The organism is Falsiroseomonas oryziterrae, assembly GCF_021864505.1.
Lineage (GTDB): Bacteria > Pseudomonadota > Alphaproteobacteria > Acetobacterales > Acetobacteraceae > Falsiroseomonas > Falsiroseomonas oryziterrae.
In genome coordinates this window covers 1-41,679 of sequence record NZ_JAKJIB010000008.1, presented here as the reverse complement: position 1 = coordinate 41,679, position 41,679 = coordinate 1, and the positions used below count along the sequence as shown (strand labels likewise).

Sequence of the window (41,679 nt, the reverse complement as noted above, 5' to 3'; positions counted from 1 at the left end):
GCCCTGCTGGGCGCCCCGGCCCGCGCCGGCGCGTGACGCGGCCCGGCGCCGAGGCCTGCGCTCACGCGGCGTGGCGGTTGCGCCGCCAGGCGCCCGGTGGGCTGCCGATCAGCTTCTTGAAGGCGCGGCTGAACGCGGCCTCGGACTCGTAGCCGACCTGCTCCGCGACCTGCGCGACATTCGTCCCCGGCTGCTCGAGCAGCCGCGCCGCGAGTTGCAGGCGCCAGCGGCCGAGGTAGTGCATCGGCGGCAGGTGGACGTGATGCGTGAAGCGCTCCGCCAGGACGGATCGCGAGACACCGACCGCGCGCGCCAGGCTGTCCAGCGTCCAGTCCTCCGCCGGCCGCGCATGGATCAGCCGCAGCGCGGCGCCGACATGGCGGTCGCGCAGCCCCGACAGCCATCCGCCCGTGGTCTCCGGCACCGTCTCCAGATGGCCGCGCAGGACTTCCACGAACAGCAACTCGCTGAGCCGCGCGAGCACGATCTCGCGGCCGGAGCGCAGCGCGCGGCTCTCGCCGAGCGCCGCCTCGATCAGCTGCGCTACCCAGCCTGCGCGCGTGGCGTGCCTGGCCGCGTGGATGACCGGGGGCAGCGCGTCCAGCAGCGGATTGAAGGGCCGCGCGTCGCAGCCGAAATAGCCGCACATGAAGTGCGCCAGGTCGGTGCCCGTGCCGCCCTTCCGCAGCACGAAGGGCAGCGGCCGCTCCGCCGGTCGCTGATAGACGTCGAGATCGGGTTCGGACCGCATGCCCGGCGCCGAACACAGGCTGTGCCGCACGCCGCTCGGCAGGATCAGCACGTCCCCGGCATCGAGGCGCAGCGGCGCCGGTCCATCGGCGAACTCGACCCAGCAGGAGCCCGCAAGCAGGGCGTGGAAGCCGATCACGTGCTCGGCGCCCGGCATGACCAGCCTGCCGATCTCCTCGATCGGCGGCGATTCGATCACCCAGGGCGACGTGGCCTCGACGTCGAAGAAGATCGCGCCGTTCAGCCGGATCGCACGCAGCACGTCGGACAGGATCTCCACGCGACGGCTCCTCGCGGGGATGGCAGGCGATCGGATGGCCCCGGCGGACTCGACCACGTTCCAGGATGCCCGGGCAAGAAATACCGACGCGCGGTCATTCTGCCGCGGCTTCACATCTTCATAGGCTGGCCGACTGGCAAGACGAAGGATGGAGGAAGCCATGCCCGACACGAGCCTCGGCACGCTGCAGCCGGAGCTGCGCGGCAGCGTGATCCGGCCGGCCGACTCCGACTACGGCGAGGCCTGCAAGCTCTACAACGGGATGATTGAGAAGCGCCCGGCGATCATCGCGCGCTGCGTCGACGTGGCCGATGTGATGGCAGCCGTGCGCTTCGCCCGCGACCGGGGAATGCTGCTCGCGATCCGGGGCGGCGGCCACAACGGGCCGGGCCTTGGCAGCTGCGACGGCGGCCTCGTCATCGACCTCTCCGCGATGAAGGGGGTGCGCGTCGATCCCGCCGCGCGGACGGTGCGCGCCGGCGCCGGCTGCACCCAGGGCGACGTCGACCATGCGACGCATGCCTTCGGCCTCGCGGTGCCCGCCGGCATCGTCTCGACCACCGGCCTCGCCGGCCTGACGCTCGGCGGCGGGCACGGCTACCTGACCCGGAAATACGGGCTGACCGTCGACAACCTGCTCGAAGCCGATGTCGTGCTCGCCGACGGCAGCTTCGTCACGGCGAACGAGCACGACCACCCGGACCTGTTCTGGGCGCTCCGGGGCGGCGGCGGCAATTTCGGCGTCGTCACCAGCTTCGTCTTCCGCGCCCATCCGGTCAGCACCGTCTATGGCGGACCGATCTTCTGGGACCAGGCGCAGGCCGGCGAGATCATGCGCTGGTACCGCGACTGGCTGCCGACGACGCCGCCCGAGCTCTGCAGCTTCCTGGGCCTCAAGACCGTGCCCTCCACCGCGCCCTTCCCGGCGGAGCTCTGGGGGCGGCGGATCTGCGCGCTGATCTCCTGCCATGTCGGCAGCCAGGCGGAAGGCGAGGCCGCGATGCGCCGCGTCCGCGCCGAGCTGCCGCAGCCGCTGCTGGACGGCATGGCGGAGATGCCCTTCCCGATGCTGCAGGCGCTGTTCGATCCGCTGCTGCCCAAGGGCATGCAGTGGTACTGGAAGGGCGACTTCGTGCGCGAACTGACCGACGCGGCCATCGAGGAGCACCTGCGCCATGCCGCGCGCACGCCGAGCGAGCTGTCGCTGATGCATCTCTATCCGATCGACGGCGCCGTCCACCGCGTCGCGCCCGACGCGACGCCCTGGGGCGCGCGCGACGCCACCTGGTCCATGGTGATCGCCGCGATCGATCCCGACCCGGCCAAGGCCGCGTCCCTGAAGGCTTGGGGACGCGCCTACTGGGAGGCGGTGCATCCGCACAACCCGGGCGGCGCCTATGTGAACTTCATGTCCGACGACGAGGGCCAGGCGCGGGTGCGCGCCGCGTATGGCGCGAACTACGACCGGCTGCTGGCGGCGAAGCGCCGCTACGATCCGGGCAACCTCTTCCGGGTGAACCAGAACATCGATCCGCGGGGCTGACGCGCGCGGACCTGGCGCCGTGGCCGCTGGGCCACGGCGTCAGGGCGCGTAGCGCTTCTCCATCGCGTAGTAGGCGTTGAAGCCCACGGTGTCGTAGAGTTCGTCGAAGGGCATCAGCCGGTCCGGCCCGGGATGCTCGCCGCGCGCGATCAGGGCCAGCGCCTCCTTCTGCGCCTTGATCACCGCGTTCAGCAGCGTGACGCCGAGCAGCAGCACGCGATAGCCGATCGCCTCCGCCTGCTTCGGCGTCAGGAAGACGCGGCCCGGCTTCTCGACCTGCGCCAGCATGGTCGGCACGCCGCGCGTGGCGCGCTGCAGCGCCTCCATCTCCGCCGTGCTCGCCGGCGCCTCGAAATAGACGATGTCGGCGCCGAGATCGGCGAAGGCCTCGGCGCGCCACAGCGCCTCCTCCAACCCCGCCGCCGCACGGCTGTCGGTACGGCCGATCACCAGCAGGTCGCCGCCGGCGCGGCGGATCGCGTCGCGGGCCTCGAGCGCGGCGCGCAGCCGCGTCAGCGCCTCCTCGCGCGGCGCCACCTCCAGCCCCGCCGCATAGCCGCAGCGCTTGGGGAAGACCTGGTCCTCGATCATCACGCAGGCGAAGCCCACCTGGTGATAGCCCGCGACCGTGCGCCGGACGTTCACCGGATTGCCGAAGCCGGTGTCGGCGTCGCCGATCACCGGGATGGCGGTGGCGGCGCAGGCCTCGCGCCCCGCATCCAGCATCTCGCGGTAGGACACCAGCCCGGCATCCGGCAGGCCGAGCCGCGCGGCGCTGACGGCGTAGCCCGACAGGAAGGCGGCGGGGAAACCGGCCGCGGCGATCAGCCTGGCGCCGAGCGCGTCGTGGCAGCCGGGGACAACGGCGATGGATGGCCCTTCCAGCACGCGGCGCAGCCGGGCGGCGGGCGAGGGCAGGGGGCTGGTCGGCTCCGGGTCCAGGATCATGCGGCGCTCCTCCGGCGCCCAGGCTGGCACGCGTCCCGCCCCCCGGCCACCCAACGCGGATTTTGCTCGCCCGCGGGCGGCGCCCTGCGTCATCGTGCCCTTCAACGGGTCCCCTGGCCCGCCGGGGAGCCCGCCCAACAGCACGGCCGCCAAGGCCGCGGAGGACGGCGCGCATGTCCCAGACCCACGGCCCCAGGGTCGCGGCCCTGATCGGTCCCTATGGCAGCGGCAAGTCAGCGCTCTTCGACGCCATGCTCGCCGCCGCCGGCGCGCCGGTCCGTCGCGCGACGAACGGCAGGACCCACCACGGCGGCACCGAGATGCGGGTGGGCCAGGCGAGCTTTCTCGACGACCCCTGGACGATCCTGGACTGCCCCGGCTCGATCGAGTTCTCCCACGCGGCCGCCTGCGCGCTCGCGGTCGCCGACATCGCGGTCGTGGTGGTGGATCCCGACCCGGCCCGCGCCGCCATGGCCGCGCCCTGCCTGCGGATGGTGGAGGAACTCGACATCCCGGCCGTGCTCTTCGTCAACAAGCTCGACGCGCTCGGCGCCGCGCCGCGCGAGCTGGTGGAGGCGCTGCAGGCCCAGACCCGCCGCCGCCTGCTGCTGCGCCAGATGCCCTGGCGCGAGGGCGAGCGCGTCGTCGGCTATGTGGACCTGATCAGCGAGCGCGCCTGGCGCTTCCGCGAGGGCGCCGCCTCGGAGCCCGCGCCCTTCCCGGAGGCGATGCGCGGGGCGGAGGCCGAGGCCCGCGCCGCGCTGGCCGAGGCGCTGGCCGATGCCGACGACGCGCTGCTGGAGGCGATCGTGGAGGACCGCGCCCCCGACGCCGCCGCGCTCTACCGCCCGCTCCATGCCGAGGAAGCGGCCGGCCATGTCATGGGCGTGCTGTTCGGCGCCGCCGAGCATGCCTCCGGCGTGCGCCGCCTCTGGAAGGCGCTGCGCCACGATGCGCCGGAGGTGGCGGAGACCGCCGCCCGCCATGGGGTGGAGGCCGGAGCCGAGCCGCTTGCGCAGGTCTTCCGCACGGTCCAGGCCGGCCATGCGGGGCGGCTGTCCTTTGTCCGGATCTGGCGCGGCGCGCTGAAGGACGGTGCGAGTTTGTCCGGACAGCGCATCGGCGGCGTCTGGCGCTTCCCCGCCGGCGAGCCGGCCAAGGTCGCGGAAGCCGCGGCGGGCGAGGTGGTGGCGCTCGGCCGGCTTGACGGCGCGGCGACAGGGGACACGCTCGGCGGCGGCCGCCTGCCTTTCCCCGAGCCGCCCGCCCCCACCTTCTCGCTGGCGATCGAGCCGGAGGACCGCAAGGACGAGGTCCGGCTGGGCGCCGCCCTGAACCGGCTGACCGAGGAGGATCCCTCGCTCCGCATCGAGCAGATGCCGGAGACCGGCGAGACGGTGCTGCACGGCCAGGGCGAGCAGCACCTGCGCGCTGCGGTCGAGAAGCTGACCCAGACGGTCAGGCTCGCCACGCATCGCCCGCGCGTGCCCTTCCGCGAGACGATCCGCCGCCCGGTCCGCCATCATGCGCGGCTCAAGCGCCAGACCGGCGGCCATGGCCAGTTCGCCGACGTGGTGATCGAGGTCGCACCCCGCCCGCGCGGCGCCGGCTTCGCCTTCGTGGACAAGGTCGTGGGCGGCGCCATCCCCCGCAAATTCATCCCCGCCTGCGGCGAGGCGGCGGAGGAGGCGGCGCGCAGGGGTCCTCTGGGCAACCCGGTGGTGGACATCGAGGTGACGCTGGTGGATGGCGGGTTCCACAGCGTCGACAGTTCCGACATGGCTTTCGCCACAGCCACGCGCATGGCGATGCAGGAGGCACTGGCCAAGGCCGACCCGGTGCTGCTCGAACCCGTCGAGCATGTCGCGGTCCAGGTGCCCCAGGCCTTCACCCCGGCCGCGCAGCGCCTGCTGACGGGGCGGCGCGGGCAGATCCTCGGCTATGCCGAATCGCCCGGCCGGCCCGGCTGGGACGAGGTGGAGGCGATGGTCCCCGCCGCCGAGCTGCACGACCTGATCCTGGAACTGCGCGGCCAGACCCTCGGTCTCGGCACCTACCGCCACCGCTTCGACCACCTGGCGGAGAGCCGCGCGCGCTGACCTAACGGAGGGCGGGGCGGATACGGATGATCCGCCCGGCCCGTCCGGATCGATGTCATCCAAGTGTCATAAAACTGAAATCGGGGGGTCGCCCGGCGGGCCTAGATGGCGCGCCGGACGCCGCACCCCCGTCGCGGAGTCCCGACACGGCAGACAGCGGAGATGACAGCGTGAACAGGCGGACCCTTCTGCTCGGCACTGGTGCGGCCCTCGGCGCGAGCCTCGCGCTCCCGCATCGCGCCTTCGCGCAGCAGGCGACCATCACCGGCGCCGGCGCGACCTTCCCCCGCCCGCTCTACGAGCGGTGGGCCCAGGAGGCCCAACAGGCCATCGGCGTCAGCCTGAACTACCAGTCGATCGGCTCGGGCGGCGGCATCAACCAGATCACCGCGCGCACCGTCGATTTCGGCGCCTCCGACGCGCCGCTACCGACGGCGCAGCTGGCGGAGCGCAACCTGCTCCAGTTCCCGACCGTCATGGGTTCGGTGGTGCTGAGCGCCAACCTGCCGGGCGTCGCCGACAACGCGCTGCGCCTGACGCCCGAGATCATCGCCGACATCTTCTTCGGCCGGATCACGCGCTGGAACGACCCGCGCATCGCGGAGGTGAACCGCGAGCTTCGCATCCCGAACCTGCCGCTCAGCGTCGCCTACCGCGCCGACGGCTCGGGCACGACCTGGGTCTTCACCACCTATCTCTCGCGCATCTCGAACGAGTGGCGCGATGGGCCGGGCGCGGGCACCAGCGTGCGCTGGCCGGTCGGCAACGGCGCCCGCGGCAACGAAGGCGTGTCGAACATCATCCGCAACACGCCGGGCACGATCGGCTACATCGAGAACGCCTATGCGGTGGTGAACCGCATGCCGACCACGCAGATCCGCAACAAGTCGGGCAACTTCGTCCGTCCGGAGCCGCCGGCCTTCCAGGCCACGGCCGCCGCCGCGGACTGGACCGTGCCGAACTTCGCCGCCGACACGATCGACCTGAACGGCGCCACGGTCTGGCCGATCACCTCGCCGACCTACATCCTGCTGCCGACCAACCCGCCGGCCGATCGCCTGGCGGCGAGCCGCAACACGATGCGCTTCTTCGACTGGGCCTTCCGCAACGGCAGCCAGACCGCGCAGCGCCTGGAGTACATCCCGCTGCCGGCCAACGTCCACGACGCCGTGCGCGCGGCCTGGGCGCAGAACGTCCGCGGGCCCGGCCGCGAGGCACTCTGGCCGGTCGCCTGACCCGATGCGGGGCGCGCCGAGCGGCGCGCCCCGGCCTTCTGCAACCGAGCGGACATCCAGCCTTGCAGCAGACCGTAGCGGCCGGTGCGGCCGGCCTTCCCGTCTCCGGCCAGCGGCGCAAGCCCGGCAGCCTCGGCGACAGGATCTTCGAGGCGCTCTGCACCGGCGCCGGCATCCTCGTCCTGCTCACGCTCGGCGGCATCATCGTCACGCTCTTCATCGGCGGCCTCCCGGCCTTCGAGCGCTACGGCGTCCAGTTCCTCTGGTCGGATGCCTGGAACCCGGTCGAGGACCATCGCGAGGAATACGGCGCCCTCATCGCCGTCTTCGGCACGGTGGTCAGCTCCATCCTGGCCATCATCTTCGCCGTGCCGGTCGCCTTCGGCATCGCCTTCTTCCTCACCGAGCTCGCGCCCGACTGGCTGAAGCGGCCGGTCGGCATCGCGATCGAGCTGCTCGCCGCCGTGCCCTCCATCATCTACGGCATGTGGGGCCTCTTCGTGCTGGTGCCCTTCGTGCAGATGCACATCCAGCTGGCCTTCGGCGAGCAACTGGCCGCGATCCCGCTGATCGGGTTCATCTTCGAGAGCAACAACTTTGCCGGCACCAGCCTGTTCTCGGCCTCCCTCGTGCTCGCGATCATGATCCTGCCCTTCATCGCGGCAACCATGCGCGACGTCTTCGAGCAGGTGCCCCCGGTCTACAAGGAAAGCGCCTACGGCGTCGGCGCGACGCGGTGGGAGGTGGTGCGCGGCGTCGTCATCCCCTACACCCGCATCTCGGTCGTCGGCGGCATCATGCTCGGCCTCGGCCGCGCGCTCGGCGAGACGATGGCGGTCACCTTCGTCATCGGCAATGCCAACCGCATGCCGGAATCGGTCTTCGACGCCTCCACCACCATCGCCTCGGTGATCGCGATGGAGTTCCCCGAAAGCCTCGCCGGCAGCCTGAAGCAGTCGGCGCTCTTCGCGCTCGGCTTCCTGCTCTTCGTGATCTCCTTCGTCGTGCTGGCGACCTCCCGCTGGCTGCTCCGGTCGCGGCTGAAGTAGGGGGCAGGGACGATGAGCACCGCAACCATGGGCGCAGGGCCGCTCCGCAGCGCGCCCGCCAAGGACATGGCGAAGGCCCGCGCGCTCGGGCGTCGCCGCCGGCTGGTCGACAGCCTGGTCCGCTGGGCCTGCATCGCCGCCACCCTCGTCGGCCTGTTCTTCCTCGCCTCGATCATGCTCACCCTCGTCTGGCGCGGCATGGCGGCGCTCGACCTCACCATCTTCACGACAGAGTTCCGCCCGACGCGCTTCGGTGACGATACGCTGCCCAAGGGTGGCCTGCTGCACGCCATCCTCGGCAGCCTCGTCCAGGTCGCCATCGCGACGGCGATCGGCACGCCGGTCGGCCTGCTCGTCGGCACCTACCTGGCCGAATACGCCCGCAACTCGGCGATGGGGAACGCCGTCCGCTTCGTCTCGGACGTGCTGCTCTCGGCCCCGTCCATCCTGATCGGCCTGTTCATCTACCAGCTCGTCGTGCTGCCGATGGGCGGCTTCTCCGGCATCGCCGGGGCGCTGGCGCTGGCCATCATCGTCATCCCCGTCGTCGTGCGCACGACCGAGGACATGCTGCAGCTGATCCCCAACACGCTGCGGGAGGCGGTCATCGCGCTCGGCGCGCCGAAATGGAAGATGATCACGCTCGTCTGCTACAAGGCCGCCCTGTCCGGCATCGTCACCGGCATCCTGCTCGCGGTGGCGCGCATCGCGGGCGAGACGGCGCCGCTGCTGCTGACCTCCTTCGGCAACAACATCGCCTCCCTCGACCTGTCGAAGGCGATGGCGAGCCTCCCCATCTCGATCTACCAGCAGGCCAATTCGGGGTTCCCGGACCTCATCGAGATCGCCTGGACCGGCGCGCTCCTGGTGACGCTCGGCGTCCTGGCCATCAACATCTGTGCGCGGCTTCTGCTGCGCCGCAAGATCTAGGCCCGCAAGGGGATCACGCGATGAACTCGATCACCGACACCGCCGTTCCCGCCGACAGCGGCTCCTTCGGCGGCCTGCAGGCCCGCTCCGCCTCCGAGATCAACGCCACCTCGCGGATCTCGGTGCGCAACCTCGATTTCTTCTACGGCGACAACAAGGCCCTCAAGGGCATCAACCTCGAACTGCCCGACCGGCAGGTGACCGGCATGATCGGCCCGTCAGGCTGCGGCAAGTCCACGCTGCTGCGGGTGCTGAACCGGATGTACAGCCTCTATCCCGGCCAGCGCGCCGCGGGCGAGGTGATCATGGACGGGCGCAACATCCTCGACGCCTCGGTGGATCTCAACGAGCTCCGCGCCAAGGTCGGCATGGTGTTCCAGAAGCCGACCCCGTTCCCCATGACCATCTACGAGAACATCGCCTTCGGGGTCCGGCTGCACGAGAAGCTCTCGAAGGCCGAGATGGACGACCGCGTCGAATGGGCGCTGACCCGCGCGGCGATCTGGGGCGAGGTGAAGGACCGGCTGCAATCCTCCGCACTCGGGCTCTCGGGCGGCCAGCAGCAGCGGCTCTGCATCGCGCGCACCATCGCGGTGCGGCCGGAGGTGATCCTCTTCGACGAGCCGACCTCGGCGCTCGATCCGATCAGCACGCTCAAGATCGAGGAGCTGATCGACGAGCTGAAGCGCGACTTCACCATCTGCATCGTGACCCACAACATGCAGCAGGCCGCGCGCTGCGCCGACCAGGTCGCCTTCTTCTACCTCGGCGAGCTGGTGGAGGTCGCACCGGCCGCGCAGATGTTCACCGCCCCGCGCGAGAAGCGCACCCAGGACTACATCACCGGCCGGTTCGGCTGAGGAGGTTCCCCGTGCCGCAGGACCAGCCCGAGCACATCGTCCGCTCCTACGACGAGCAGTTGCGCAGGCTGCGCGACATGGTCGCGCGCATGGGCGGCCTCGCCGAGCGCCAGGTGCACGACGCCACCCAGGCGCTGGTGCGCCGCGACGCCCAGCTCGCCTCCGAGGTCGTCGCCCGCGACGCCGCCCTCGACACGCTCGAGCGCGAGATCGAGGCCTTCTGCATCCGCATCCTGGCACTTCGCCAGCCCATGGCCTCCGACCTCCGCTTCATCGTCGCGGCGATGAAGGTCAGCCACGATCTCGAGCGCATCGGCGACTACGCCCGCAACGCGGCCAAGCGCGGCATCGTCCTCGCGCAGCAGCCGCCGATCGGCAGCCTCAACGGCTTCCAGCGAATGTCGGTGCTGGTGCAGGAGAACCTGAAGATGGCGATCGACGCGCTGGCGAACGGCGATGCCGAGGCGGCGCAGCGGGTCTGGGCCTCCGACGAGCCGATCGACACCGTCTACAACGGCATCTTCCGCGAGATGCTGACCCACATGATGGAGGACCCGCGCAACATCACCGCGGCGATCCACCTCCTCTTCATCGCCAAGAACCTCGAGCGCATCGGCGACCACGCGACCAACATCGCCGAGACCGTGCACTACGCGGTCCGCGGCGACAGCCTGCCGGAGGACCGGCCCAAGGCCGACGCCTCCGCCTTCGCCGTCGTGCAGCCGCCCGAATAGGCCGCAGCGGGAGACGCGCCATGCCCGACGCCACCGGCAACCTCGCCAAGCCGATCATCCTCGTGGTCGAGGACGAGGCGCCGCTTCTGACCCTGCTGCGCTACAACCTCGAGAAGCAGGGCTTCCGGGTCGAGGAGGCGACGGACGGGCAGGAGGCCCTGCTCCGGGTCGCGGAAACCCGGCCCGACCTCATCCTGCTCGACTGGATGCTGCCGGCCATGTCGGGCATCGAGGTCTGCCGACAGATCCGCCGCCGCCCCGCCACGCGCGACCTGCCGATCATCATGGTCACCGCCCGCACCGAGGACCAGGACGCAGTGCGCGCGCTCGACACCGGGGCCGACGACTACATCGCCAAGCCCTTCGCGATGGAGGCGCTGCTGGCGCGCATCCGCGCGCTGCTCCGCCGCTCCGGCGCGACGCCGGTCAAGGGCCGGATCACCTGGCAGGACATCGTGATGGACCAGGATGCCCACCGCGTGACGCGGGCCGGCAAGCCGCTGCACCTCGGCCCCACCGAGTATCGCCTGCTGGAATTCTTCCTCCAGCACCCCGGCCGGGTCTTCTCGCGCGAACAGCTGTTGGACGCGGTCTGGGGCCGCGACATCCATGTCGAGCCGCGCACCGTCGACGTCCATATCCGCCGGCTCCGCAAGGCGGTGAACGGCGATGGGCAGCCGGACGTGATCCGCACGGTGCGGTCCGCCGGCTACGCCCTCGACGTCGAGCAGTAGCCGCGCCGGCTGTCGCGCGCACCCAGGATTGACGCGCCCCGCCGGGCCGGGCGACGTATCGCCAGGACCCTGACCGGAGCGACTCCGATGCGCCGCCGCGCCGCCCTTGCCGCCTTCGCCGCCGCGCCCGCCACGCTGCTGGCGGCCTGCATGTCCCCGCAGGAGCGCGCTGAGCTCGCGTCGCTGCCGGTCCACCTGATCTTCTTCGCCGACGACAGCGTGGCGGTCGGCCCGCGGGCGCAGACCGTGATCCAGGACGCCGCCAACATCGCCACGCAGCACCCGAACGCCCGCGTGCGGGTCCTCGGCTTCGTGGCGCCCGATCCGGGCCAAGCGCCGCTGGTGGCACTCTCCCGCGCCCGCGCCGAGGCGGTCGCGAACGAGCTGCAGCGGCTCGGCGTCGCCGCCACGCGCATCCGCGTCGAGGGGCGTGGCGCCGCGCCCTTCTCCGGGCCCGAGGCGGCGATCGAGGCGCGGCGCGTCGAGATCCATATCGGCTGATGCGCCCCGCGCGGCCGCGGCGACCCGTCCGGCCGCGCAACCCGGGCTGACGGACAGCCCGCGCCGTGGCATCCGGCGACATGCCCTATGACGGCCGATTCGCCGGCGATCCGCTTTCCGTCCTCGCCGGCGTCTTCGGCCATCCGGGCTTCCGCGGGCGCCAGGACGAGGTCGTGCGCCACGTCGCCGCAGGCGGCTCCGGCCTCGTCCTCATGCCGACCGGCGGCGGCAAGTCGCTCTGCTACCAGGTCCCGGCGCTCTGCCGGCCCGGCGTGGGCGTCGTCGTCTCGCCCCTGATCGCGCTGATGGAGGACCAGGTCGCGGCGCTGCGCCAGCAGGGCGTCGCGGCGGCCGCGCTGCATTCCGACCTGCCGGAGGGCGAGGCGCGGCGCGTGCTGCACGACCTGCACGACGGCACGCTCAAGCTGCTCTACGTCTCGCCCGAGCGCCTGCTGCTGGACGGCATGCTCGCACGCCTCGACGAACTTCCCGTGGCACTCTTCGCGGTGGACGAGGCGCATTGCGTCAGCCAGTGGGGCCATCACTTCCGGCCCGAATATCGCGGCCTCGGCGTGCTGTCGCAGCGCTTCCCGCGCACGCCGCGTCTCGCGCTGACCGCCACCGCCGACCCACGTACGGTGGAGGACATCCGCCTCCAGCTCGGCCTCGCCGACGCGCCGGTGTTCCGCGGCGGCTTCGACCGCCCGAACATCCGCATCGAGGCCGCGCCGCGCGAGTCCGAACGGGCGCAGCTGCGCGCCTTCCTGAAGGAGCATGCCGGCGTGCCGGGTGCCGGCATGGTCTATTGCGGCAGCCGCGCGCGCACGGAAGCGACCGCCGAATGGCTACGCGGCGACGGGCACGACGCCCTTGCCTTCCATGCCGGCATGGACGCGGAGGCGAAGAAGGCCGCGCATCGCCGCTTCGCGCGCGGCGACGCGGTGGTGATGTGCGCGACCATCGCCTTCGGCATGGGGATCGACCGCCCCGACGTGCGCTGGGTGGTCCATCTCGACCTGCCGCGCTCGCCGGAGAGCTGGTACCAGGAGATCGGCCGCGCCGGCCGCGACGGGCTGCCCGCCCGCGCCCTGCTGCTCTACGGCGCCGGCGACATGGCGCTCGCCCGCCAGCGCATCGAGGAAAGCCCGGCAGGTCCCGAGCAGAAGCGGATCGAGCGCCAGCGGCTGGACGCGATGATCGCCATCGCCGAGGCCGCGACCTGCCGCCGCGCCCTGCTGCTCCGCTGCTTCGGCGAGGAGGTGCCGGCCGAGGCCTGCGGCGCCTGCGACATCTGCCTCGCCCCGCCGCGCGTCTTCGACGGCACGGTCGCGGCGCAGAAGCTGCTCTCGGCGGTCTATCGCACCGGCCAGCGTTTCGGCGCCGTGCATGTGGTGGACGTGCTGCGCGGCAAGCTGACCGAGAAGGTCGCCCAGTTCGGCCACGATCGCCTGCCGACCTTCGGCGTCGGCAAGGACCGGCCGGACAGCTTCTGGCGCTCCGTCGCGCGGCAACTCGTGGCGCGCGGCGCGCTCGACGTGGCGGTGGACAGCCATGGCGAGCTGCTGCTGACCGACGCCGCGCGCCCGATCCTGAAGGGCGCCGAGCCCGTCATGCTGCGCGAGGAGGTCGGGCGCCCAGCCGGGCCGAAGCCGCGCGGCGCGACGCCCGCGGCCGCCGGCGACCCGCTGTTCGAGAGGCTGCGCGAATGGCGCCGGGCCGAGGCGCAGGCCCAGGGCGTGCCGGCCTATGTCATCTTCCAGGACCGGACCCTGGCCGAGATCGCCGCCGCCCGGCCGCGGACGCTCGACCAGCTCGGCGCGATCAGCGGGGTGGGCGCGAGCAAGCTGCAGCGCTACGGCGCGGCGGTGCTGCGGCTGCTTTCCGAATGACGCGCCTGTAATTGCGAGTCAGTTGCAACTGAACCGCCGCCCGGCTAGGGTCCTCCCCGGGCAAGGGAGAGCGCGGGTGGAGTACATCTGCCTCTGCAACGGGATCACCGACGAGGAAGTGCGCCGCGCCGTCTGCTGCGGCGCGCGCCGGCCGAAGGAGGTCTATGAGGCTGCCGGGCACCGCGCGCAATGCGGCAAGTGCACGCGCGACATCCTGGCGCCGCTGCGCGCCACCCCGCCGCTGCCGCTCGAGGCGCGGGCCTGAGCGGCCCGCGCCCCACTTAAACCGCTGGGGCCCTCAGCTCGGCGTCGCGCCCGACGCCCGCACGATCGGCGCCCAGCGCTCCACCTCGCGGTTCACGAAGGCCTGCACATCCGCCGGCCCCTGGTCGTTCATCCGCAGCACGCCGAGCCCGGCCACGCGCTCCGTCATGCCGGGCTCGTTCAGCGCCACGGTGAAGGCCTCGCGCAGCCGCGCCACCGCGGCTTCCGGCATGCCGGCCGGGCCCGCCAGCACGAACCAGTTGATCGCGGTCGCATTCGGGAAGCCGGCCTCGGCGATGCTCGGCACGTCGGGGAAGGTGGACATCCGCTCGCCGCTGCTGAGCGCCAGCGCCCGCAGCGTCCCACCGCGCACGCTGCCGGCATGGGCGCCGAGCGTGTTCCAGAGCGAGCCAAGGCTGCCGCCGAGCACCTGCTGCTCCGCCTCTCCGCCGCCGCGGAACGGCACGTGCAGGAGTTGCACCCCCGTCTCGCGCGCCCAGAGCATGCCGGCGAGGTGCCCGACCGAGCCGATGCCGGCGGTGCCGTAGCTCATCGCCTCCGGCCGGGCGCGGGCGGCGGCCAGGTAGTCGGCCATGTTGCGGATCGGGTTGTCGGGGCGGACGCCGACCACCATCGGCGCGCCGCCCACCAGCATCACGTAGGAGAAGCTCCGGCGGACGTCGTAGGGCAGGTTGGGGAACAGCGTCTGCGCGATCGCCATCGGCCCGGCATTGGCCAGCACCAGCGAATGCCCGTCCGGCCGCTCGGCAGCGATATGCGCCGTGCCGACCGTCCCGCCCGCGCCGGGCCGGTTGTCGAGCACCACCGACTGGCCCAGCACGCGCTCGAGCGTCGGCGAGAGCAGCCGCACCACGCCGTCCGAGGTGCCGCCCGGCGAGAAGGGGCTGACGATGCGGATCGGGCGGTTCGGGAAGCCCTGGGCGAAGGCGCCCGACGGCAGCAGCGTCGGCAGGGCAAGGGAGGTCGCGAGAAGCGAGCGGCGAAGCATTCTGATCATCCCGGAAGCAGTCATGGGCCCGCATCTGCCGCCCGCGCAGGCAATCGCGCGGCCGGCCGGGGAGGGCAGTGCGATCCATGCCAGTTGCATGCCAGCCGCGTGAGCGGGCGGTTGCCGGTATCGCCGCCCCTGTCCCGGGCGTAGCCTCCCTTGATGCTCTGCCCCTTCGACGCGGCCCGTGACCTGCTCTTCACCCGCCTCGTGCCGGTGCCCGCGCGCGCGCTCTGGCGCGGCTGGACCGAGCCCGCGCTGCTGACGCAGTGGTTCTGCCCGAAGCCCTGGCGGACCACCGAGGCCGAAGTCGATCTCCGGCCCGGCGGCATCTTCCGCACCGTGATGGAGGGACCGTCCGGCGAGCGCTTCGATAATGCGGGTTGCTGGCTCGAGGTCGTGCCGCAGTCCCGCCTGGTCTTCACCGATGCCCTGGGCCCTGGCTTCCGGCCGACCGGCAAGCCCTTCTTCACCGGCACCCTGACCTTCGAGGAGACACCGGAGGGCACGCGCTACACGGCCTGGGTGCAGCACAAGGACGCCGGGGACCGCGACCGCCACGCCGCCATGGGCTTCGAGGAGGGCTGGGGCAAGGCACTCGACCAGCTTGTCGCGCTGGTCGGCGATTGACCGGATAGCGCCCGGTCCGATCTGATCGGCCGACCGGATCGGGGAGCATCGCATGATCGGACGCAGACGCCTGCTGGGAAGCGCCGCCGTGCTCGCGCTGCCCGCGATCGCCGATGCGCAGCCGGCCCGGCCGCGCGGGCCCTTCTGGCCGGGCGGCGCGCGACTCGCGGTCGGCGTCTGCATGATGTTCGAGGCCGATGGCGGCCAGCCCGCCATGTGGCAGCAGGGGCCGCCCGGCACGCCCCAGGCCAGCCAGCGCTTCCCCAACCTGCCGCTGATCCAGCAACGCACCTACGGCGCGAAGGAAGGCATCCCGCGCCTGCTCGACCTGTTCGACCGGGTCGGCTGCCGCGTCTCCTCCTTCATGATCGGCGAGAGCATCCGGCGCTATCCGGACCTTGCACGCGAGATCGTCGCGCGCGGCCACGAGGCTGGCGGCCGCGCCATCCGCCACGCGCCGCAGTTCCACCTGGCCAAGGACCAGGAGCGCGCCTTCCTGCGCGAAGGCTTCGAGGCGCTGCGCACCGCGACCGGCCTCTGGCCCAAGGGCTTCAACGCGCAGGGCCTGCAGGGCAGCGTGAACACCAACGACCTGCTGCAGGAGCTCGGCCTGATCTACTCGATCGACGACCGCACGCGCGACGAGCCCTGGATCCAGAAGGTCAATGGCGACCGCGACTTCTGCCTCGTGCCCTATATCGGCCACGTCAACGACCTGAACTTCTTCCAGAACCAGCAGCGCAGCCTGTCGGATTACGAGCAGATGCTGCGCCAGGAATTCGAGGTGCTCTACGAGGAAGGCGCCGTGCGCCGCCGCATGATGAGCGTGCCGCTGCACGACTTCGTCGCCGGTCGTCCCGCGGTGGTGCCGAGCGTCGAGCGCTTCCTGCGCTGGGCGGCGGGGCATCCGGGCGTCTGGTTCGCGCGCCGCGACGAGATCGCCGAATGGGCGCTCGGCCCCGGCCGCGCGCTGACGCCGGTGGATGCGCCGGTCATCCCGCAATGAGCACCTGACCGCGGGCGGTGCCGCCTCGCGTCACTCGCCGAGGAACTCCCGCACCGGCACGACCGACCGCGCCGGGTCCTCCTCCATCGGCACATGGCCGAGGCCCGGCAGCACCACCGTGCGGCTCACCCGCAGCACACGCTCGTAATCCGCGGCGTGGCGCGCCGGCACCATCCGGTCCGCCTCGCCCCACAGCAGCAGCACCGGAGCCGCGATGCGGCGCAGGAAGGGCTCGGGTGGGACGAGGACGTTGTCCTCGGTGCGGTCCAGGATCGCCCGCCGCACGCCGGGTGCCAGCAGCATGTCGCGATAGCGCTGCAGCACCTCGGGCGTCAGCGCGGCGGCATCGGCATAGGCCGGCGCCAGACCGCCGCGCACCATCGGCGCGGGCAGCGTCAGCGTGAACAGGTTCATCCAGAAGGGCACGCGGATCACCTGCCCGTAGTCGCGCCCCGGGCTCGCGAAGCCGTCCGGCGCCATCAGCACCAGACGCCTGACGCGATCCGGCCGCTCCGCCGCGAAGCGCCAGGCGATGCGCCCGCCCATCGAACTGCCGACCAGATCCGTCCGCGCAACGCCGAGCGTGTCGAGCAACCCTTCCAGCAGCACGACCGCGCGGTCGTCGGTGTAGTCGCGCGTCGGATCGGCGCCGGTGAGCCCGAAGCCCGGCAGGTCGATGCGGATCACGCGCCGGTCGCGGTCCAGGATCGCGGCCCAGTCCTCCCAGGTGTGGAGCGAGGCGCCGAAGCCGTGCAGCAGCAGCACCGCCTGCCCATCCCGCGGCCCGGTGTCACGCAGGTGGAAGCGCACGCCGTCCACCGTCACGAAGGTGCTGGGCGGCGCCGCGTAGCGCGCCTCGAGCGCGGCGCGCGGACGGTCGGGGTTCCACAGCCAGGCGAGCAGGGCGACGAGCCCCGCCAGCAGCGCCACGCCCAGCCAGGTCAGCACGCGCCTCACCCTTGCGCGCGGCGTCGCGCGCGGCGCGGCCTGCGCGCCGGCCATGTCGAGTGCCATGCGGAACCTCCGGCCGGCACAACGCCGCGGCGCAGGGGCGCGTTCATGCGGGGGCGAGACGCTGTTCCGCGACGCGCAGCGCGCGGTCGTGGAAGCGCGCCACCGCCGGGCGATGCGCGATCGACAGCACGGCCGTGCCGGGCAGGCGCTGGCGCAGCAGGCGATACAGCGCCTCCTCTCCCTCCGGGTCGAGGCTGGCGGTCGCCTCGTCGAGGAAGAGGAAGTCGGGCTTGACCAGCAGCGCGCGGGCGAAGGCGAGCCGCTGCTGCTCGCCGCCCGACAGGCGCCGGTCCCAGGCATCCTCCTCGTCGAGCCGTTCGGCGAAGTGCGGCAGGCTCACGGCGGCGAGCGCGTCGCGGATCGCCGTCTCCGGCACCTCCGCCGCATCGAGCGGATAGCAGACCGCGCGGCGCAGCGTGCCGAGCGGCAGGTAGGGCCGCTGCGGCAGGAACAGGGCCCGCGCGCCCTCCGGGATCGTCACGCTGCCGCGGCCGAAGGGCCAGATGCCGGCGATGGCGCGGAACAGCGTGGACTTGCCGCTGCCCGAGGCGCCGCTGATGAGCACCGCCTCGCCCTTCTCGATGCGGAGCGACGCGTCCTCCACCAGCACGCGGCCGCCGGGCACGGCGAGCGTCACGCCCTCCACCACCACGGCCTCACCGCCGCCCGGGATGGCGCGCACGCCGTCGTCGGTCGTGCGCGCCGCGACGATCGCGCGCTGGAAGCCGGTGAGGCGCTCGACCGTGGCGCGCCATTCCGTCAGGCGAGCGTAGTTGTCCACGAACCAGGACAACGCGCCCTGCACCTGGCCGAAGGCGCTGCTGGTCTGGATCAGTCCGCCGAGCGGGATGCGGCCCGAGAAATAGGCGGGCGCGGCCACCACGATCGGGAAGATGGACGCGACCTGGGTGAAGCCTGCGGTGAAGAAGGTCAGCCGCTTGGTGGCGATCATGATGCTCCACCAGTTCTCCATCAGTGCGCGGAAGCGCTGCGTCAGGCCGCGCTTCTCATCCGCCTCGCCGCCATAGAGCGCCACGCCCTCCACGTTGTCGCGCACACGCACCAGCGCGTAGCGGAAATCCGCCTCCACCCGCTGCTGGAGGAAGTTCAGCCGGATCAGCGGCCGGCCGATCAGGTGGGCGAGCCAGGTGCCGAGCACGGAGTAGATGATCGCCACCCAGACCATGTAGCCGGGGATGGAGACGCCGAGCACCTCGAGCGGACCCGACAGCGACCACAGCACGAAGATGAAGGAGAACAGCGTGACGACACTGGTCAGCAGCCCGAGGCCGAGGGCGAGCGTGTCGTCCACGAACATCCGGATGTCGTCGGCGATGCGCTGGTCGGGGTTGTCGGTGACGGGGTCGGTCAGCGCGATGCGGTAATAGGCGCGGTCCGAGAGCCACTCCGCGAGATAACGCTCCGTCAGCCAGCGCCGCCAGCGGATCTGCAAGGCCTGGCGGAGATAGAGCGCATAGACCGCGATCAGGATGTAGGCGGCTGCGATCACGCAGAAGCCCGGGAACCAGGTGCCCTCCGCCTCGCCGCCCAGCAGCAGCAGCGCCCAGAAGGTCGCCGCGTCCTTCTGCTCCAGCGCGTTGTAGAAGGCGCGCTGCCAATAGGTGAGGACCACCGTCATGCCGACCAGCGACAGGTTCAGCGCGACGACGGCGCCGAGCAGGGCGAGCCCGCGCCCGCGCTCCTCGCTCGACCAGTAGGGCCGGGCCAGCGCCCAGGCGTCACCGAGGAAGGAGCCGAGACGGCGCATGCAGGCGATCCTCTGCTCCCTCTCCCGCGTCAGCGGGGGAGGGTCGGGGTGGGGGTCGCGCGGTCAGCGCGCATTCGACAGGGGGCGCGGTCAGCGCGCATTCGACAGGGCCCGGTCGAACGCCGCGCGCCAGTCGGCGATTCGCTTCGCGTTCACGCCGAGATCGGAATAGCCGATCAGGCTGCGCGAGTAGAGGAACAGCCCGGTCCCGCCCGGCAGCTCCACGATCTGCGCGTTGATCAGGTCCGGGTAGTTCATCAGCCGCGTCCGCGCGACCCATTGCGCCTGCCGAAGCTCGGGCCATTCGGCCATCTTCCACACCCGCTCCATCCCGTCGCCGAGTCCGCGCAGGACGCCCCAGGCGGACTCGGCCGGGACCGGCAGCAGCGGCACCGTCTCGTGCCGTTCGTTGGTCGCGCCCGGCGGCGCAGCGAGATGCGCGTTGGGGGAGGAGGGCAGGCGGAGCGTCGGGAAATCCACCGGCGCCGCCGCCGGCAATCCGGCCGTCCCGCGGCCGAGCAGCATCTGCAGCATCGTCACTCCTTCACGCGCAGCCGGATCACGCCGCGGATCTCGCTCTCCGCATCCACTGCCTTGCCCTTGCGCAGCACCTCGATGCGCCCGTCGCGGGCGAGGCGGATCGCAGCGGCGCGCACCGCGCCCATCAGCCGTCGCCACGCCTCCTCCTCCGGCGCGAGGGCGCGCGCGACCTCGCTCGGGCAGATCGACTTGCCCGCGCCGCGCGCTTCGGTCTGGCGCAGGATCTCGGCGGCGATCGCGTCGTGGTCGGGCATCAGGGCACCAGCCAGCTGGCCTGCAGCGCGCCGCCCCGCCAGTCGAAGCGCGCGCGCCGGTGGCCTTCCGCGGCGAGTTCGAGCGCCTCCAGCGTCTCGAAGCGCAGCAGGATGGCGACGAAGTTCGCGCGCCCGCCTTCCGCGTCGCGCGGCGCGGCCGGCGGCACCTCGATCGGCGTGCCCGGCGCGGGCTCCACCGCATAGCACATGCGGGAGAAGTCGCGGCTGCCGCGCCACGCGGCATCGGCGACCTCGTCGGAGGCGTGGACCGCAGTCCGGCCCGACAGCCGCAGCTGCAGCTTCGCCTTGGCGTCGTAGAGGTGCAGCTGCGCGCGCGGCTCGCGGGCCAGCGACGCGACCTTGCCGGAGCGCGCGTCGCTGTGCAGCCGGATCAGTCGGGTGGCCGGATCGAAGCCGCGCAGCACGAGCGTCCGTGCCTCCGGCGCGCCATCCGCTCCGACCGTCGCCAGAGTGGGCGTGTGGAAGGCCGAGCGCCGGTCCGCGACCCCGCGCGCGAGCAGCCCGAAGGCGTTGCCGAGCACCTCCTCCAGCGTCATCGGCCGGCGATCACCGCGCCGAGCGCGGCGCCGCTCTCCACCGCCGCCTCGGCCCGCGCCGCGATGCACCAATCGCCCGCGGCGCCCAGGCCGAGCGCCGGTTCCCACAGGCAGGGCGCGCCGAGCGCCTGCTCGACCAGCGCGTAGCGCCAGCGATGCGCGGAGGCGTGCAGCGGCGCCGGCAGCCCGCCCGCGAGCTCGGCGAAGGCGGTGAGCAGCGCGGCCTGTGCCTCCTCCGCCCGCAGTTCCAGATGCTCGCGCGACCAGGCGGGCCCGCCCTGCATCACCCAGCACTCGGTCGCCGCGTCGCGGGCGGGCTTGGAGCTGTCGCGCGCGGCCCAGCCGATCGGGCTGCCCTCCGGCCGCAGCGTATCGGGCAGGGCGAGGCGGGACGGGAAGGCCGCCATCAGCGTCCAGCAGGGCGCGATCCGCACCATCTCGACCACGCGGGCGAGGTGCGGCGCCGGCCCGCGCAGCAGCGGCACGGCCTGCGGCGCCGGGATCGCCAGCACGACCGCATCGAAGGGGCCGGACGCCTCGACCGTGTCGTCGGCCTGCTTCTGGCCCGGGCGGCGGGGCGCGGCGTGGCGCAGCATCCAGGCGCCGGCTGCGCCCTCGACGGCGACGACCTCGCGCGCCAGCGCGACCTCCAGGCCCTCAGCCAGCGCGCGCGGGATCGCCGACATGCGCGGCACGCCGACATGCCAGCCATCGGCCTGCCACGCCTGCGCCCCCGATGCCTCCAGCGTCGCGCGGAAGAGCGCGCCGCGCGCGGTCAGGTATTGCGCGCCGTGGTCGAAGGCGAAGGCGCGGCCCTCTGCCTCCACGCGCCGCGTCGCGAGCCGTCCGCCGGGCGCGCGGCCCTTGTCGAACAGCCGAGTCTCGACGCCATGGGCGGCGAGCGTCCGGGCGCAGGACAGGCCGGCCAGTCCGGCCCCCACGATGGCGACGGAGCGGGGCATGGCCCCTGTATGGCCCCGGATGGGGCGGCCGCAAAGGTCAGCGCTGGCCGTCCCAGGCCGCGATCTCCTCCTGCCGCAGGCCGCCGACGCGGGCATGCGGCCGCGGCCCGGTGGTCATCGCCAGCGCGAAGAGGATCTCGTCCCCCCGTGGCGCGTCCGGCACCACGCAGGTGATCCCGTCGAAATGGCTGCGCACATAGGCCGCGTTGCGGTGATGGATCGGCAGGTCTAGCAGCGCCCCCATCGGCCCGACCTTGGTCATGGACGGCACGATGGCGAGCGCCTTGCCGAGCAGCCCGCGCATCGCATAGCCGCCCGCGACATGCCAGAGCGCGCCGTGCTCCAGCTCGCCCGCCTCCCCGACCAGCCCGCCCTTGCCATAGGCCTCGACCGCCGTCGGGTCGCCGCCGAGCCCTGCCAGCAGCTTCTCCGCCACCATCAGCCCGACCGGCTTCATCGCCTCCATCATCCACATCAGCTCGGGCTCGTGGCGGCCGGCGAAGGGATTGCGCAGAACGACGGCGCACCAGCCCTTCAGGACGGGCTTCGCCAACGGTGGGCCGCCGTCGTGGCGCACCTCCTCGACATGCAGCACCGTTTTCCGGATCGCGATCTCCTGGCTCATGCGGCCTCCAGGGCGTTGAGTGGCGTGCCGACGATGCGGGCCTGGCCGCGCAGGCGCAGCGCGGCACCGAGGATCAGGCCCTCGCGCCGCCAGACCTCGGCGCGCTCGGCGCCGGCATCGAGCGCCGCCGCGATTTCGTCCGGCGCCAGCGCACCGACCGCGACGGTCACCAAGCGCTCGCCGAGGTCGCTGTCGGGATCGAGCGTGCGCGCCGGGCGCCGCGTGACGGCGGGGCTGTCGAGGTTCGCGGCGTTGGCGATCAGCGTTGCCGCGGCATCCGCGGTCGCCGCGTCGCGCGCCAGCACGGTCACGGCGTCGGCGATGCCGAGCGAGAAGGACCGCCCGCCGCGGCCGGAGGTCGCGATCCCGCCGATCCCGTCGCCGTGCGCGATGCGAAGCGCCCCGTCGAACGCCGTGCCGGGGATGGGCTCGGCCGCGAGGCCGATCGCCAGCGTCTCGCCAGGGGCGGCGAAGACTGCGATGTCGCCGCCATCGTTGACGAAGGCCTTGCGCAGGCCGGGCGCGGCGGCGCGCATCGCCGCCAGGAGCTCATCCGCCACAGCGCCCGCCACGGCCGCCATGGCGGTGACGAAGACTCCCCGCCGCGCGAAGGGGAGGCATGCGGCGAGCATCTGGCGCGCGACCTCACCCGTCAGCCGCGTGCCGCCGGTCACGGCACTGCGCAGCACGGGCAGCTCCGCCACCAGCTCGTCCAGGATCGTCCGGAACCGAAGCGCCGCCGCACGCTCCGCCGCCGCCACCTCCGCCGGCGTCCCCCAGACGCGCAGCACCACGTCGATCGGGCCGTGCTGCAGGTGCAGCCGCTCGCCCGCGAGGCGCTGCGCGATCATCGCGCGAAGGGCCAGGGATTGCCGGGGATCCAGCCCTCGACGCGCAGCTGGTCGCCGAGGCCGCGCAGCAATTCCTCGACCGGCACGATCTCGTCCATGTGCCCGCCGAGCTGCGCATAGAGCGCGCGCGGCAGGGTGAACTCGATCGGCGCGACGAGGGCAGGCGTCGGCACGTAGCCGAAAGCCTTGCCCGGGAAGCGCAGCACATCCGCCATCACGGTGATGCCGCCGCCCGGCCAGAGATAGGCGGGGGCGCCGCCCATGGTCACGCGCACCTCGCCGGCCGCGACGGCGCGCGTCAGCAGCACCGGGTTCTCCGTCACGCCCGCGCGCAAGGATCCGCCGGCGCCCGCCATGAACAGCACGGAGCAGAGCGACGGCTCGCAATTCTCGCCGATCCGCTCCACCACGACACGGACCGCTGCCGGCATCTCCGCCGGCACCGGGCGCAGCGCCTCGTCCAGCACGAACCAGGCGGCATGGTCGCCGGTGGTGGAGGTCATCAGCAGCCGCAAGCCCGGCCAGGCGAGCTTCGGGTCGATGCTCTCGATGATGGAGAGCGGGTCCGTCACATCCGTCCCGCCCCAGCCGAGGCCGGGCTTCGCCACCTGGAAATACCGCCCCGGCGTGGAGCGTCGGCCGCGCACGCGGATGCCCGTCGCGCGCATCCCCAGCACCTTGCCTGCCTGGTGCTCGCTCAGGACGCCGGTGATGTGGTCGTCCACCACGATGACCTCGTCGGCATGCCCGAGCCACTGCTGCGCGAAGATGCCGACCGCCGCGCTGCCGCAGCCGACGCGCATGCGCCGTTCCTCGACACCGTCCACCACCGGCGCGCGGCCGGCCTGCACCACGACCTCGTGCCCGCCATCGATGGTCAGCGTCACGGGCTCCGCCGCGCACAGCGCCAGCAGCGTCTCGCAGGTGACGACGCCCTCGCGCTTCGACCCGCCCGTCAGGTGCCGCACGCCGCCGAGGCTCAGCATCTGGCTGCCGTACTCGGCGGTGGTGACATGGCCGACCTGCTCGCCCTTGCAGCGCACCGCGGCCGCCTCGGGCCCGAGATGCCGGTCGGTGTCGATCTTCACCTTCACGCCGCAGTAGCTGAACATCCCCTCCGTCACGACGGTGACGGTGTCCACCCCGTCATGCGTCGAGCCGACGATGAAGGGGGCCGGCTTGTAGTCGGGATAGGTGGTGCCGGCGCCGACGCCGGTGACGAAGGCGCGGCCGGGATCGAGCAGCTTGCCGTCCCAGGCCCCGTCCGCGAAGGCGACGAGCGGCGCGCCGGTCTCCACGGCATGCGCAAGCGCCAGCGCCGGATCGGTACGCACCAGTTTGCCGTCTTCGTTGGCGTAGCGGCTGCACGCGCCCGCGCGACCCGGCCGGATGCGGCAGAGCACCGGGCAGGCGTCGCAGCGTATGATGCCCTCGCCCTCGGACTGCCCGAACTTCTCGCTCCTGGCCTCCGCGCTAACCCTGTCGGACATGCAGCGCCTCCCACAGCCGGTGCGGCAGGACCGGCACGCGCGTCACGCGCACCCCGGTCGCGTGCCGGATCGCGCCGAGGATGGCCGGCGCGGTCGGCACCAGCGCGGGCTCGCCCACGCCTTTTGCGCCGAAGGGGCCTTCCGGTTCCGGATCCTCGATCAGGTGCACGCGGATCGGCGGCACGTCGCCCGCGGTCGGGATCAGGTAGTCATGCAGGTTCTCGGTGCGGCCGGGGATGAACTCCTCCATCAGCGCGAGGCCGAGGCCCTGCGCGATGCCGCCATGGATCTGGCCGATGACCAACGTCGGGTTCACCGCGCGCCCGACATCCTGCGCCGCCACGATCTCCTCCACCTTCACCGTGCCGAGCACCGTGTCCACCCGCACCAGCGCGCATTGCGCCGCGAAGCCATAGGTCGCGTAGGGGATGCCCTGGCCCTCTTCATCCAGCGCCGTCGTCGGCGGATCGTAGCGCCCGTCGCCTTCGAGGTCGCTCGCCAACGCGGCGAGGTCGATGCTCCGCCCGCCGCCCGCCCGGTCCGCGACATGCAGCGTCGCACCGGACAGCGCGAGCGTCGCATCCTCCCCCGCATTGGCGAGCGCCAGGATCTTCCGCCGCAGGTCGCGCCCGGCCTCCAGCGCCGCGCGGCCGCTGACGAAGGTCTGGCGCGAGGCCGAGGTCTTGCCCGCGTCATGCGTCAGCGCCGTGTCGCCCAGGACGAAGCGGAACGCGGACAGCGGGAGACCGAGCGCATCGGCACAGATCTGCGCGATGACCGTCGTGCTGCCCTGGCCGATATCCACCGCGCCGTTGAACAGCGTCAGCGTGCCGTCGCGGCCCAGCACGACGCGCATGCGCGACGGGTTCGACATGGAGGTATTGCCGCAACCATACCACATGCAGGCGATGCCGGCGCCGAGACGGTGTCGCGTCGCGCTGGTGTTGTGCGCAGCAACTCGGGACAACATCGCATCCCACACCGGCTTCAGCGCATCCAGGCATTCGGGCAGCCCCGCCGAGGCGTGCAGCACCTGCCCCGAGGGCGTGACGTCGCCATGCCCGATCGCGTTGCGCCGCCTGATCTCCCAGCGATCGAGCCCGAGTTGTTCCGCCAGGTCGTCCACCAGCGCCTCGGTCGCGATCGCCGCCTGCGGCACGCCGAACCCGCGGAAGGCGCCGGCCGGCGTGTCGTTGGTGTAGACCGCGCGCGTGCGGTTGCGGACGTTCGGCACGCGATAGGGGCCGGAGGCATGCACCGGCACCCGGTTCGCGACCGTCGGCCCCCAGCTGGCATAGGCGCCGGTGTTGAAATCGGCGTCGAGCGCATAGGCGGTGAAGCGTCCCTCGGCATCGGCCGCCATGCGTGCGCGCAGGATTGCCGGGTGCCGCTTCGTCGTGCTCGCCATGCTCTCGGTGCGCGAATAGACCACGCGCACCGGCCGGTTCACCGCGCGCGCCGCCACCGCGAGCAGCGGCTGGATGGAGACGTCGAGCTTGCCGCCGAAGCCGCCTCCGCAGGCCGTGGGCACGATGCGCACCGCCTCCTCCGCCACGCCGAGAACGCGGGCCGTCTCCTCCCGGTCCATGTAGGGCGCCTGGGTGCAGGCAACGATCGTCATGCCGCCCTGCGTCGGTTCGGCGTAGCCCGCTTCCGGTTCGATATAGGCGTGCTCGACGAAGGCGGTCTCGAACGCGCCCTCGGCCTGCGCAGCGGATTGCGCGGCGTCCGCATCGCCCGATGTCAGCCGCCCCCGCACCAGCACGTTTCCCGGCGCATGCGCGTGGAGCTGCGGCGCGCCCTTGGCCAGCGCGGCCTCCACGCCATGCAGCGCCGGCAGGGGCTCCCACGCGATCGGCAGGTCCCCATCGCGCACCGCCTCCACCGCCGCGCGTTCGCCAACAAGCGCCAGCACCGCTTCGCCGCGGAATCGCACCAGCCCCTCGGCCAGCACGGGCTGGTCTTTGAGGTTCGGCATGATGCCGAAGGCGTTGATCCCGGGCACGTCGCGATGCGTCAGGATGGCCTGCAGCCCGAGCCCGCGGCGCGCGGCCTCCAGGTCGCCCAGCGTGAAGCGCGCGCTCGCATGCGGCGAGCGCACCACCCGCAGCCAGAGCGCATCCGGCGGCGCCGCATCGGCCCCGAACCGGTCCGTGCCCGCGACCTTCGGCGCGCCGTCCAGCCGCGCCACTGCTGCACCCACCGCCCCGCCGGCCGACGGCATCGGCGTTGCATGTGGCACCGCATCCAGCACCGCGTCCACGATCTTGCGGTAGCCGGTGCAGCGGCAGAGTACGCCGCTGATCGCCTCCTCCACCGCAGGCGCGCAGGGCGTCGGGTCGCGCGTCAACAGGTCGCGGGCGGCCATGATCATGCCCGGCGTGCAGATGCCGCATTGTGCCGCGCCATGCGCCAGGAAGGCAGCGCGAAGCTGCTCGACCAGCGGGTCCTCCGCCTCGATCGTCGTGATGCGCGCACCCTCCGCCTGCGCGGTGGGCACCAGGCAGGCGCAGACCTGCGCGCCGTCCAGCAGCACGGTGCAGGCGCCGCAATCGCCCGCCTCGCAGCCCACCTTCGTGCCGGTCAGGCCGAGTCGCTCGCGCAGCGTGTCCGACAGCGGCGCGAACGGCGCCGCATCGGTTTCCACGTGGCGCCCGTTCAGCGTGAAGGCGATCATGCGAGGCCCCGCAGCAGATCGCGCAGCAGCGTCAGCGCCGCGCCGCGGCGGTAGGCGGCGGAGGCGCGGATGTCGTCGATCGGCGACAGCGCGGCGAGATGATCGGCCTGCACCACCTCCGCCGCCTCGCGGATCGCCACCCCGCGCAGCGCGGCTTCCAGCGCCGGCAGGCGCTGCGCCACGGCCGAACAGGCGCCGACTGCCAGCCGGGCCTCGGCAATGCGGCCCGTCGCGTCAGCCGCGACCACGCCGGCGGCCATGGCGATGGAGATGACGAGGTAGCGCCGTGCGCCGAGCTTCACGAAGCCGCTGCGGGCACCGTCGAGCCGCGGCACATGCAGCGCTACCAAGATCTCCGTCGGTTCCAGCGCGGTCGCACGATAGCCGGTCAGGAACTCGCGCAGCGGCACTTGGCGTGGCCGCGGCCCGGCGATGTCGACCTGGGCCTCCAGCGCCAGCAGGTTGGGGATCCCGTCCCCGGCCGGCGAGGCGGTGATGAGGTTGCCGACGATCGTGCCACGGTTCTGCACCTGCACGCCGCCGACCTCCCGCGCGGCCGCCTTCAGCCCATCGAACAGAGGCGGCAGCGCCGCGCGTCCCAGCGCCGACCAGGTGACGAGGCAGCCGATGCGCCAGCCCGAAGCGGTTTCCTCGATCCGGTCGAGGCCCGGGATCGAAGTGATGTCCAGCACGTCCTTGTGCGTCGGGTCGCCCCAGGCGCGGCGCCCGGCGGCGGCGGGGTAGACGTCAGTCCCGCCCGCGATCACCGCGACGTCCTGCGCAGCGCGGATCGCCAGCGCCTCCTCCAGCTTGCGGGGGCGGTGATAGGCGATCATGGCCCGAACAGTCGTTCCGCCTGTTCCGCCGTGTAGTAGCCGCGCGCCACGTCGCGCGCGACGAGGTCGCGTTCCCGCTCGCGTGGATCGCCATAGCCGCCGCCGCCCGGCGTCATCACCTCCACCCGGTCGCCCGCGACCAGGCGCAGCCCCTGGTCCTTCGACAGGTGCTCCGGCACCGTCGTGACGCCGCCGCGGTGCAGCCGCACGACATTCGGCGCGCCATCCTGCCCGCCCAGCACGCCGGGCGGGCCGAAGCGGCCGTGATCCATCACGAAGCTCGCCCGCGCCTCGCCGCGCAGCAGTTCCACCTCGTAATGCACGCCGAAACCGCCGCGCCGCCGCCCGGCGCCGCCCGAGCCCTCATGGATCGCGAAGCGGCGGAACAGGATGGGGAAGTACTGCTCCATCACCTCGACGGGCGGCGTCTTGCTGATGCCGATCGTCGAGCAGGCATTGGTCAGCCCGTCCTCGCGCGCGTTGCCGCCATGGCCGCCGCCGGTGATCTGGTACATCACGTATCCCGCGTCCCGCGCCGGATCGAAGCCGCCGAGCGCGAAATTCCCGGAGGTGCCGGCGGGCGCCGCCCAGAGCTCGTCCGGGATGGCCTGGGCGAGGGCGAGAAAGACGGCCTCCGCGACGCGCTGGCTGACCTCCGCCGCGCAGCCCGAGACCGGGCGCGGATAGCGGGCATCGAGGAAGGTGCCCTCGGGACGCATCACCCGCAGCGGCTCGAAGGTGCCGGCATTGATCGGCACATGCGGGAAGACGTGCTTCATGCCGAGATAGATGGCGGAGCAGGTGGTCGACCAGACCGAGTTCATCGGCCCGCGGCAGGGCGGCGACGACCCGGACAGGTCGAAGGTCAGCGTCTCGTCCTGCTTGGTGACCGTCAGCGCGATGCGGAGCGGCTCGTTCACCACGCCGTCGGAATCGACGAAGGCCTCGGCGCGATAGACACCGTCCGGGATGCGCCGGATCTCGGCCCGCATGCGCTCCGCCGCCCGGGCGCGGATGCCCGCGATCGCGTCCTTCAGCCCCGCCGCGCCGTAGCGCGCGAGCATCTCGCTGAGCCGCTGCTCGCCTACCAGCAGCGCGGCGGCCTGCGCCTTGATGTCGCCGATCCGCTGCCCCGCGACGCGGATGTTGGATTGGATGATGGAGACGATCTCCCGGTCCAGCTCGCCGCGCTTGAAGAGCTTCACGGGCGGCAGGCGGAGGCCTTCCTGCTCCACCTCCGTCGCATGCGCGCTGAAGCCGCCCGGCACCATGCCGCCGATGTCCGGCCAGTGCCCCGTGTTCTGCAGCCAGCAGAACAGCTCGCCCTCCACGAAGACCGGCTTCGCGAAGCGCACATCCATCAGATGCGTGCCGCCGAGATAGGGATCGTTGACGATGTAGATGTCGCCTGGCTCCGGCGCCGCCACCGCGCCCTCGCGGATCAGGCGCGCGAGATGCGCGGCGGAATGCGCCATGGTGCCGACGAAGACCGGCAGGCCGAACTCGCCCTGCGCGATCAGCTCGCCTTCCGGCCCGTAGATGCCGTCGGAGCGGTCGTCGGCCTCCGCGATCACCGGCGAGAAGGCGGCGCGCGAGAACGCGATGTCCATCTCGTTGCAGACCTGCTGCAGCCCTGCCTGGATCACGGCAAGCGTCAGTGCGTCCGTCATGCTGCCACCCGGATCCGCAGGTTGCCGATCGCGTCCACCACGGCCTCGCTCCCCGGCTCCAGCACCGTCGTCGCATCCGCCTGCTGCAGGATCGCGGGGCCCGCGATGCGGACGCCCTCCGCCAGCGCCTCGCGCTGCCACACGGCCGCGTCGTGCCAGGCGCCGTCGGCGTAGAGCCGACGCGTGCCGATCCGCGCCTCGCCGCGCGGCCCACCCAGCAGCGCGCCGAGGGCGAAGCCGCGCCGCTTTCCGATGACGCTCGTGTTGAGGTTCACCAGCACAGCGCGGATCTCCGGCATGCGGATCTGGAAGCGCGCGAAATACGCCGCCTCGAAGGCCGCCTGGATCTCGGCGCGCGAGGGCGCTGGCCTCGGCAGCGGGACGCGGATCAAGTGTGTCTGGCCGCGGAACTGCATGTCGGCGGAATGCAGCACCACCGCTTCCTCCACCTCGCCGCGCTCGGCCAGCACGGTGGCCAGGCCGCGCTCGCGCTGCGCGCCGAGCACCGCCGCGATCTCCTCCTCCGGGATGTCGTCCAGGCCGCGGTTCAGCGTGTTCACCAGGTCCTGCCGCAGATCGGCGACCAGGCAGCCGAGCGCGTTGGTCAGGCCGGGCCGCGCGGGCACCAGCACCTCCGGGATGCCGATCTCGCGTGCCAGCGCCACGGCATGCAGCGGCCCCGCGCCGCCGAAGGCGAACAGCACGAAGTCGCGCGGGTCGTGCCCCTTCGAGAGCGACACCATGCGGATCGCGCCGGTCATGTGGACATTCGCCAGCCGGATCGCCGCCTCCGCCGCCTGCTCGACGGAGATGCCGAGCGGCGCGCCGATCTCGCGCATGAAGGCCTCGCGCAGGCGCTCGAGCGGGACCGGCTCGCGCACCGCCAGCAGCCGCGCCGGGTCGAGCCGGCCGAGCACCAGATTGGCGTCGGTGATGGTCGGCTGCGTGCCGCCGCGCCCGTAGCAGATCGGGCCGGGCGTGCTGCCCGCGCTTTCCGGCCCGACCCGCAGCATGCCCGCGCGATCGAGCCCCGCGATGGAGCCCCCACCCGCGCCGACGGTGCGCACATCCACCATCGGCAGGTGGATCGGCAGGCCATAGGCGATGGAAAGCTCCGCCGAGACCTCCGGCACCCCGCCGGCGATCAGCGCGACATCGGTCGAGGTGCCGCCCATGTCGTATGTGATGGCGTTGCGCAGCCCGCTCTGCGCCAGCGTCGCCGCCGCCGCCATGACGCCCGACGCCGGGCCGGACATGACGGTCTTCGCTGCCTCGCGCGCCACCAGCCGCGCCGGCACCGTGCCGCCATTGCCGTTCATCACCAGCAGGTCGCGCCGGTGGCCGCGCGCGGCCAGCCCCTCCTGCAGTCTGTGCAGGTAGCGGTCGAGCACAGGCTGCACCGCCGCATTCACGCTCGCGGTCGTCCCGCGCTCGTATTCGCGGAACTCCGACAGCAGCTCGTGGCCGAGCGTGACGTAGGCATTGGGCCAGATGCTGCGCGCGATCTCGCCCGCGCGGCGCTCATGCGCGGGGTTGGCGTAGGCGTGCAGGAAATGGATCACCAACGCCTCGCAGCCTGCCTCGAGCAGCGCCCGCGTCTCGCGCGCCACGGCCGCCTCGTCGAGCGGCGCCACCACGCTGCCGCGCGCATCCATGCGCTCCGCCACCTCGCGGCGCAACTCGCGCGGGACCAGCGGCTCGAAGCTGCCCGTCATGCCATAGGGCTGCGGCCGGGTGCGGCGGCCGAGCTCCAACACGTCGCGGAAGCCGGCCGTGGTGATCAGCCCGACGCGGGCCAGCTTGCGTTCCAGCACCGCGTTCGTCGTGGCCGTGGTGCCGTGGATGATGAGGTCGATCGCCGCGGGATCGGCGCCGGCCGCCGCGATCGCATCCATCACCCCGTCGGCCTGGTTGGGCGTGGTCGGGACCTTGGCCAGCCGCACGGTCCCGTCCGCCTCCTGCAGCAGCAGGTCGGTGAAGGTCCCGCCGACGTCGATGCCAGCAACGCGTCTCATACCGTCAGATACGCCTCGCGGACCTGCTCATCCGCCTCCAGCGCCGCCATGGCGCCCTGGAAGCGGATCTCGCCGCGTTCGATGACATAGGCACGATCCGCCACCGCCGCGGCGAAGTCCAGGTTCTGCTCGGATAGCAGCACCGCGATTCCTTCCTCCTTCATGCGCAGCACGGCATCCGCCATCTGCTCGACGATCACGGGCGCGAGACCTTCGGACGGCTCGTCCAGCAGCACCGCCTCCGGGTTGCCCATCAGCGTGCGCGCGATGGTCAGCATCTGCTGCTCGCCGCCCGACATGGCGCTGGCGCGGCGGCCGCGCATCTCGGCGAGATTCGGGAAGACCGTGAAGAGCCGCTCCGGCGTCCAGGCGGCGCGGCCGGCGGCCGGCGCGCGGCGTCCGACCTCGAGGTTCTCGTACACCGTCAGGTCCGTGAAGATCCGCCGCTCCTCCGGCACATAGCCCAGGCCGAGCCGCGCGATGCGGAAGGGGGGCAGCCCTGTGATGTCCTGCCCTGCGAAGCGAACCCGCCCGCCGCGCGGCGGCAGCAGGCCCATGATCGCCTTCAGCGTGGTGGACTTGCCCGCACCGTTGCGCCCCATCAGCGCCGCCACCTCGCCCCGGCGCAGCGATAGCGAGACGCCGAACAGCACCTTGGCCGGCCCATAGCCGGCATGCAGCGCCTCGACCTCAAGCACCGCCTCAGCCATGGGCGCGACGCGCGCGCAGCGCGGCCTTCACGCCGGTGGTGCCGAGGTAGACGCGCTGCACCTGCTCGTTGGCGCGCACCTCCTCCGGCGCGCCGGCGGCGATGATCTCGCCGCGGACCAGCACCAGGATCCGGTCGGCATGGGCGAAGACGGCGTCCATGTCGTGCTCGGTGAAGAGCACGCCGATCCCTTCCTCCCGCGCGATACCGGCCGTCAGCCGCATGAGGCTGGCGCGCTCGCGCGGCGCCATCCCCGCCGTCGGCTCGTCCATCAGCAGCAGCCGCGGCGCGGCGGCGAGCGCGATGGCGAGTTCCACGCGCTTCACGTCGCCATAGGCGAGCTCCCCGATCGGCCGGTCCGCGGCATCCGCCATGCCGACGCGATCCAGCAGGGCCAGCGCCTCAGCCCGGAACAGCCGCTCCGCATCGGCCACCACGTCGCGCGTCCGCCCCGCATGCGCGATCAGCGCCATCTGGACGTTGCCGACGACGGTCATGGACAGGAAGGTCTGCGCGACCTGGAAGGTCCGCCCGACGCCAAGCCGGCAGACCTCGCGCGGCGGCATGCCGGTGATGTCCTGCCCGGCGAGCGTCACGCGCCCGCTGTCCGGCCGCAACTGGCCGCCCACCATGTTGAAGGTGGTGGACTTGCCCGCGCCGTTCGGCCCGATGATCGCCAGCATCTCCCCGGCCGTCAGCGCGAAGGACACGTCGCGCGCCGCGACCACGCCGCCGAAGCTCTTGTTCAGTCCCTCCGCGCTCAGCAGCGTCATGCGCGCACCACGCCGGGCTGGCGGCGGAGCGCCGCATAGGCGCCGCCGAGTCCGCGCGGGAAGATCAGCACCAGCGCGATGATCGAGGCGCCGAGGAAGAACCGCCAGAAATCCGTCAGCGGCATGAAGACGTCCTTGATGGCGTGGAAGGCGGCCGCACCCACCACCGCCCCCATCACCGTCTGGATGCCGCCCAGCAGGATCATCGCCAGGAAATCCACCGACATCGGGATGCCGAGCATCGTCGGATCGATGGATCCCTTCGAAAAGGCATAGAGCCCGCCCGCCAGCCCCGCGGCCGCGCCGGCCAGCGTGAAGCCAAGCCAGCGATGCACCCGCACATCCACCCCGATCGCATCCGCCCGCTGTTCCGAATCCCGCGCCGCGCGCAGCGTCGCGCCGAAGGGGGCGTAGACCACGTGGCGCAGCGCCAGGATCGCCGCCACCACCAGCACGGCGACGACATAGAAATAGACGTGGCGCGAGGCCGCCCAGGCGCTCGGCCAGACGCCGACCACGCCGTTGTCGCCGCCGGTGAACTCCACCCATTGGAAGCAGACCGCATAGGCGATCTGAGCGAACGCAAGCGTCAGCATCGCGAGGTAGATGCCGGAGAGCCGCACTACGAAGAAGCCGAACAGCGCCGCGAACAGCCCCGCGACGACGGGCGCCGCGACCAGCGCCGGCTCCATCGGCACGCCCGCCTTCACCACCAGCAACCCCGCCGCATAGGCGCCGAGGCCGAAATAGGCCGCGTGCCCGAAGCTGACGATGCCGCCATTGCCGACCAGGAAATTCAGCGAGAAGGCGGCCAGCGCGAAGACCAGCACCTCGGTCGCCACCTTCATCGTATAGGCCGAGCCGAAGAAGGGCAGGGCGAGCAGCGCCGTGACGGACAGCGCCAGCAGCCCCTTCTCGACCGCCGCGAAACGCGCAGGGTTCAGGATGCCCTCCGGCAGCGCCGCCCGCCCCGCCGCGGCCTCCGGCTTCCCCAGCAGCCCCCAGGGCTTCACCACCAGCACCGCCGCCATCAGCAGGAACACCAGCACCAGCGTGATCTTCGGGAAGACCAGCACGCCGAAGGCCTGCAGCTGCCCGATCAGCACCGCGGCCAGGAAGGCACCCGTCACGCTGCCCATGCCGCCGATCACCGTCACCACGAAGACCTCGGTGATGATCGAGAGGTCCATCTGCGCCGAGGCACTCACGCGCGGGATCTGCAGCGCGCCGCCGAGCCCCGCCAGGAACGCGCCCAGGAACAGCGTGCCGGTGAACAGCAGCGCCTGGTTGACGCCGAGCGCGCCGACCATCTCGCGGTCGCGGGTCGCGGCGCGGATCAGGATGCCGAAGCGCGTCCGGTGCATCAGCAGCCACAACAGGCCCAGCACCGCCGGCCCGACGAAGATCAGGAACAGCTCATAGGCCGGGAAGCGCTGGCCCAGTATCTCCACGCCGTGCCGCAGCCCCGGCGCGCGCGGACCGGTGATGTCCACCGGCCCCCAGATCTTCAGCACCGCATCCTGCACCATCAGCACCACGCCGAAGGTCGCGAGCAGCTGGAACAGCTCCGGCACCTTGTAGATGCGCCGCAGCAGCAGGACCTCCATCACCACGCCGAGGATCCCGACCGCGACCGCGCTGACCAGCACGCCCACGAAGAACAGCCAGGGCGAGCGGTCGATCTCCAGCAGCCACGGCACCACCGTCACGGCGATGTAGGCGCCGAGCATGTAGAAGGAGCCATGCGCGAAGTTGACGATGCGCGTGACGCCGAAGACCAGCGTCAGCCCGGAGGCGATGACGAAGAGCGAGGACGCGCTGGCCAGGCCCGACAGGGCCTGAACCACGACGAAGCTGAAATCCACTCAACTGCTCCGGCGGGCGGCGCGCACCTCCGCTTCCGGGAACATCACCTCCGCCCCGTCCACATAGCGCGCGTTACGCATCGCGCCCTGCCGGCCGCGCAGCACCGTCTCGCCCACCCAGGTGCCCATCGTGCCCTGCTGGTCGATGCCGCGCATCACGACCGGGCCGGTCACGGTGTCCGTGCGCAGGTCGCGCAGCCCATCCACCAGCGCCTCGTTGTCCAGGCTGTTCACGCGGTTCAGCAGGTTGGCCAGCACCTGCACCGTGACCCAGCCGAGCAGGCTGCCCTTGCGCGGCGTGTCGTTGAAGCGCGCGCGGTAGGCCTCGACATAGGCGCGGTGCGCCGGCCACTCTACCTGCTCCCAGGGATAGCCGGTCACGATCCAGCCCTCCGGCGTCTCGTCGCCCAGCGGGATCATGTATTCCGGTTCGCCGGTCAGCAGGCTCAGCACGAAGCGCCGCTCGAACAGCCCGCGCGTGTTGCCCTCGCGCACGAAGGCCGTCAGGTCGGGCCCGAACAGCACGTTGAAGATCGCATCCGGCCGCGCTTGGTTCAGCGCGCCCACCGTAGCGCCCGCATCCACGCGGCCGAGCGCCGGATACTGCTCCGCGACGATCTCGGCGCCGGGGATCGAGGCGCCGATCAGCCGCTTGAAGTTCGCCGCCGCGGACTGGCCGTATTCGTAGTTCGGCGCGACGATCGCCCAGCGCCGCGCGGTGCGGCCGCGCGCCGCCTCCGTCAGCATGCGCGTCTGCATGTAGGTGTTGGGCCGGAGCCGCCATGTATAGCGGTTGCCCTGCTGCATCGTGATCGCGTCCGACAGCGGTTCGGTCGCGAAGAACAGCCGCCGGCGCTGGTTCGCCAGGTCCGCGACCGCCAGTCCGACATTCGACAGGAAGGTGCCGGCGATGAAGGCGACGTTCTCGCGCGTCAGCAGATCCTCGGCGACGCGGACCGCATCGCCCGGCGTCGCGCCGTCGTCGCGGAAGACGAATTCCAGCGGCCGCCCGCCCATGACGCCGCCGGCGCGGTTGATCTGCTCGGCGGCCAGCTGCATCGCGTTGCGATAGGGCACCGAGAAGGCGGCCATGCGGCTGTAGGAATTCAGCTCGCCGATCCGCACCGGCGCACCCTGGGCGCGCGGCACCCTAAGCCCGATCAGCGGCGCGGCCGCGAGCCCGCCGGCCAGCGCGCGGCGTGCGAGCGTGAAGCGACCCATGACCGATCTCCCGTTCGTCCGTCCCTGTGGCCGCATCCTCACCCGGCTTCCTGCCGATGGTCCAGGGGGGCCTTCCGGCGCTCCGCCCTGCCTGCCAAGCTTCCGGCATGAGCGCGGACCGCTTCGACCCCGTCAGCCTGCAGATCCTCTGGAGCCGCCTGATCTCCATCGCCGACGAGGCGGCGGCGGCGCTGCTCCGCACCTCCTTCTCCACCATCGTGCGCGAATCGAACGACTTCGCGACGGTGCTGATGGATGCGAAGGGCGCGAGCCTCGCCGAGAACTCCATCGGCATCCCGAGCTTCGTCGGCCTGCTGCCGCGAACCCTTCAGCATATGCTGGACGAGATGCCGGCCGACACGCTGAGGCCCGGCGACGTGCTGATCACCAACGACGCCTGGATGGCGACAGGGCATCAGCTCGACGTCACCACCGTCTCGCCGATCTTCCGCAAGGGGCGTCTGGTCGGCTTCGCGGGTGCGACCAGCCACGTCCCCGACATCGGCGGCGTGCTGTGGTCGGCCGATTGCACGGAGGTCTACGAGGAAGGCCTGCGCATCCTGCCGACGAAGCTGATGGTCGAGGGCAAGGAGAACCGCGAGCTGGTCCGCCTGATCCGCGGCAATGTCCGCGTCGCCGACCAGGTGATGGGCGACATCGCGGCGCAGGTGAACGCCCAGGCCGTGTGTGCGCGCCGCCTGTCGGAATTCCTGGACGACACCGGCCTGGAGGACCTGACGGAGCTGTCCGCCGTCCTACAGGCGCGTGCCGATGCGGCGATGCGCAAGGCGATCGCCGCACTTCCCGACGGCACCTGGCGCCACGTGGTCAAGGCGGACGGCTACGAGGACCAGGAGACGACGATCGCCTGCGCCATCACCAAGCAGGGCGAGCGGCTGACGGTGGACTATGCCGGGACCTCGCCGCAGATCGCGCGCGGGCTGAACTGCGTGATGAACTACACCTACGCCTACACGGTCTATCCGCTGAAGTGCGCGCTCGACCCCGACACGCCGCGCAACGAGGGCAGCTACCGCGCCATCGAGGTCACCGCGCCGGAAGGCAGCATCCTCAACGCCCGCTACCCGGCGGCGGTGAACGCGCGGCACCTGACGGGGCTGTTCCTGTCGGGTGCCATCTATGGCTGCCTTGCCCAGGTCGTGCCCGAGAAGGTGATCGCCGACAGCGCTTCCCCCGCGCCGCGCCCCGTCACCACCGGCCGCGCGAAGGGCGAGCGCTTCAGCCAGGTGCTGTTCGGCTCCGGCGGCATGGGCGCCGGCGCCGGGCGCGACGGGCTGAACGCCGTCGCCTTCCCGACCAATTCCGGCTCCGGCTCGATCGAGGCCTTCGAGGCCGGCGCGCCGGTGCTCGTCTGGCGCAAGGACCTGATCCCCGACAGTGGCGGCCCCGGCCGGTGGCGCGGCGGCCTCGGCCAGGAGGTCGAGCTGGAGGTGATGACGGAGGAACCCGTCCGCCTTTCGCTCATCTCCGACCGCATGAAGCATCCGGCCGGCGGGCTGATGGGCGGCGGCGCGGGGCTGCCGGCCAAGGTGGTGAAGGCCGACGGCACGCATCCACATCCCAAGGGCCGCTCCACCCTGCAGCCTGGCGAGCGGCTGGTGATGAACTACGGCGGCGGCGGCGGCTTCGGCGATCCGCGGCAACGCGACCCGGCCGCGGTGCGCCGCGACATCGAGGACGGTTACGTGACGCCGGACGGCGCACGGCGCGACTACGGGATCACCTCATGACGTTGCGCATCGGCGTCGATGTCGGCGGCACCTTCACCGACTTCGTCCTGGTGGACGAGGCCGAGGGCCGCGTGCTGACCGGCAAGCGCCTCACCACGCCCGACGACCCAGGCCGTGCCATGCTCGACGGCATCGCGCGGCTGCTGGACGAAGCCACACGCGGCATCGGCGCGGTCCGGCAGGTGGTGCATGGCACGACGCTGGTCACCAACACGGTGATCGAGCGCAAGGGCGCGCGCATCGGCTTCATCACGACGCGCGGCTTCCGCGACAATCTCGAGATGGGTCGTGAGATGCGCTACGATCTCTACGACCTCGCGCTCGAGAAGCCGCAGCCGCTCGCCCCGCGTCCGCGCCGCCATGTCGTGACGGAACGCCTCGACGCCACCGGCCGCGTGCTGAAGCCGCTCGACGAGGCGGAGGCCCGTTCGGCCGCGCGCGCCCTCAAGGCGCAGCAGGTCGAGGCGGTCGCCGTCTGCCTGCTCCACAGCTACCTCGACCCGACCCATGAGCGCCGCGTCGGCGAGATCCTTGCGGAGGAACTGCCTGGTGTTCCCGTCACACTCTCCTCCGACGTCGCGCCCGAGATCCGCGAATACGAACGCGCCAACACCGCCTGCGTGAACGCCTATGTCCAGCCGCTGATGGACCGCTACCTCGCGCGGCTGGAGGAGGAGTTGCGCCGCCGTGGGATGGACGCACCGCTGCATCTGATGCTGTCGGCTGGCGGTATCGCGACGGTGCGGCACGCGCGCCGCCATCCGGTGCAGCTGATCGAATCCGGCCCCGCCGCGGGCGCGCTCGCGGCAATGCATGTCGGCCGCGCCTCCGGCCTCGCCGACATGATCAGCTTCGACATGGGCGGGACCACCGCGAAGATGTGCCTGATTGAGGGCGGCGAGGCGGAGCATGCCTCCACCTTCGAGGCTGCGCGGGTCCGCCGCTTCAAGAAGGGCTCCGGCCTGCCGCTGAAGGTGCCGGTGATCGACCTCATCGAGATCGGCGCGGGCGGCGGCTCCATCGCCGCGGTGAACGCGATGGGGCTGCTGACGGTCGGCCCGGACTCGGCCGGCTCTGTGCCCGGCCCGGTCTGCTACGGCCGAGGCGGCACGCATCCCACGGTGACGGATGCCGACCTGCTGCTCGGCTATCTCTCGCCCGACTATTTCCTCGGCGGCGAGATGGGACTCGACCGCGCTGCGGTCGAACGCGCGGTGCAGGAGAAGCTCGCCGGCCCGCTCGGCATGTCCGTGCTGGAGGTCGCGGCCGGCATACATGCCGTCGTCAACGAGAACATGGCCGCCGCGACGCGCATGTACATCGCGGAGAAGGGCAGGGACCCGCGGCGCTACGCGCTGCTCGCCTTCGGCGGCGCGGGCCCCGTGCACGCCTATGGCCTTGCCAAGCTGCTCAAGCTGTCGCGGATCGTGGTGCCGGCCGGCGCCGGCGTCGCCTCCGCCCTCGGCTTCCTCGTCGCCGCACCGGCGATCGACCTGGTGCGCAGCGGCATCCGCCGGCTCTCCGCCGTCGACTGGGACGAGGTCGGCCGGCATTTCGAGGCGATGGAGGCGGAGGCGCGCGCGCTGCTGGTCGAGGCCGGCGCCGCGCCCGGCGACGTGACCTTCCGCCGCAGCGCCGACATGCGCTTCGTCGGACAGGGCTTTGACATCCCCGTTCCGCTGCCCGGGCGCCTCGATGCCGAGGCCGTGCAATCCGCTTTCCTCGACGCCTATCAGCGCCTCTTCGACCGCCGCATCGAGGGCCTGCCCTCCGAAGTGCTCTCCTGGCGCCTGCACGCCACCGCAAGCCGCCCGGAGATCCCGGCGACGCTCAGCGCGCGCCAGCCGGGCGATCCGCGCAAGGGCACCCGCGAGGCCTGGTTCCCGGGCGTCGGCCTGACGCCGACCGCGGTCTACGACCGCTATCGCCTCGCCCACGGCATAACCTACCCCGGCCCGGCCGTGGTGGAGGAGCGCGAATCCACCACCGTCATCGGCCCCGATGCGAGCTTCACGCTCGACGCGCAGGGCAACCTCGTCATCAGCATCGAGGGCTGAGCATGGCCAAGTCCGCCCCCTTCGCCTGGATGAATGGCAGCCTCGTCCCCTGGGAACAGGCGACGCTGCACATCGCCACCGAATGCGTCCTGCGCGGCGAGAACGTCTTCGAAGGCGAGCGCGCCTACTGGTCCGAGGAGGAACAGGAGCTCTTCATGTTCCGCCACGCCGAGCACATCGCGCGGCTGCGCCAGGGCGCCAAGATCATGCGCATGACGATCCCCTACACGGATGCCGAGATCGAGGCCGCCTGCATCGAGCTGATCCGCGCCTGCGGCTACCGCGGCAGCGTCCACTTCCGCCCCGTCGTCTATTTCGACCAGGGCGAGCTGACAGACTACCTGCCGGAGGAGATCCGGACAGGGATGTTCATCCTCGCCTTCAGCAAGCCGACGACGAAGGCGGTGCACCAGGGCGTGCGCTCCTGCGTCTCCACCTGGCGGCGCAACTCCGACCTCGCCTCGCCGTCGCGCATCAAGGCGGGGTCGAACTACCACAATTCGCGCCTCGCCTACATCGATGCGCGGCTGAACGGCTTCCAGATCCCGATCCTGCTGAACGAGGCCGGCAAGGTCGCCGAAGGCCCCGGCGCCTGCTTCATGATGGTGCGCGGCGGCAAGCTGATCACGCCGCCCGTCACCGCCGACATCCTGGAAAGCATTACCCGCGATACGCTGATCGAACTCGCCCGCGCGGAACTCGGGCTCGAGGTGATCGAGCGCGACGTGGACCGCACCGAGCTCTACATCTGCGACGAGGCCTTCTTCTGCGGCAGCGGGCACGAGGTAACGCCGATCGTCTCGGTGGACCATTACGATGTCGGCGACGGAAAGCCCGGCCCGCTGACCCGCCGCATCCAGTCGCTCTACTTCGACGTCGTGTCGGGCAGGGTGCCGCGCTACCGGCACTGGCTGACGCCCGTCTATGGCGCAGCCAAGGCGCAGGCCGCGGAATGAGGACCGTCGGCCGCCTCGTCGCCGAAAGCCTGCTCGCCCACGACGCCGACCTGATCTTCTGCGTCCCGGGCGAGAGCTTCCTCGGCCTCACCGACGCCATCACCGACCTACCGACGCTGAAACTTGTCGTCTGCCGGCACGAAGGCGGCGCGAGTTACATGGCCGTCGCGGATGGTCGCATGCGCCGCCGCGCCGGCCTCTGCCTCGTCTCGCGCGGCCCCGGTGTCGCGAATGCGATGATCGGCCTGCACACCGCCTTCCACGACGCCGTGCCGATGATCCTGCTCGTCGGCCAGGTCGAGCGTCGCGACAGGGGCCGCAACGCGCTGCAGGAGCAGAACTACGCGAAGCTGCTCGGCGACATGACCAAGGCGGTGATCGAGGTGGACCTCGCCGCCCAGGCCAGCGAGGCGATCGCGCGCGCCTATCACCTGGCGGAGACCGGCACGCCCGGCCCCGTCGCGGTGATCCTGCCCGAGGACCTGTTCGACGACCCGGCCCAGGACATCCCGCTCGCCCAGCCGCGCCCACGCGCGGTGCCCGAGGCTTCCGCCGCGCAGCTCGAGGCGCTGGCCGCGCGCATCGCCGCCGCCGAGCGCCCGCTGGTGCTGGCCGGCAGCGCGCTGG

General features: G+C 72.1%; 37 protein-coding genes. 17 read left to right on the top strand and 20 right to left on the bottom strand.

The features are described 5' to 3' along the window. Positions 1–61 precede the first annotated feature (61 nt). Positions 62–1,030 carry an AraC family transcriptional regulator gene (locus L2I40_RS01950; RefSeq protein ID WP_237213171.1) on the bottom strand — a complete coding sequence of 323 codons (969 nt, stop codon included), beginning with the start codon at positions 1,028–1,030 and terminating at the stop codon, positions 62–64. Between the two features lie 160 nt (positions 1,031–1,190). On the opposite strand from L2I40_RS01950, the gene L2I40_RS01945 reads away from it, so the two are divergent. Then, complete coding sequence (locus L2I40_RS01945; RefSeq protein ID WP_237213170.1) at positions 1,191–2,573, top strand: FAD-binding oxidoreductase; 1,383 nt, start codon at positions 1,191–1,193, stop codon at positions 2,571–2,573. Positions 2,574–2,612: 39 nt separating this feature from the next. Here L2I40_RS01945 and L2I40_RS01940 read toward each other — a convergent pair whose 3' ends face one another. Further along, entirely contained in the window at positions 2,613–3,521 is a 909-nt protein-coding gene (locus tag L2I40_RS01940) for an isocitrate lyase/PEP mutase family protein (protein WP_237213169.1), read from the bottom strand. 173 nt (positions 3,522–3,694) lie between these two features. Between L2I40_RS01940 and L2I40_RS01935 the strand changes: the two genes are divergently transcribed. From L2I40_RS01935 to L2I40_RS01890, 10 genes are all read left to right on the top strand, one after another. After that, positions 3,695–5,620 carry an elongation factor G gene (locus L2I40_RS01935; protein WP_237213168.1) on the top strand — a complete coding sequence of 642 codons (1,926 nt, stop codon included), beginning with the start codon at positions 3,695–3,697 and terminating at the stop codon, positions 5,618–5,620. 170 nt (positions 5,621–5,790) lie between these two features. Next, positions 5,791–6,855, top strand: coding sequence for a phosphate ABC transporter substrate-binding protein PstS (gene pstS, locus L2I40_RS01930; protein ID WP_237213167.1), 1,065 nt, complete (start codon positions 5,791–5,793; stop codon positions 6,853–6,855). Between the two features lie 62 nt (positions 6,856–6,917). Next, on the top strand, positions 6,918–7,904 hold the full coding sequence (gene pstC / locus L2I40_RS01925; protein ID WP_237213166.1) for a phosphate ABC transporter permease subunit PstC: 987 nt from the start codon (positions 6,918–6,920) through the stop codon (positions 7,902–7,904). A gap of 12 nt (positions 7,905–7,916) precedes the next feature. Beyond that, the gene (pstA, locus tag L2I40_RS01920; protein ID WP_237213165.1) at positions 7,917–8,834 is read left to right on the top strand and encodes a phosphate ABC transporter permease PstA; all 918 of its coding nucleotides are present in this window, start codon (positions 7,917–7,919) and stop codon (positions 8,832–8,834) included. 20 nt (positions 8,835–8,854) lie between these two features. After that, positions 8,855–9,694 (top strand): phosphate ABC transporter ATP-binding protein PstB, encoded by an 840-nt coding sequence (gene pstB, locus L2I40_RS01915; protein ID WP_237213164.1) that lies wholly within the window; start codon positions 8,855–8,857, stop codon positions 9,692–9,694. A gap of 11 nt (positions 9,695–9,705) precedes the next feature. Next, positions 9,706–10,428 carry a phosphate signaling complex protein PhoU gene (gene phoU, locus L2I40_RS01910; protein ID WP_272910919.1) on the top strand — a complete coding sequence of 241 codons (723 nt, stop codon included), beginning with the start codon at positions 9,706–9,708 and terminating at the stop codon, positions 10,426–10,428. Positions 10,429–10,448: 20 nt separating this feature from the next. Next, the gene (gene phoB / locus L2I40_RS01905) at positions 10,449–11,162 is read left to right on the top strand and encodes a phosphate regulon transcriptional regulator PhoB (RefSeq protein ID WP_237213163.1); all 714 of its coding nucleotides are present in this window, start codon (positions 10,449–10,451) and stop codon (positions 11,160–11,162) included. An 87-nt stretch (positions 11,163–11,249) separates the two neighbouring features. Beyond that, on the top strand, positions 11,250–11,663 hold the full coding sequence (locus L2I40_RS01900; RefSeq protein ID WP_237213162.1) for an OmpA family protein: 414 nt from the start codon (positions 11,250–11,252) through the stop codon (positions 11,661–11,663). Positions 11,664–11,728: 65 nt separating this feature from the next. After that, a complete protein-coding gene (recQ, locus tag L2I40_RS01895; RefSeq protein WP_308116405.1) occupies positions 11,729–13,552 on the top strand; it encodes a DNA helicase RecQ in 1,824 nt (607 codons plus the stop codon). Positions 13,553–13,628: 76 nt separating this feature from the next. Continuing rightward, complete coding sequence (locus tag L2I40_RS01890) at positions 13,629–13,817, top strand: (2Fe-2S)-binding protein (protein WP_237213161.1); 189 nt, start codon at positions 13,629–13,631, stop codon at positions 13,815–13,817. Positions 13,818–13,850: 33 nt separating this feature from the next. Here the strand turns inward: L2I40_RS01890 and L2I40_RS01885 are convergent, their stop codons facing one another. Beyond that, positions 13,851–14,825 carry a Bug family tripartite tricarboxylate transporter substrate binding protein gene (locus tag L2I40_RS01885; protein WP_237213160.1) on the bottom strand — a complete coding sequence of 325 codons (975 nt, stop codon included), beginning with the start codon at positions 14,823–14,825 and terminating at the stop codon, positions 13,851–13,853. A 162-nt stretch (positions 14,826–14,987) separates the two neighbouring features. On the opposite strand from L2I40_RS01885, the gene L2I40_RS01880 reads away from it, so the two are divergent. Together L2I40_RS01880 and L2I40_RS01875 are read left to right on the top strand one after the other, a co-directional pair. After that, positions 14,988–15,455, top strand: coding sequence for an SRPBCC family protein (locus L2I40_RS01880; protein ID WP_237213159.1), 468 nt, complete (start codon positions 14,988–14,990; stop codon positions 15,453–15,455). Positions 15,456–15,507: 52 nt separating this feature from the next. Then, a complete protein-coding gene (locus L2I40_RS01875; protein ID WP_237213158.1) occupies positions 15,508–16,461 on the top strand; it encodes a polysaccharide deacetylase family protein in 954 nt (317 codons plus the stop codon). Positions 16,462–16,491: 30 nt separating this feature from the next. Here the strand turns inward: L2I40_RS01875 and L2I40_RS01870 are convergent, their stop codons facing one another. From L2I40_RS01870 to L2I40_RS01790, 17 genes are all read right to left on the bottom strand, one after another. Then, a complete protein-coding gene (locus tag L2I40_RS01870; protein WP_237213157.1) occupies positions 16,492–17,475 on the bottom strand; it encodes an alpha/beta fold hydrolase in 984 nt (327 codons plus the stop codon). 43 nt (positions 17,476–17,518) lie between these two features. Next, positions 17,519–19,243: an ABC transporter ATP-binding protein/permease gene (locus L2I40_RS01865; RefSeq protein WP_237213156.1), complete on the bottom strand. Its 1,725-nt coding sequence runs from the start codon at positions 19,241–19,243 to the stop codon at positions 17,519–17,521. 90 nt (positions 19,244–19,333) lie between these two features. Then, entirely contained in the window at positions 19,334–19,777 is a 444-nt protein-coding gene (locus L2I40_RS01860; protein ID WP_237213155.1) for a DUF1499 domain-containing protein, read from the bottom strand. Positions 19,778–19,779: 2 nt separating this feature from the next. Then, a complete protein-coding gene (locus tag L2I40_RS01855; protein ID WP_237213154.1) occupies positions 19,780–20,037 on the bottom strand; it encodes a DUF3253 domain-containing protein in 258 nt (85 codons plus the stop codon). Next, positions 20,037–20,594: a pyridoxamine 5'-phosphate oxidase family protein gene (locus tag L2I40_RS01850; RefSeq protein ID WP_237213153.1), complete on the bottom strand. Its 558-nt coding sequence runs from the start codon at positions 20,592–20,594 to the stop codon at positions 20,037–20,039. Before L2I40_RS01850 ends, L2I40_RS01855 begins: the two co-directional genes overlap by 1 nt. Beyond that, positions 20,591–21,556, bottom strand: coding sequence for an NAD(P)/FAD-dependent oxidoreductase (locus L2I40_RS01845; RefSeq protein ID WP_237213152.1), 966 nt, complete (start codon positions 21,554–21,556; stop codon positions 20,591–20,593). Before L2I40_RS01845 ends, L2I40_RS01850 begins: the two co-directional genes overlap by 4 nt. Positions 21,557–21,593: 37 nt before the next feature. Beyond that, the gene (locus L2I40_RS01840; RefSeq protein WP_237213151.1) at positions 21,594–22,181 is read right to left on the bottom strand and encodes an amino acid synthesis family protein; all 588 of its coding nucleotides are present in this window, start codon (positions 22,179–22,181) and stop codon (positions 21,594–21,596) included. Continuing rightward, positions 22,178–23,032, bottom strand: a complete 855-nt coding sequence (locus L2I40_RS01835) for a UPF0280 family protein (protein ID WP_237213150.1) — start codon at positions 23,030–23,032, stop codon at positions 22,178–22,180. Before L2I40_RS01835 ends, L2I40_RS01840 begins: the two co-directional genes overlap by 4 nt. Continuing rightward, positions 23,029–24,522, bottom strand: a complete 1,494-nt coding sequence (locus tag L2I40_RS01830; RefSeq protein WP_237213149.1) for a 6-hydroxynicotinate reductase — start codon at positions 24,520–24,522, stop codon at positions 23,029–23,031. Before L2I40_RS01830 ends, L2I40_RS01835 begins: the two co-directional genes overlap by 4 nt. Next, positions 24,506–27,199: a molybdopterin-dependent oxidoreductase gene (locus tag L2I40_RS01825; protein WP_237213148.1), complete on the bottom strand. Its 2,694-nt coding sequence runs from the start codon at positions 27,197–27,199 to the stop codon at positions 24,506–24,508. The genes L2I40_RS01830 and L2I40_RS01825 overlap by 17 nt, the downstream gene beginning before the upstream one ends. After that, on the bottom strand, positions 27,196–28,035 hold the full coding sequence (locus L2I40_RS01820) for an FAD binding domain-containing protein (protein ID WP_237213147.1): 840 nt from the start codon (positions 28,033–28,035) through the stop codon (positions 27,196–27,198). The genes L2I40_RS01825 and L2I40_RS01820 overlap by 4 nt, the downstream gene beginning before the upstream one ends. After that, entirely contained in the window at positions 28,032–29,705 is a 1,674-nt protein-coding gene (locus L2I40_RS01815; RefSeq protein WP_237213146.1) for a hydantoinase B/oxoprolinase family protein, read from the bottom strand. The genes L2I40_RS01820 and L2I40_RS01815 overlap by 4 nt, the downstream gene beginning before the upstream one ends. Beyond that, the gene (locus tag L2I40_RS01810) at positions 29,702–31,720 is read right to left on the bottom strand and encodes a hydantoinase/oxoprolinase family protein (RefSeq protein ID WP_237213145.1); all 2,019 of its coding nucleotides are present in this window, start codon (positions 31,718–31,720) and stop codon (positions 29,702–29,704) included. Before L2I40_RS01810 ends, L2I40_RS01815 begins: the two co-directional genes overlap by 4 nt. Continuing rightward, positions 31,717–32,430: an ABC transporter ATP-binding protein gene (locus tag L2I40_RS01805; RefSeq protein WP_237213144.1), complete on the bottom strand. Its 714-nt coding sequence runs from the start codon at positions 32,428–32,430 to the stop codon at positions 31,717–31,719. The genes L2I40_RS01810 and L2I40_RS01805 overlap by 4 nt, the downstream gene beginning before the upstream one ends. Then, positions 32,423–33,202 carry an ABC transporter ATP-binding protein gene (locus tag L2I40_RS01800; RefSeq protein ID WP_237213143.1) on the bottom strand — a complete coding sequence of 260 codons (780 nt, stop codon included), beginning with the start codon at positions 33,200–33,202 and terminating at the stop codon, positions 32,423–32,425. Before L2I40_RS01800 ends, L2I40_RS01805 begins: the two co-directional genes overlap by 8 nt. Further along, entirely contained in the window at positions 33,199–35,067 is a 1,869-nt protein-coding gene (locus L2I40_RS01795; RefSeq protein WP_237213142.1) for an ABC transporter permease, read from the bottom strand. Before L2I40_RS01795 ends, L2I40_RS01800 begins: the two co-directional genes overlap by 4 nt. Beyond that, a complete protein-coding gene (locus L2I40_RS01790; protein WP_237213141.1) occupies positions 35,068–36,288 on the bottom strand; it encodes an ABC transporter substrate-binding protein in 1,221 nt (406 codons plus the stop codon). Positions 36,289–36,395: 107 nt separating this feature from the next. Between L2I40_RS01790 and L2I40_RS01785 the strand changes: the two genes are divergently transcribed. The 4 genes from L2I40_RS01785 to L2I40_RS01770 all read left to right on the top strand — a co-directional run. Further along, positions 36,396–38,039 (top strand): hydantoinase B/oxoprolinase family protein, encoded by a 1,644-nt coding sequence (locus tag L2I40_RS01785; protein ID WP_237213140.1) that lies wholly within the window; start codon positions 36,396–36,398, stop codon positions 38,037–38,039. Further along, positions 38,036–40,096 carry a hydantoinase/oxoprolinase family protein gene (locus L2I40_RS01780; protein ID WP_237213139.1) on the top strand — a complete coding sequence of 687 codons (2,061 nt, stop codon included), beginning with the start codon at positions 38,036–38,038 and terminating at the stop codon, positions 40,094–40,096. The genes L2I40_RS01785 and L2I40_RS01780 overlap by 4 nt, the downstream gene beginning before the upstream one ends. Positions 40,097–40,098: 2 nt before the next feature. Continuing rightward, entirely contained in the window at positions 40,099–41,052 is a 954-nt protein-coding gene (locus L2I40_RS01775; protein ID WP_237213138.1) for a branched-chain amino acid transaminase, read from the top strand. Beyond that, positions 41,049–41,679: thiamine pyrophosphate-binding protein (locus L2I40_RS01770; RefSeq protein WP_272910918.1), on the top strand; the 631-nt coding region annotated here is incomplete at its 3' end. The genes L2I40_RS01775 and L2I40_RS01770, both read left to right, overlap by 4 nt.

Bases quoted from the DNA above. Each gene is read 5' to 3' on its own strand.
- L2I40_RS01835 (WP_237213150.1), bottom strand. From the start codon at position 23,032: ATGATCGCGCAGCGCCTCGCGGGCGAGCGGCTGCACCTGCAGCACGGC.
- L2I40_RS01800 (WP_237213143.1), bottom strand. From the start codon at position 33,202: ATGACGCTGCTGAGCGCGGAGGGACTGAACAAGAGCTTCGGCGGCGTG.
- L2I40_RS01865 (WP_237213156.1), bottom strand. From the start codon at position 19,243: ATGCGCCGTCTCGGCTCCTTCCTCGGTGACGCCTGGGCGCTGGCCCGG.
- L2I40_RS01825 (WP_237213148.1), bottom strand. From the start codon at position 27,199: ATGATCGCCTTCACGCTGAACGGGCGCCACGTGGAAACCGATGCGGCG.
- L2I40_RS01780 (WP_237213139.1), top strand. From the start codon at position 38,036: ATGACGTTGCGCATCGGCGTCGATGTCGGCGGCACCTTCACCGACTTC.
- L2I40_RS01815 (WP_237213146.1), bottom strand. From the start codon at position 29,705: ATGACGGACGCACTGACGCTTGCCGTGATCCAGGCAGGGCTGCAGCAG.
- L2I40_RS01940 (WP_237213169.1), bottom strand. From the start codon at position 3,521: ATGATCCTGGACCCGGAGCCGACCAGCCCCCTGCCCTCGCCCGCCGCC.
- L2I40_RS01810 (WP_237213145.1), bottom strand. From the start codon at position 31,720: ATGAGACGCGTTGCTGGCATCGACGTCGGCGGGACCTTCACCGACCTG.
- L2I40_RS01830 (WP_237213149.1), bottom strand. From the start codon at position 24,522: ATGTCCGACAGGGTTAGCGCGGAGGCCAGGAGCGAGAAGTTCGGGCAG.
- L2I40_RS01820 (WP_237213147.1), bottom strand. From the start codon at position 28,035: ATGATCGCCTATCACCGCCCCCGCAAGCTGGAGGAGGCGCTGGCGATC.
- phoB (WP_237213163.1), top strand. From the start codon at position 10,449: ATGCCCGACGCCACCGGCAACCTCGCCAAGCCGATCATCCTCGTGGTC.
- L2I40_RS01845 (WP_237213152.1), bottom strand. From the start codon at position 21,556: ATGCCCCGCTCCGTCGCCATCGTGGGGGCCGGACTGGCCGGCCTGTCC.
- pstB (WP_237213164.1), top strand. From the start codon at position 8,855: ATGAACTCGATCACCGACACCGCCGTTCCCGCCGACAGCGGCTCCTTC.
- L2I40_RS01775 (WP_237213138.1), top strand. From the start codon at position 40,099: ATGGCCAAGTCCGCCCCCTTCGCCTGGATGAATGGCAGCCTCGTCCCC.
- L2I40_RS01805 (WP_237213144.1), bottom strand. From the start codon at position 32,430: ATGGCTGAGGCGGTGCTTGAGGTCGAGGCGCTGCATGCCGGCTATGGG.
- L2I40_RS01935 (WP_237213168.1), top strand. From the start codon at position 3,695: ATGTCCCAGACCCACGGCCCCAGGGTCGCGGCCCTGATCGGTCCCTAT.
- L2I40_RS01885 (WP_237213160.1), bottom strand. From the start codon at position 14,825: ATGCTTCGCCGCTCGCTTCTCGCGACCTCCCTTGCCCTGCCGACGCTG.
- L2I40_RS01900 (WP_237213162.1), top strand. From the start codon at position 11,250: ATGCGCCGCCGCGCCGCCCTTGCCGCCTTCGCCGCCGCGCCCGCCACG.
- L2I40_RS01840 (WP_237213151.1), bottom strand. From the start codon at position 22,181: ATGAGCCAGGAGATCGCGATCCGGAAAACGGTGCTGCATGTCGAGGAG.
- pstA (WP_237213165.1), top strand. From the start codon at position 7,917: ATGAGCACCGCAACCATGGGCGCAGGGCCGCTCCGCAGCGCGCCCGCC.
- L2I40_RS01850 (WP_237213153.1), bottom strand. From the start codon at position 20,594: ATGACGCTGGAGGAGGTGCTCGGCAACGCCTTCGGGCTGCTCGCGCGC.
- L2I40_RS01880 (WP_237213159.1), top strand. From the start codon at position 14,988: ATGCTCTGCCCCTTCGACGCGGCCCGTGACCTGCTCTTCACCCGCCTC.
- L2I40_RS01785 (WP_237213140.1), top strand. From the start codon at position 36,396: ATGAGCGCGGACCGCTTCGACCCCGTCAGCCTGCAGATCCTCTGGAGC.
- L2I40_RS01870 (WP_237213157.1), bottom strand. From the start codon at position 17,475: ATGGCACTCGACATGGCCGGCGCGCAGGCCGCGCCGCGCGCGACGCCG.
- L2I40_RS01875 (WP_237213158.1), top strand. From the start codon at position 15,508: ATGATCGGACGCAGACGCCTGCTGGGAAGCGCCGCCGTGCTCGCGCTG.
- L2I40_RS01855 (WP_237213154.1), bottom strand. From the start codon at position 20,037: ATGCCCGACCACGACGCGATCGCCGCCGAGATCCTGCGCCAGACCGAA.
- L2I40_RS01945 (WP_237213170.1), top strand. From the start codon at position 1,191: ATGCCCGACACGAGCCTCGGCACGCTGCAGCCGGAGCTGCGCGGCAGC.
- L2I40_RS01860 (WP_237213155.1), bottom strand. From the start codon at position 19,777: ATGCTGCAGATGCTGCTCGGCCGCGGGACGGCCGGATTGCCGGCGGCG.
- L2I40_RS01790 (WP_237213141.1), bottom strand. From the start codon at position 36,288: ATGGGTCGCTTCACGCTCGCACGCCGCGCGCTGGCCGGCGGGCTCGCG.